The organism is Cupriavidus cauae (assembly GCF_026210475.1).
Lineage (GTDB): Bacteria > Pseudomonadota > Gammaproteobacteria > Burkholderiales > Burkholderiaceae > Cupriavidus > Cupriavidus cauae.
In genome coordinates this window covers 1,019,763-1,075,816 of the sequence record NZ_CP080293.1, presented here as the reverse complement: position 1 = coordinate 1,075,816, position 56,054 = coordinate 1,019,763, and the positions used below count along the sequence as shown (strand labels likewise).

General features: G+C 69.6%; 52 protein-coding genes and 2 riboswitches (2 of these 54 cut by a window edge). Of the genes, 18 read left to right on the top strand and 34 right to left on the bottom strand.

Going from position 1 to position 56,054, the window contains the following annotated elements; genetic code table 11:
- Positions 1-178 carry the final stretch of a DUF6279 family lipoprotein gene (locus KZ686_RS04855; RefSeq protein ID WP_265633129.1) on the top strand. It extends 719 nt beyond the left edge of the window, so 178 of the gene's 897 nt are visible here — the last part of the coding sequence; its start codon lies off the left edge, out of view; the stop codon is at positions 176-178.
- 189 nt (positions 179-367) lie between these two features.
- Here the strand turns inward: KZ686_RS04855 and ttcA are convergent, their stop codons facing one another.
- The 3 genes from ttcA to KZ686_RS04840 all read right to left on the bottom strand — a co-directional run bounded on the left by ttcA (position 368) and on the right by KZ686_RS04840 (position 2,853).
- Positions 368-1,345 carry a tRNA 2-thiocytidine(32) synthetase TtcA gene (gene ttcA / locus KZ686_RS04850; RefSeq protein WP_265633128.1) on the bottom strand — a complete coding sequence of 326 codons (978 nt, stop codon included), beginning with the start codon at positions 1,343-1,345 and terminating at the stop codon, positions 368-370.
- Between the two features lie 160 nt (positions 1,346-1,505).
- Entirely contained in the window at positions 1,506-1,898 is a 393-nt protein-coding gene (locus tag KZ686_RS04845) for a dihydroneopterin aldolase (protein ID WP_006575896.1), read from the bottom strand.
- Between the two features lie 109 nt (positions 1,899-2,007).
- Entirely contained in the window at positions 2,008-2,853 is an 846-nt protein-coding gene (locus KZ686_RS04840; RefSeq protein WP_265633127.1) for an SDR family oxidoreductase, read from the bottom strand.
- Positions 2,854-2,868: 15 nt separating this feature from the next.
- On the opposite strand from KZ686_RS04840, the gene KZ686_RS04835 reads away from it, so the two are divergent.
- Entirely contained in the window at positions 2,869-4,065 is a 1,197-nt protein-coding gene (locus KZ686_RS04835) for a class I SAM-dependent methyltransferase (protein ID WP_265633126.1), read from the top strand.
- Positions 4,066-4,080: 15 nt separating this feature from the next.
- A complete protein-coding gene (locus KZ686_RS04830; protein ID WP_053820940.1) occupies positions 4,081-4,275 on the top strand; it encodes a DUF2905 domain-containing protein in 195 nt (64 codons plus the stop codon).
- Here KZ686_RS04830 and KZ686_RS04825 read toward each other — a convergent pair.
- The 6 genes from KZ686_RS04825 to KZ686_RS04800 all read right to left on the bottom strand — a co-directional run bounded on the left by KZ686_RS04825 (position 4,270) and on the right by KZ686_RS04800 (position 14,270).
- Positions 4,270-6,186 carry a hypothetical protein gene (locus tag KZ686_RS04825; RefSeq protein ID WP_265633125.1) on the bottom strand — a complete coding sequence of 639 codons (1,917 nt, stop codon included), beginning with the start codon at positions 6,184-6,186 and terminating at the stop codon, positions 4,270-4,272. The two genes, KZ686_RS04830 and KZ686_RS04825, sit on opposite strands and share 6 nt — an antisense overlap.
- Before the next feature lie 256 nt (positions 6,187-6,442).
- Positions 6,443-8,707 carry a hypothetical protein gene (locus KZ686_RS04820; RefSeq protein WP_265633124.1) on the bottom strand — a complete coding sequence of 755 codons (2,265 nt, stop codon included), beginning with the start codon at positions 8,705-8,707 and terminating at the stop codon, positions 6,443-6,445.
- A gap of 283 nt (positions 8,708-8,990) precedes the next feature.
- Positions 8,991-10,235, bottom strand: coding sequence for a multifunctional CCA addition/repair protein (locus KZ686_RS04815; RefSeq protein ID WP_265633123.1), 1,245 nt, complete (start codon positions 10,233-10,235; stop codon positions 8,991-8,993).
- A gap of 27 nt (positions 10,236-10,262) precedes the next feature.
- A complete protein-coding gene (locus KZ686_RS04810; RefSeq protein ID WP_265633122.1) occupies positions 10,263-10,952 on the bottom strand; it encodes a glutathione S-transferase family protein in 690 nt (229 codons plus the stop codon).
- 186 nt (positions 10,953-11,138) lie between these two features.
- The gene (locus KZ686_RS04805) at positions 11,139-12,161 is read right to left on the bottom strand and encodes a complex I NDUFA9 subunit family protein (RefSeq protein ID WP_150082767.1); all 1,023 of its coding nucleotides are present in this window, start codon (positions 12,159-12,161) and stop codon (positions 11,139-11,141) included.
- Positions 12,162-12,299: 138 nt separating this feature from the next.
- The gene (locus KZ686_RS04800; RefSeq protein WP_265633121.1) at positions 12,300-14,270 is read right to left on the bottom strand and encodes a lytic transglycosylase domain-containing protein; all 1,971 of its coding nucleotides are present in this window, start codon (positions 14,268-14,270) and stop codon (positions 12,300-12,302) included.
- Between the two features lie 149 nt (positions 14,271-14,419).
- Between KZ686_RS04800 and KZ686_RS04795 the strand changes: the two genes are divergently transcribed.
- Positions 14,420-15,052, top strand: coding sequence for a 5-formyltetrahydrofolate cyclo-ligase (locus KZ686_RS04795; RefSeq protein ID WP_265633120.1), 633 nt, complete (start codon positions 14,420-14,422; stop codon positions 15,050-15,052).
- A gap of 112 nt (positions 15,053-15,164) precedes the next feature.
- On the opposite strand, the gene KZ686_RS04790 is transcribed toward KZ686_RS04795, so the two are convergent.
- The 4 genes from KZ686_RS04790 to ahcY all read right to left on the bottom strand — a co-directional run bounded on the left by KZ686_RS04790 (position 15,165) and on the right by ahcY (position 18,808).
- Entirely contained in the window at positions 15,165-15,935 is a 771-nt protein-coding gene (locus KZ686_RS04790; RefSeq protein ID WP_149317226.1) for a Mut7-C RNAse domain-containing protein, read from the bottom strand.
- A gap of 58 nt (positions 15,936-15,993) precedes the next feature.
- Positions 15,994-16,824: a methylenetetrahydrofolate reductase [NAD(P)H] gene (gene metF / locus KZ686_RS04785; RefSeq protein WP_149317227.1), complete on the bottom strand. Its 831-nt coding sequence runs from the start codon at positions 16,822-16,824 to the stop codon at positions 15,994-15,996.
- A gap of 49 nt (positions 16,825-16,873) precedes the next feature.
- Positions 16,874-17,227: a phage holin family protein gene (locus tag KZ686_RS04780; RefSeq protein ID WP_150082763.1), complete on the bottom strand. Its 354-nt coding sequence runs from the start codon at positions 17,225-17,227 to the stop codon at positions 16,874-16,876.
- A gap of 162 nt (positions 17,228-17,389) precedes the next feature.
- Positions 17,390-18,808 carry an adenosylhomocysteinase gene (gene ahcY, locus KZ686_RS04775; protein ID WP_149317229.1) on the bottom strand — a complete coding sequence of 473 codons (1,419 nt, stop codon included), beginning with the start codon at positions 18,806-18,808 and terminating at the stop codon, positions 17,390-17,392.
- 121 nt (positions 18,809-18,929) lie between these two features.
- A riboswitch (S-adenosyl-L-homocysteine riboswitch) is annotated at positions 18,930-19,024 on the bottom strand.
- A 119-nt stretch (positions 19,025-19,143) separates the two neighbouring features.
- Between ahcY and thiD the strand changes: the two genes are divergently transcribed.
- On the top strand, positions 19,144-19,983 hold the full coding sequence (thiD, locus tag KZ686_RS04770; protein ID WP_265633118.1) for a bifunctional hydroxymethylpyrimidine kinase/phosphomethylpyrimidine kinase: 840 nt from the start codon (positions 19,144-19,146) through the stop codon (positions 19,981-19,983).
- Between the two features lie 114 nt (positions 19,984-20,097).
- Here the strand turns inward: thiD and KZ686_RS04765 are convergent, their stop codons facing one another.
- From KZ686_RS04765 to KZ686_RS04740, 6 genes are all read right to left on the bottom strand, one after another.
- The gene (locus KZ686_RS04765) at positions 20,098-20,538 is read right to left on the bottom strand and encodes a PaaI family thioesterase (protein WP_370639562.1); all 441 of its coding nucleotides are present in this window, start codon (positions 20,536-20,538) and stop codon (positions 20,098-20,100) included.
- A 28-nt stretch (positions 20,539-20,566) separates the two neighbouring features.
- The gene (locus KZ686_RS04760) at positions 20,567-20,779 is read right to left on the bottom strand and encodes an acetyl-CoA carboxylase biotin carboxyl carrier protein subunit (protein WP_006580124.1); all 213 of its coding nucleotides are present in this window, start codon (positions 20,777-20,779) and stop codon (positions 20,567-20,569) included.
- A gap of 15 nt (positions 20,780-20,794) precedes the next feature.
- Positions 20,795-22,225 carry an acetyl-CoA carboxylase biotin carboxylase subunit gene (locus KZ686_RS04755; RefSeq protein ID WP_265633117.1) on the bottom strand — a complete coding sequence of 477 codons (1,431 nt, stop codon included), beginning with the start codon at positions 22,223-22,225 and terminating at the stop codon, positions 20,795-20,797.
- Complete coding sequence (locus tag KZ686_RS04750; RefSeq protein WP_265633116.1) at positions 22,222-24,528, bottom strand: acetate--CoA ligase family protein; 2,307 nt, start codon at positions 24,526-24,528, stop codon at positions 22,222-22,224. The genes KZ686_RS04755 and KZ686_RS04750 overlap by 4 nt, the downstream gene beginning before the upstream one ends.
- Before the next feature lie 4 nt (positions 24,529-24,532).
- Positions 24,533-25,537, bottom strand: coding sequence for a tripartite tricarboxylate transporter substrate binding protein (locus KZ686_RS04745; RefSeq protein WP_265633115.1), 1,005 nt, complete (start codon positions 25,535-25,537; stop codon positions 24,533-24,535).
- A gap of 122 nt (positions 25,538-25,659) precedes the next feature.
- Entirely contained in the window at positions 25,660-27,207 is a 1,548-nt protein-coding gene (locus tag KZ686_RS04740; protein ID WP_265633114.1) for an acyl-CoA carboxylase subunit beta, read from the bottom strand.
- A 288-nt stretch (positions 27,208-27,495) separates the two neighbouring features.
- Here KZ686_RS04740 and KZ686_RS04735 point away from each other — a divergent pair, with 288 nt between their 5' ends.
- Positions 27,496-29,274, top strand: a complete 1,779-nt coding sequence (locus KZ686_RS04735; RefSeq protein WP_407648533.1) for a sigma-54 interaction domain-containing protein — start codon at positions 27,496-27,498, stop codon at positions 29,272-29,274.
- Positions 29,275-29,313: 39 nt separating this feature from the next.
- On the opposite strand, the gene KZ686_RS04730 is transcribed toward KZ686_RS04735, so the two are convergent.
- The 7 genes from KZ686_RS04730 to thiC form a co-directional block, all read right to left on the bottom strand.
- Entirely contained in the window at positions 29,314-29,643 is a 330-nt protein-coding gene (locus KZ686_RS04730; protein ID WP_265633113.1) for a nucleotidyl transferase AbiEii/AbiGii toxin family protein, read from the bottom strand.
- Positions 29,636-30,394, bottom strand: a complete 759-nt coding sequence (locus KZ686_RS04725) for a type IV toxin-antitoxin system AbiEi family antitoxin domain-containing protein (RefSeq protein WP_149317236.1) — start codon at positions 30,392-30,394, stop codon at positions 29,636-29,638. The genes KZ686_RS04730 and KZ686_RS04725 overlap by 8 nt, the downstream gene beginning before the upstream one ends.
- A gap of 166 nt (positions 30,395-30,560) precedes the next feature.
- Positions 30,561-31,730 (bottom strand): thiamine phosphate synthase, encoded by a 1,170-nt coding sequence (locus KZ686_RS04720; RefSeq protein ID WP_265633112.1) that lies wholly within the window; start codon positions 31,728-31,730, stop codon positions 30,561-30,563.
- Entirely contained in the window at positions 31,727-32,554 is an 828-nt protein-coding gene (locus KZ686_RS04715) for a thiazole synthase (RefSeq protein ID WP_149317238.1), read from the bottom strand. Before KZ686_RS04715 ends, KZ686_RS04720 begins: the two co-directional genes overlap by 4 nt.
- Positions 32,555-32,558: 4 nt before the next feature.
- A complete protein-coding gene (gene thiS / locus KZ686_RS04710) occupies positions 32,559-32,756 on the bottom strand; it encodes a sulfur carrier protein ThiS (protein ID WP_006579970.1) in 198 nt (65 codons plus the stop codon).
- 178 nt (positions 32,757-32,934) lie between these two features.
- Positions 32,935-34,137 carry an FAD-dependent oxidoreductase gene (locus KZ686_RS04705; protein ID WP_149317239.1) on the bottom strand — a complete coding sequence of 401 codons (1,203 nt, stop codon included), beginning with the start codon at positions 34,135-34,137 and terminating at the stop codon, positions 32,935-32,937.
- Positions 34,138-34,294: 157 nt separating this feature from the next.
- Entirely contained in the window at positions 34,295-36,193 is a 1,899-nt protein-coding gene (gene thiC / locus KZ686_RS04700; RefSeq protein WP_149317240.1) for a phosphomethylpyrimidine synthase ThiC, read from the bottom strand.
- Positions 36,194-36,297: 104 nt separating this feature from the next.
- Positions 36,298-36,399: riboswitch (TPP riboswitch) on the bottom strand.
- Positions 36,400-36,744: 345 nt separating this feature from the next.
- On the opposite strand from thiC, the gene KZ686_RS04695 reads away from it, so the two are divergent.
- The gene (locus KZ686_RS04695; RefSeq protein WP_265633111.1) at positions 36,745-38,412 is read left to right on the top strand and encodes an acyl-CoA dehydrogenase family protein; all 1,668 of its coding nucleotides are present in this window, start codon (positions 36,745-36,747) and stop codon (positions 38,410-38,412) included.
- 21 nt (positions 38,413-38,433) lie between these two features.
- Here the strand turns inward: KZ686_RS04695 and KZ686_RS04690 are convergent, their stop codons facing one another.
- The 3 genes from KZ686_RS04690 to KZ686_RS04680 form a co-directional block, all read right to left on the bottom strand.
- Positions 38,434-38,877 carry a hypothetical protein gene (locus KZ686_RS04690; protein ID WP_265633110.1) on the bottom strand — a complete coding sequence of 148 codons (444 nt, stop codon included), beginning with the start codon at positions 38,875-38,877 and terminating at the stop codon, positions 38,434-38,436.
- A 154-nt stretch (positions 38,878-39,031) separates the two neighbouring features.
- On the bottom strand, positions 39,032-40,591 hold the full coding sequence (locus KZ686_RS04685) for a GMC family oxidoreductase (RefSeq protein WP_265633109.1): 1,560 nt from the start codon (positions 40,589-40,591) through the stop codon (positions 39,032-39,034).
- Between the two features lie 282 nt (positions 40,592-40,873).
- A complete protein-coding gene (locus KZ686_RS04680) occupies positions 40,874-41,827 on the bottom strand; it encodes a Kdo hydroxylase family protein (RefSeq protein ID WP_265633108.1) in 954 nt (317 codons plus the stop codon).
- Between the two features lie 229 nt (positions 41,828-42,056).
- Here KZ686_RS04680 and KZ686_RS04675 point away from each other — a divergent pair, with 229 nt between their 5' ends.
- Together KZ686_RS04675 and KZ686_RS04670 are read left to right on the top strand one after the other, a co-directional pair.
- Positions 42,057-42,605 carry an Hsp20/alpha crystallin family protein gene (locus KZ686_RS04675; RefSeq protein WP_265633107.1) on the top strand — a complete coding sequence of 183 codons (549 nt, stop codon included), beginning with the start codon at positions 42,057-42,059 and terminating at the stop codon, positions 42,603-42,605.
- A gap of 31 nt (positions 42,606-42,636) precedes the next feature.
- On the top strand, positions 42,637-43,065 hold the full coding sequence (locus KZ686_RS04670; RefSeq protein WP_149317246.1) for an Hsp20/alpha crystallin family protein: 429 nt from the start codon (positions 42,637-42,639) through the stop codon (positions 43,063-43,065).
- 86 nt (positions 43,066-43,151) lie between these two features.
- On the opposite strand, the gene metK is transcribed toward KZ686_RS04670, so the two are convergent.
- Entirely contained in the window at positions 43,152-44,315 is a 1,164-nt protein-coding gene (metK, locus tag KZ686_RS04665) for a methionine adenosyltransferase (RefSeq protein WP_023264748.1), read from the bottom strand.
- 27 nt (positions 44,316-44,342) lie between these two features.
- Here metK and KZ686_RS04660 point away from each other — a divergent pair, with 27 nt between their 5' ends.
- The 6 genes from KZ686_RS04660 to KZ686_RS04635 all read left to right on the top strand — a co-directional run bounded on the left by KZ686_RS04660 (position 44,343) and on the right by KZ686_RS04635 (position 49,307).
- Complete coding sequence (locus tag KZ686_RS04660; RefSeq protein ID WP_149317247.1) at positions 44,343-44,564, top strand: hypothetical protein; 222 nt, start codon at positions 44,343-44,345, stop codon at positions 44,562-44,564.
- 38 nt (positions 44,565-44,602) lie between these two features.
- Complete coding sequence (locus KZ686_RS04655; protein ID WP_265633106.1) at positions 44,603-45,457, top strand: lysophospholipid acyltransferase family protein; 855 nt, start codon at positions 44,603-44,605, stop codon at positions 45,455-45,457.
- 9 nt (positions 45,458-45,466) lie between these two features.
- Positions 45,467-46,483 (top strand): lysophospholipid acyltransferase family protein, encoded by a 1,017-nt coding sequence (locus tag KZ686_RS04650; protein ID WP_265633105.1) that lies wholly within the window; start codon positions 45,467-45,469, stop codon positions 46,481-46,483.
- On the top strand, positions 46,480-47,373 hold the full coding sequence (locus tag KZ686_RS04645) for a lipid A biosynthesis lauroyl acyltransferase (RefSeq protein WP_265633104.1): 894 nt from the start codon (positions 46,480-46,482) through the stop codon (positions 47,371-47,373). Before KZ686_RS04650 ends, KZ686_RS04645 begins: the two co-directional genes overlap by 4 nt.
- A gap of 108 nt (positions 47,374-47,481) precedes the next feature.
- Positions 47,482-48,354: a diaminopimelate epimerase gene (dapF, locus tag KZ686_RS04640; protein WP_265633103.1), complete on the top strand. Its 873-nt coding sequence runs from the start codon at positions 47,482-47,484 to the stop codon at positions 48,352-48,354.
- Between the two features lie 134 nt (positions 48,355-48,488).
- Positions 48,489-49,307: a polyphosphate kinase 2 family protein gene (locus KZ686_RS04635; RefSeq protein WP_226108024.1), complete on the top strand. Its 819-nt coding sequence runs from the start codon at positions 48,489-48,491 to the stop codon at positions 49,305-49,307.
- Positions 49,308-49,431: 124 nt separating this feature from the next.
- Here KZ686_RS04635 and pyrE read toward each other — a convergent pair whose 3' ends face one another.
- Positions 49,432-50,115: an orotate phosphoribosyltransferase gene (gene pyrE / locus KZ686_RS04630; RefSeq protein WP_149317253.1), complete on the bottom strand. Its 684-nt coding sequence runs from the start codon at positions 50,113-50,115 to the stop codon at positions 49,432-49,434.
- A 28-nt stretch (positions 50,116-50,143) separates the two neighbouring features.
- Here pyrE and KZ686_RS04625 point away from each other — a divergent pair, with 28 nt between their 5' ends.
- Both KZ686_RS04625 and argC read left to right on the top strand, forming a co-directional pair.
- Positions 50,144-50,920 (top strand): exodeoxyribonuclease III, encoded by a 777-nt coding sequence (locus KZ686_RS04625; protein ID WP_053820911.1) that lies wholly within the window; start codon positions 50,144-50,146, stop codon positions 50,918-50,920.
- 102 nt (positions 50,921-51,022) lie between these two features.
- On the top strand, positions 51,023-51,970 hold the full coding sequence (gene argC, locus KZ686_RS04620; RefSeq protein WP_149317255.1) for an N-acetyl-gamma-glutamyl-phosphate reductase: 948 nt from the start codon (positions 51,023-51,025) through the stop codon (positions 51,968-51,970).
- A gap of 153 nt (positions 51,971-52,123) precedes the next feature.
- Here the strand turns inward: argC and KZ686_RS04615 are convergent, their stop codons facing one another.
- Positions 52,124-53,104, bottom strand: coding sequence for a M48 family metallopeptidase (locus KZ686_RS04615; protein WP_265633102.1), 981 nt, complete (start codon positions 53,102-53,104; stop codon positions 52,124-52,126).
- A 147-nt stretch (positions 53,105-53,251) separates the two neighbouring features.
- Here KZ686_RS04615 and KZ686_RS04610 point away from each other — a divergent pair, with 147 nt between their 5' ends.
- Positions 53,252-54,583 (top strand): muropeptide transporter, encoded by a 1,332-nt coding sequence (locus tag KZ686_RS04610; RefSeq protein WP_265633101.1) that lies wholly within the window; start codon positions 53,252-53,254, stop codon positions 54,581-54,583.
- A gap of 77 nt (positions 54,584-54,660) precedes the next feature.
- Here KZ686_RS04610 and KZ686_RS04605 read toward each other — a convergent pair whose 3' ends face one another.
- Both KZ686_RS04605 and metW read right to left on the bottom strand, forming a co-directional pair.
- The gene (locus KZ686_RS04605) at positions 54,661-55,485 is read right to left on the bottom strand and encodes an acyl-CoA thioesterase (RefSeq protein WP_149317256.1); all 825 of its coding nucleotides are present in this window, start codon (positions 55,483-55,485) and stop codon (positions 54,661-54,663) included.
- 262 nt (positions 55,486-55,747) lie between these two features.
- Positions 55,748-56,054, bottom strand: the 3' end of a protein-coding gene (gene metW, locus KZ686_RS04600; RefSeq protein WP_006577582.1) for a methionine biosynthesis protein MetW. The gene runs 317 nt beyond the window's last position; the window shows 307 of its 624 coding nt (coding positions 318-624); the start codon falls outside the window, past its right edge — the gene reads right to left on this strand; it ends in the stop codon at positions 55,748-55,750.

Genomic DNA, 56,054 nt, shown 5'->3' with positions numbered 1-56,054 from the left:
CTACGAGGCCAATACCGAGGCCGGACTGACGGTGGCGGCGCAGATCGCCAACATGACCACGCCGGAGCAGAAGCGCCACGCGGTCGAGCGCTTCCAGAAGTGGATCGAGGATACGCAGTCGCTGATGCGCGAGGCGCCGCGGCAGCCGGCCACGGTGCCGTCGCGCGCGGCCAACTGAGGCGGCGCCGAAGGAAAGCCGAAGGAAAGCCGAAGGAAAGCCGAAGGAGAGCCGAAGGAGGGCCGAAGGAGGGCCGAAGGAGAGCGGAAGGCGGGCTCAGAGAGAGCCCGCAGGAGCCCGAAGGCGCGCTGAACGAACCGGTGCTCGAGCGCCGAAGCCTGAACGAACCGGTGCCGAGTCCCCGAGGCTTTATTCCGCCGCCGACGCGGCCGCCGCAGTGGCGGCCACCGCCGCGCCCTCGGCCTGCGCGCCCCGCCCCCCCGGCCTCTCGAAACGGACGAATTCCATCCGGTTCTCGGCGCTGCCGCCGGCGAACACCAGCGGCTGCTGCGAGAAGGTCGAGTCGCCGAACAGCGAGGCCTCGTCGACCTTGGCCAGCCCGGTCGCCAGGCCGTTGAAGTCGAACAGCTCGGTATCGGCCAGGTGCGACGGCACCACGTTCTTCAGCGCCGAGAAGATATTGTCGATGCGGCCCGGATTCTGCCGCTCCCACTCGAGCAGCATTTCCTTGACCTTCTTGCGCTGCAGGTTCTCCTGCGAGCCGCACAGATTGCAGGGGATGATCGGGAATTCCATCGCGCGCGCATAGGCGGCAATGTCCTTCTCCGAGCAATAGGCCAGCGGGCGGATCACGATGTGCTGGCCGTCGTCGGTGGCCAGCTTCGGCGGCATCGCCTTCATCTTGCCGCCGAAGAACATGTTCAGGAAGAAGGTCTGGACGATGTCGTCGCGATGGTGGCCCAGCGCGATCTTGTTGGCGCCCAGCTCCTTCGCGGTGCGGTAGATCACGCCCCGGCGCAGCCGCGAACACAGCGAGCAGGTGGTCTTGCCCTCCGGCACCTTCTCCTTGACGATCGAATAGGTGTCGGCCTCGACGATCACGTACTGCACGCCGATATTGTCGAGGTAGCGCGGCAGCACGTCCTCGGGGAAGCCCGGCTGCTTCTGATCGAGATTCATCGCGATCAGCTTGAAGTCGATCGGCGCACGCTTCTGCAGCGCCATCAGCACCGACAGCATCGTGTACGAGTCCTTGCCGCCCGACAGGCAGACCAGCACCGTATCGCCGTCCTCGATCATCTTGAAGTCGCCGATCGCGCGGCCGGTCTGCGACTGCAGATAGGTCTCGAGGCGGTAGAAGTTCCTGGAGTGGGTGGTTTCGGTCATGGCGGGAGGGAAGGCAACGGGCGGGGCGCCGTTCTGGCGCAATCGAGCCGGGTATTTTAGCGGAGCGCCCCGACGGCTGCATCGAGTGCCGGGGGCATCACGAAGACGCGCGACCCGGCGGCAAGCCTGGCGCCCGGCTCGACGGCGGGCCGATCGCCGCCTAGCTCTTGATATGAAACACCTCGACCCCGACCGAATCGCAATCCGGATACACGTCGGGCTTCTCGGTCGACACCCGCACCGCGCGCACCTTGGGGTGGCGCAGCATCGCGCGGGCGACGTCGTCGCACAGGGTCTCCTGCAGGTGGACGTGGCCCAGCGCCATGCGCTCGGCGACGGTATTGCGCATGAAGTCGTAGTCGACGACCTCGTGCAGCTTGTCGTCGTGCGGCGTGCTTTCCGCCAGCGGCACGTACAGGTCGATATTGATCAGCACGCGCTGTTCGCCCTTCTTCTCGAACTCGTGCACGCCGATGTTGATCTGCACTTCGTAGTTGCGCAGGAACATGCGGCGGCAGTCTTGCAGGCTGGGATGGGAAAGAGCGGCGGACATGGCGGCGTGGGAGAGAAAGGGGAGACGGGGGAGAGAAGGGAGCCGGAAATCGGGAATCTGGAACCGGCAAAGGCCGCCGATGGTACAGGCGGCCGCGGCTCCAGGGAAGTCATTCGGTCAGGAACATCACGTCGCGCGCCAGCGGCATCAGGTGCTGGCCGCCGTCCACGTACAGCGTAGTGCCGGTGACCGCACGGGCCTCGGCGAGATAGGCCACGGCCTGGGCGATATCGTCGGGCGTCGACGACTGGCCCAGCGGCGTCATCCGGTGCGCGCGCTTGAAGCCGCCGCCGGACTGGTCGCCCGACACCAGCGTGATGCCCGGCGCCACGCCGACCACGCGCAGGCGCGGCGCCAGCGCCTGGGCCAGCTGCATCGTCGCCGTCTGCAGCGCGGCCTTGGACAGCGTGTACGAGAGGAAGTCCGGGTTCAGGTTGTCGAGCTTCTGGTCCAGCAGGTTGATCACCACGCCGCGCGCATCGTCCGGCAGCGCCCGGTGCAACTCGCGCGACAGCAGCAGCGGCGCGGCGACATTGGTGCGCATATGCGTATCGAGCGAGCCGTAGGAAAAGCTGGTGGCGACGTCGTACTGGAACAGCGAGGCGTTGTTGACCAGGCAGGTCGGCGTGCCGAGGGCGGCGGTGCAGGCGGCGATCAGCCCGCCGGTCGCCGCCTCGTCGGCCAAGTCTGCCTGCAGCACCGCGGCGCGGCGGCCGAGCGCGCGGATCTGTCCGGCGACCTCCTCGGCCTCGTCGCGCGAGCGATGGCAGTGCACCGCGATATCCCAGCCGCGCGCCGCCAGTTCCAGCGCGATCGCGCGGCCGATACGGCGGGCGCCGCCCGTCACCATCGCAATGCCGCGGCTCGGGCCGGGCGCGACCGCCTGCGTCGACGAGGCCGAGGACGAGGCCGTCGTCGAACCGGGCGCGGCGTCGGAAGAAGTGAAATCTGGCATTGCTACAATCGCGGGATGCAGAAAACCGGTAGTTTACCCCTTCCCTCCGCGGACGCGCTCGATGCCTCCACGGCATTGGCCGCGCGCATCGGCGAGGCGATCGACGCCGCGCAAGGCTGGCTCGGCTTCGACCGCTACATGGCGATGGCGCTCTACACGCCCGGGCTCGGGTACTACAGCGGCGGCGCGGCCAAGTTCGGCCGCGACGTGCGCGACGGCAGCGACTTCATCACCGCCCCCGAACTGACGCCGTTCTTCGCCCGTACGCTGGCGCGCCAGCTGGCGCAATGGCTCGAGCAGGGCCTGGACGAGGTGATGGAATTCGGCGCCGGCACGGGCCGGCTGGCGGCGGATCTGCTGCTGGCGCTCGAAACCGAGGGCCGGCTGCCCTCGCGCTACTGGATCGTCGAACTGTCCGGCGAGCTGCGCGCCCGCCAGCAGGCCACGCTGGCCGGGCGCGCCCCGCATCTGGCCGCCCGGGTGCAGTGGCTCGACGCCCTGCCCGCGCGCTTCGAGGGCGTGGCGATCGGCAACGAGGTCCTCGACGCGATGCCGGTACGGCTCTACGCGCGGGTTGGCGGTGTCTGGCATGAGCGCGGGGTCGCGTGCAGCGATGGCGGCGAGCATGGCAACGTTGCGCGCTTCCGCTTCGCCGACCGGCCGCTTGGCGCGGCCGACGTGCCCGCCGCCGTCGCCGCGATTCCGGGCGACCACGACATCGTCACCGAGACCCATGCCGAGGCCGAGGGCTTCGTCCGCTCGCTCGGCGCAATGCTGTCGCGCGGCGCGGCGCTGCTGATCGACTACGGCTTTCCGGCCAGCGAGTACTACCATCCGCAGCGCACCGGCGGCACGCTGATGTGCCACTACCGCCATCACGCCCACCCCGATCCGTTCCTCTATCCGGGGCTGCAGGACATCACGGCCCACGTCAACTTCAGCGGCATCGCGCAGGCGGCGGTGGACGCGGGCCTGGAGGTTGCGGGCTTCGCCTCGCAGGCGCGCCTGCTGATGAATGCCGGCATCACCGAACTGCTGATGTCGCTGGACCCCAACGATGCGCGCAGCTTCCTGCCGGCCGCCAACGCGGTGCAGAAGCTGCTGTCCGAAGCCGAAATGGGCGAGTTGTTCAAGGCCATCGCGCTGACGCGCGGCCTGGGCGACAGCGTGCCGATCGGCTTTGCCGCGGGCGACCGCAGCCACACCCTGTAGCCACGGAACGCCCCCATGCTGCGCTGGACACTGACCATCTTCCTCTCCGTGATCATCCTGTCGTCCGCGCTGCCGTGGCTGCAAAAGATCGGACTGGGCCGCCTGCCGGGCGACGTGCGTTTCCGGCTGTTCGGCCGCGAATGGGTGCTGCCGTTCGCGTCGACCGTGCTGCTGTCGCTGATCGCGCTGCTGGTCGGCCGGCTGCTATGACGGTGCGCCGGGTGCCGGCGGCAGGTCCATCGGCGGCACCCCGTCGTACAGCGTAGTCAGCGCCGTCAGCGCCCTCAGCCCCTCGGGCCACGGCCCGCCATCCGCTTCCGACAACGCGATCTGCAATTCCCTGAGCGCGTGCAGCGGCGAACCGCGATACGCCGGCGGCAAGCGCCGCACCGCCTCCACCAGCGCCTGCCATATTCCCGGCCACGTCTCTCGCGGGCGCCCCGCCACGGAGCCACGCGCCAGTTCCGACAGCACGCTGGCGCGCCGAGCGGCCGGCAGGCCGGCGGCGCGCTCGAGCAACAGCAGGCAAGCATCGGCGTGGTCGATCGCCGCGGCTGCCACCAGCCACCGCTGCTCAAGGGCCGGCGGCTGCGGGGCAATCGTCCGCAGCAAGGCCGCCCATGCCGGTGCCCGCTCCGCCGGGCCGAGGATCACCCCGGTCAGCCGCCAAAGCGCCAGCCAGGGTTGCTCGCGGTGATCGGCGGAAAGGCGTGGCAGCAAGGCGGCCAGGCGCGGCACCGCGCGCGCCGCCATCGCCGGCGATAGCCGACGCAGCTGATCGCAGGCCCGTTGCAGCTCGCGGTTCAAGGCAGCGGGCGGCAACTGCGCCAGCAGGTCCAGATAACCCTCCCAGTGGCGCTCGCACTGGTCCGGAAAGGCGGCGCAGAACGCGTACAGCAGCGGTGCGCGTCCTGCCGGCGGCAACTGTGCGGCGGCGTCGGTCATCGCGTTCCAGCGCGCATCGGGATAGGGTCCGCTCAATTCCGCCAGCGCGGCGGCCAGTGCCTGCAGCGGCCCCGCGCGATGGTCGATCGGCAGCGCGTCGACGGCATGCCCGAACAGCCCGGACCAGGCGTCGCGCCTGGCCTCATGGGGCAGCAGGCCGAGCGAGGAAGCATGCGACGCGATCAGGACCGCGCATCTCGGCGGTGCCAGCCTGCCCGCCTCCGCCCACAGGTCGCCCCACAGACGCGGCGCCACACAGACGCCGGGCGCCGCCTTGCAGACGATCGCGAGCCAATGGGCCCGCGCCGCCGCATCGGTACACGCGTGCTGCCCTTCGGTCCACAGGCGGTTGCTGCATTCCAGCACCTGCTCGCGCGACGATCCGGCATGGCTCCACGCGGCGACCCGGCTCAGCACCTGAAGCCGGCTCTCGCCAGGCAGATCCCGCAGCGCCTCCCATACCCACTGCCGCAGCTGGGCCGACAAGTCGATGTCGTCGGCATGCAGCCACGCCGGCCCCGCTGCGTCCGCCAGCGCACACAGCACGGCAGTGCGCTGTGCCATGGCGGCCGCGCCTTCCTGCTGCGCCAATGCCGGGTAGGCCGATTGCACGGTGGCCAGCAGCTCGACCGGGGCCCTGCCGAGCGAACGTACCGCCCAACACATCGCCGTGATCAACGGTGCAACCTGCGCGCCCGGCACCGCCATGGCGCGCTGCAGGCATGCCGGCAACGCGGCGGCCGCCTCCTGCGTCAAGCGGGGAAATTCGGTGCAAAGGGCCAGCAGCGCCGTGGACTGCTGCGGCGGCGGCAGTCCGCATACCAGCTGCAACAGCGATGCCTGCAGCGAGCGCAGGTGCCGCGTCATCTCCACGTGGTCGGCGATGCGTTGGCGCGTGGCCAGGTGCGCCAGCTTGCCGCAGCACGACAGCAATGCGCACAGCGGGCGCTGGCGCAGGTCGGCCGGCAGCGTCGCGACCGCCTCGATCATCGGACCGCACGCCCTCGCGCCCACGAACGGGTGCATCGACGCCAGGCGTTCGGCCAGTGCGGCCATATGGCCGGCGCGGAGGTTCGGCGCAATGACGCCTTGATCGATTTCCCGCAGCGCAGCCTGCAAGGTCGACAGATTGGACACGCGGCCGATGCACCAGTCGATCCTTGCCGACTGGATCATGGACGCGAGTGCTACTCGCGTGCGCCGGTCGGTCTGCGCCATCCCGCAAAGGGGGCGATGGTCCAGATGGCCGGCGACATGCCGCAACAGATCGGTTGTCAGTTCGTGCCATGTGGCGCGCGTCTGCCTGCCCGGCCCGCCCGGCTCGCGTTGCCCCGTCGGCCCGGTTTGCCCAGGAGCCGCGGTCGGCGCGAACGCCTGGTGCGTCATGAAGCCAGCATCGATTTGCCGAAGCATGGTGCCTCCGTGAAACGGCTCAGGGCCAGGTCTCGTCGATCCGCTCGCGCTTCGGCGCGATGGCCCGCATCGCCACCGGATACCGCGGCCGCTTCAATACACGGCGCACCAGCGCGGATTCCGCAAAGGGAGCGATCGGCTGGAACCCGGCCGGTATGTCGTCGGGCGCCACGCCGCGCAGCAGCGCGACGAAGTGCGAGCGGGCCGCCAGGCGGATGCCGTGGGGCAGCTCGCCCAGCAAGCGCGCCAGCGATGGCAGCGGCGCGCCGCGATAGTGCGTCGGCAATTCCCGTACCGCGCGCACCAGTTCCATCCATGCCGTCACGCGTTCGCTGGCATGCCAGGCCATGGGGCCCTGCGCGCCGGCGCAACGCGCCAGCCGGGCCAGCACCTCGGCCCGCAGCGCGGCGGGCAGATCGCGTACTTGCATCAGGACCCATTCGCACCGTCCGGCGTCGGCATTCCAGGTCGCACCGAGCAGGCATTGCTGGCGGGCAACGGGCGGCTGTCCGGCCAGCAATTCGGCGAGCGTGTCCCACGCGCGTCGATGCCCTTCCGGGTCGAACTCGAACACCCGATGCACACGCCGCAACAACATCTGCCACGGCGCATGCCGCTGCGCGGGCGGCAGGGCCGGCACCGACCGGGCGATGTCCCACCACGCCGGGGCCCGCTGCGCATGCGGCGCGAGTTGGGCAATCCAGTCGGCCAGTTGGGTCAGTACCCCGGCCCGCTCTTCCATCGGCAGGCGCGTCATGATGATCCGGTGGCACGGCGCCCAGAACCGCTCCACGTTGCCGATTTCGATGCACGCGAGCAATACCTTGACCTGCGACGCCGCCGGCAGCGGGCGCAGTGCGTCGAGCAGGCGCTGCCAGCGAGGGTCCTCCATGTCCGCCTCGTCGGTCAGCAAGGCATCGGCCAGTTCCGCCAGCGGCCCGGCCCGCGACGCCGCCGGTACCGCGACGATCCGCTCGTGGAGCGCGTGCCAGCGGGCCTCGCGGTCGGCCGCCTCGACCGGCACCGCGACGCCGCGCGCCAGCATGGCGAGCACCGGGCCTTGCCCGTCCGGCGGCAGCGTTGCTGCCGCGTCGAACAGGCGGTCCCAGGCATCCGGTGGCTCCGCCCATCCGTGATGGGCGGCCAGTGCGCCGAGCCAGCGCGCCCACTGCGCCGGATCGGCGGCGAAACGCTGGCCCGCGTTCCACAGCAGGGGCCAGCGCTGCGCGGCGCTGTCGCTGAGCCGCTGCGACCCGGGTCCGGCAAGGGCGACCATCACGTCGAGCGCGGGACCGGCGGGCAAGGCCCGCGCGGCCTCCAGCAGATCGCACCACAGTCGATGCGCCGCCGGCTCGTCCCGGACATAACCCGCTTCCCACTGAACGTCGAGCGTATCCGCGAGGCCGGCCAGCACGGCAGCCTGCTCGCTCCATGAGGGCTCGCCGTCGGGCGTCTGCAGTCGAGCACGGGCCTGCAGGAACTGCTGCACGCGCTCGTCGGCGCGCGTTGCGCGGACGAACGGAAAACGCCGCAGTATCTGCGCCAGCACGGCACCGCGGTCGGGCATGGGCAGCTGCAGCGCCTCATCGATCCACTCGTCGACATCCGGCATCGCGTCCTGCGTCAGCGAGGCGATACGCAGGCATGCGATCAGCGGCTCGGCGCGCTGCGCGGGCGGCAGGTGCTCCACCGCCAGCAACAGCGGCAAGGCGCCGCGTGGATGGCAAACCAGTTCCTCGCAACGAGCCAGGCCCTGCATGACGCCGACCACGGGCCGCGCCCGCAGCGGGGCAGGCAGCCGCGCAATGCCTTCGAGCAGGACATCGCGTGCGGCCGCGACCATGCCGCCATCCAGCCTCGGCAGGCGTTCGGCCAGCGCACACAGCGCGTTCGCTCGGTTGGCATCGGACAGCAGCGGGTCGCGCAGCGCTCGCACGGTGTACCTGAGCGTCGACAGGCTCGACACGCAGGCGATGCGCCAGCCGACGCGGGCCGTCACGGTGCACGATGCCAGCGCCTGATGCGTGCGCTTGTGGGTCAGGCGCAGCGCCTCGAGCGCCTGCCATGGCAGGAAGCTGCCGACATGGGCGACGAGTTCCGCGGGCAGGCGATGCCAGCCGGTGCTGGTCTGCGCATCGGGCCCGGCATCGGCGTCGGCATGGGAGTTGGCAGGGAGACCGACATTGGCATCGGCATGGACATCGGCGGTTGCCTGGGCGCCGGATTCGTTCGATGCCGAAGGCATCGGACAGGCGGGGAAATACGGAGCGATGGGATCTGGCATGGCGTATGACCTCGGAGAGGACAACGCCGACGCGTGGCTGCCGTGCCCGGTGGGGGTCCGCCATGATGAAGGGACGATGCACTCGGAGGGCAGGCGTCGGCGACGATCGGCTCGAATGCCAGACGGCGGGCCAAGGGACCCCGCATTCGAGCGAGGCGCCATTGTGTTGGCCTCGCCGGACGCTCTCTTTCGATTTGCAGCGGCAGCTTGCTGCCACGGCCGCGCCTGCAGGGCCGCCTGTGGCTTTGTGTGGGCCGCGCGTCAGGCCCCGGCCGGCAGCGCGTCAGGCCCCGGCTTGCCCCAGCACGCCTGCCACCGCGGCGACGCGTGCCTGGTGCACGCGCTCGCGGATCAGCTCGACCTGCCCCGCGCATTCGCGCGCGATGGCGCCGGCATCGACGCCGGCGGCGGCCTCGCGAGCGGCCAGCAGGCGCGCCGGTTGCGGATAGTCGCGCTGCTCGAAGCCGAGCCGGCCGCGCGCGTCGGCCTCGCAGGCCTGCAGGGCCTCGGCGAAGCGCTCGGGCTTGCGCAGCGCGTCGCAGCGCTCCAGCAGCCGCGTCACCGCCGCGGCACCGAATTCGCCGGATCGATGGATATTGCCGTGCTCGCGCGCGACCAGCACGGCGAGGTCGCGGCAATCGGTCGGCACGCGCAGCCGCTTGCAGACCGCTTCGAGCAGCGCCACGCTGCGCTGCTCGTGGCCGATATGGCGCGGCAGCACGTCCGCGGGCGTGGTGCCCTTGCCCAGGTCATGGACCAGCGCGGCGAAGCGCACGGTCAGCGGCGCCTGCATCGCGGCGGCGGTATCGATGACCATCATCACGTGGACGCCGGTATCGACCTCGGGGTGATACTCGGCGCGCTGCGGCACGCCCCACAGCCGGTCCAGTTCCGGCATCAGCCGCGCCAGCGCGCCGCACTCGCGCAGGACCTCGAACATCCGCGACGGGCGCGCCTCCATCAGCCCGCGCGCCAGTTCCTGCCAGACCCGCTCGGCCACCAGCGCATCGACCTCGCCGCTGTCCACCATCGACCGCATCAGCGCCAGCGTCTCCGGCGCGACGGTGAACTCGGGCAGGCGCGCCGCGAAGCGCGCCAGCCGCAGGATGCGCACCGGGTCCTCGGCAAAGGCGGGCGACACGTGGCGGAACACCCGGGCGGCCAGATCGCGCTGGCCGCCGTGCGGATCGATCACCGGGCCGACCAGTTCGCCGTGCTCGTCGACCTCCTGGGCCATCGCATTGATGGTCAGGTCGCGCCGGATCAGGTCGTCCTCCAGCGTGACGTCGGGCGAGCAATAGAAGGCAAAGCCCTTGTAGCCGGCGGCGGTCTTGCGTTCGGTGCGCGCGAGCGCGTATTCCTCGCGCGTGCGCGGATGCAGGAAGACCGGGAAGTCCTTGCCGACCGGCTTGAAGCCGGCCGCCTCCATCTGCGCCGGGGTCGCGCCGACGACCACATAGTCGCGGTCCTGGCTGGGCGTGCCCAGCAGCTGGTCGCGGATGGCGCCGCCCACGGCATAGATCTGCATCAAGCGTCCTTCGTTGGTGCCGTGCCTTCAGTGATGGACTACGACCGCGTCGTCGCGATCCGGCGCGACGCGATACGGTTCGTCCGGCGCGAGGAAATCGCGCTCCTCACGGGCGGCGGCGATCCAGCGCTGCAGCGCCGGCAGTTCCAGCACCAGGTCCGCGTAGGCCTTGGCCGGTTCCGGCAGATGGACGCCGTAGGTCGCGAAGCGGCACACCACCGGCGCATAGTAGGCATCGGCGATCGAGAACGCGCCGAACAGGAAGGGGCCGGCCTGGCCGAAGCGCTCGCGCGCCTGCTGCCACAGCTGCACGATGCGGTCGATATCGCGCTGCACCGCGACGTTCCAGCCCATGCCGGGCAGCATCGCGCTCAGGTTCATCGGCATCTGGCTGCGCAGATTGCCGAAGCCCGCATGCATCTCGGCGCAGATCGAACGCGCGAACGCGCGCGCGGCCGGATCCTGCGGCCACAGCTGCCTGTCGGGGAAGCGCTCGGCCAGGTATTCGACCACCGCCAGCGAGTCCCACACCACGATATCGCCGTCGATCAGCGCCGGCACCTTGTTGGCCGGCGCATAGCGGCCGATCTCCTCGGCGAAGCCCGGCGTAAACAGGCGCACCGGCACTTCCTCGAACGGAATGCCGGCATGCGACATCAGCAGCCAGGGACGCAACGACCAGGAGGAATAGTTCTTGTTGCCGATGACGAGCTTCATTTGCGAGTCCTTCGAGAGGGAGAGAGCGAGGCGCGCACGGTGGATGGCATGCCGGGGAGACGGCTCGGCGCGCCACTCTGCGCTTCAGGCCGAACATTGTAGCCAGCGGCTCCGGACCGGACCAAACGAATTGGACTCGCAAGCGGTGTCAATCCGGGTCACATAGGCGGCGCGCCAACGTGTTCCTCACCGCCGATGCACGCTCGAGCGCAGCGCCTCCAGCCGGGTCTCCCGGCCGCCCGACAGCGCCTCGGTCATCACCGCCTCCAGGCTGGTCGGATGTACGCCCAGCTCCGGCGCCATGGGGCCGCTCAGCACATTGTCCAGACGCATCGAATCGAGGTTGTCGCGCGACATCACCGGGCCGCCCGGCATGTGTTCCAGCACGGCCGCCTGCAGGCGCGCCAGCGCATCGGGCAGCGCCAGCACCGGCCGCGGATGGCCCGACGCCTCGCCGGCGAAGCGCACCAGTTCCTCCAGCGTATAGACCTGCGGGCCGCCCAGCTCGTAGCAGCGGCCAATGGTGGCCGGGGTCGCCATCGCATTGACCATCGCCTGCGCGACGTCCTGCACGTAGACCGGCTGGAAGCGCGCCTGCGCGCAGGCCAGCGGCACCACCGGCGCGAGCCGCTGCATGCTGGCGAACAGATTGAGGAAATGGTCGTCGGGGCCGAACACCACCGAGGGGCGGAAGACCGTCCAGTCGAGCCCGCTCTCGCGCACCGCGCGCTCGCCGTCGCCCTTGCTGCGCAGATACATCGACGGGCCAGCGCTGTCGGCGCCGAGCGCGCTCATATGCAGCAGCCGGCGAACGCCGGTGCGCCGCATCGAGTCGATCAGCCGGCGCGGCAGCTCGACATGGGCCGCAGCAAACCCGGGCCCGTAAGGATCGCCGCGCCCGCCGTGCAGCACGCCGACCAGATTGACGACGATGCCCTCGATGCCCAGCGAACCGATCGCGCTGTCGAGCGCCGCCTCGTCGGTGACATCGAGCACCACGATCTCTACCCGCGGCAGGGCCAGCAGATCGCGCGCATTGTCCTCGTTGCGGGTTGCCACCACGATCCGCTCGGGGTCCATCGGCGGGATCACCACCGTCGCGTGCTCGAGCGGCGCGTTGCTGTGGTTGGCCACGCCCGACAGGCGCGCGACCAGATGACTGCCGATAAAGCCGGAACCGCCGATCACCAGTACATTGCTCGTCAGCATGATGTCCTCCGTGGCACGGTGGCCGCGGCACGGCTGCCGCGGCGGGTTTCGACCCAGCGTTCGCGCTGCGTTCGACCTGCTTTCGGTTCAGGCCGGACACAGCGGCGGACATCGCGCGAGCGCGCCTTCAGCGCACCATCAGGGCAGGCTGGTGGTGGTCACCTGCGACGGCACCACGGTGCCCAGCCGCGCCTTCAGCGACTGCGGATGTCCGTGCATCAATGCAGCATAGTACGTGGCGTTGGAGAGCACATTCTTGACGTAGGTTCGCGTCTCCGTGAACGGAATGGTCTCGGCGAAGATCGCGCCCTCGACCGGCCGCGACAGGCTGGTGCGCCAGCTCTTGGGCCGGCCCGGGCCGGCGTTGTAGGCCGCCGAGGCCAGCGTCTGCGAGCTGTCCAGGTCGGTCAGCACCATGCTCATGTAGCTGGTGCCGAGCAGGATGTTGACGTTCGGATCGCTCATCATCGACGGCGTGAAGTCCGTCATGCCGATCTTGCGGGCGACGTACTTGGCGGTGGCGGGCATCACCTGCATCAGGCCGTGCGCGCCGGCGGACGAGCGCGCGTTCATGATGAAGCGCGACTCCTGCCGGATGATGCCGTAGGCCCAGGCCATGTCCAGGCCGGCCTCGTCGGTGGCGCGCTGCATGATGTCGCGGAACGGCATCAGGAAGCGCAGCGAGAAGTCGTGCTGCGCCTGCGTGCGGTCGGCGGTGTTGACGGTGCGGTCCAGCAGCGAGATGCGGCGCGCGTACTCGGCCGCGGCCAGCAGCTCGCGGTCGCTCATGCCGCGCAGTTCCCAGTTCCACTCGCGGTTGCCCTCGAAGCGCAGGTCCATGTCGTAGAACGCCTTGGCGCGCTGGAAGCCGGGGCGCGTGCGCATCGCCATGGCCTCGGCATCGCTGACCTGGGTACGCGGCGGCAGCGTGATGCGCTGGCCCAGCTCCTCGCTGGCCAGCTGGCCGTAGAAATGGAAGCCGCTGGCGATGGCCTGGTACTGCTGGCGGGCCTCGTCGTTGCGGCCCGCTTCGGCCAGCGACCGGCCCAGCCAGTAGGTCCAGGCCGGATCCTTGGTGCGCAATTCGGGGCGCATCGATTCGATCGCCAGGCGCACCAGCTTCCAGTCACCCTGGCGCAGCGCCGCGCGCACGCGCCATTCCTGCGTCTCGGTCGACAGCCACTGGTTGCCGCCCAGCTCGACCTGGCGGCGGAAGTAGCCGGCCGCGTCGGGCAGCAGCTTCTTGGCGGCGAACTGGCCGACCACGCCCCAGCCCGCGCCCTGCTCGTCGCGCGACAAGCTGCCGGAGCTGGCGGTCAGGTAGACGGCGGCCTGGGCCGGATCGTTGCGCGCCATCTTGACCACCGTGGCCAGCGTATCGCCGTCGACGGCGCCGTCCGGCACGGTGGCGGCGATGCGCCCGGCCAGCGTGGTGTAGTTCTGCTCCAGCGCCGTGCGGGCCTGGAAGGCGACGTCCGCGCGGGTGATCTGGCGGCTCTGGTACAGATAGCCGATCAGGTCGACGCAGCCCTCGCCATAGTTCTTCGGCTCGGTCAGCAGCGCGCGCGCCTCGACGGCGACGTTCTGCCCCTTGAGCGCGCGCGACAGCAGCGCATAGCACTCGACCTGGGTATCGTCCTTCAGCACGAACTGCGGATACTGCGCGTCGAAGTTGGCCCAGTCGCGCCGCTTGCCGAGCACCAGAAGCCAGTCGTTGCGCATGCGGTCGGCGATCGCCTCGCCCTGGTAGCGCTGCAGGAACGCGCGCACCTCGTCGTCCGGCGCGTCGATGCGCGCCAGGCCGCTGGCGTCGAACAGCTGCGGCTTGATGCGGAAGTATTCGACGTACGACGGCACCGGGTAGTCGACCAGCGTGGCCGAGATCGCATAGGCGCGCGCCACGTCGTTCTTGCGGGCGGCCTCGCGCAGCGCGCGGAAGGCGTCGTCCGGATTGCTCGGGATCATCGCCGACGCGGCGCCCTGCCCGTTCGACGATACCGTGCGCTTCTGCGCGGCGGCCGGCGTTGCCAGCAGCGTCCAGCTCAATGCGGTGGCGATCGCGGTCAATGCGAACTGCCCCGCACGCTGCCGATATACTCCCTTGCGCATCCTGTCTTTCCTTGTTGTGGCGGCCCGGCCGGCCCTCCATGTGGCTGCCGAACCGCTTGAAAACCAATAGTCCGCGGACATTATCACACGCACTTCTCACCGGCCGACGCTGGACTAACGCCCCGCTTCGGCCCGTATTTCTTACGCTCATGGCCAACGCACCGACCGGTCCGCTCGATCCCTCGCCAACGTCCCCGCCACCGTCGTCGCCGTCCGGCGATCCGGCGGCCGATCCCGCCGCGGAGCGCCGGGCGCTGCGCGCCGCGCTGCTGCAGCGTCGCGCCAGCCTGCCGCAGCGCGAGCAGCTGGACGCGCGCATCGAGGCCGAGCTGGCCGCGCTGCTCGACTGGCTGCCGGTGCGTTGCCTGGGGTTCTACTGGCCGATCCAGCAGGAGTTCGACGCGCGCGCCCTGGTGGCGCGCTGGCTGGCGGGCGCACCGGGGCGCGACGCCGCGCTGCCGGCGGTCAGCCGCCCGGGCGTGCCGCTGGACTTCCATCGCTGGACGCCCGACACGCCGATGCGCGAAGGCCGCTACGGCATCCCGGTGCCCGACGGCACGCCGGCGGTGACGCCCGACGCGCTGCTGATTCCCTGTGTCGGTTTCAGCCCGGAGAAGTTCCGCCTGGGCTACGGCGGCGGCTTCTACGACCGCACGCTGGCCGCGCTGCCGGCCAGGCCGGTCGCGATCGGCATCGGCTACGAAAGCTGCCGGATCGCGCTGGCGCCGGCCGCGCATGACATCCCGATGGACTGGATGGTGACCGAGGCCGGGCGCTTCTAGGGTCCCTGCCTGCCCACCTTGGCGTCGTCCCCGCGAATGCGGTGGGCCAGTGGCCTTTGAAGACGCTGGATGCCCGCTTTCGCGGCAACGACAGCATGGCCGGTCGGCCTCGTCAGCCATCCGCGGGCGCGGACGCCGTGCCCTCCGGCAGCATCAGCGAATCGACCAGCGCCCGCATCCGGCGCCAGTGCGAGCCTTCCCAGAACACCCGCCGGCAGGCCTCGCAAGTCGAGAAGCGCTCGTGCCGCTCCAGCACGGCGGGCGGCACGCGCCCGGCCACCTCGTCGCTCGACGCGGCGCGCAGCGGCACATTGCAGCTCAGGCACAGCGAAAACGGCCGCGCCTGCCGGCGCAGGTCCAGCCGCGCGAAGATCTCGCGCAGCTGCGCCTGGGGCTTGAGCGCGCGCACGTAGCAGCCATGCGTGATGCTGCCGCGCTTGAGCAGCTCGCGGTCGCGCGTCAGCACGATGCGGCCCTCGCGCGCGGCGATGGCCTCGATCTCGCGGTCGTCGAAGTGGTTGTCGTAGAGGGTGTCGTAGCCGGTCAGCCGCAGCAGCGCGGCCAGCCCGCCCAGATGGGCGTCGGCGACGAAGCGGGTGACCCGCAGCGGCGCGGGCCGTACCCGCAGCAGCGGCGTGACGTCGAGCGCCTCGAAGGTCGGGTAGACCGAGACCCGGTCGCCGTCGGCGAGCACGCGGTCGAAGCCGCACGACTGGCCATTGACCAGGATCAGCTCGACCTCGGTGTGCGGCACCCCGAGCGCCTCGATCATGTGCTTGACCGTGGCCGCGCGGGCGCACGGACAGGACCAGTCCCGTCCGCGCATCGCCGGGGGAAGGAAATCGTTCAGCTCCTCGTAGAAGCGGAACGTGGCGGTAACCATGCGGCACAGTATGCCATCGGCGCCCTGCACCGCATGGCCGCCGTCGCGGCGCCGCGCCTTACAGCTTCAGCCGCTGCCAGATCGCCTTGGTGGCGCCGGCCGCGTTCAGCGTGTAGAAATGCAGCCCCGGCACGCCGCCAGCCAGCAGCCGCTCGCACAGCGCGGTGACCACGTCCAGTCCGAAGGCGCGGATCGCCTCGCGATCGTCGCCAAAGCTCTCCAGCCGCTTGGCGACCCAGCGCGGCACCTCGGCGCCGCACATCTCGGAGAAGCGCATCAGCTGCGAGTAGTTGGTGATCGGCATGATGCCGGGCACGATCGGCACGTCCACGCCCATCGCGCGCACGTCGTCGACGAAGCGGAAGTACGCGTCGGCGTTGAAGAAGTACTGGGTGATCGCCGAATCGGCGCCGGCCTTGACCTTGCGCACGAAGTTCTCGAGATCGTGCCGCGGCGAGCGCGCCTGCGGGTGGTACTCCGGATAGGCGGCCACCTCGATCTGGAACCAGTCGCCGGTCTCGGCGCGGATGAACTCGACCAGCTCGTTGGCGTAGCGGAATTCGCCGATCTCGCCCATGCCGGACGGCATGTCGCCGCGCAGCGCGACGATATGGCGGATGCCGTTGTCGCGGTAGGTGCGCAGGATCTCGCGGATGCCCTCGCGCGTGGAGCCGACACAGGACAGGTGCGGCGCGGCGTCGATGCCGTCGCGCTGGATCTCCAGCACGGCGTCGAGCGTGCCCTGCTGCGTGGTGCCGCCGGCGCCGAAGGTCACCGAGATGTATTTGGGCCCCAGCGGGGCCAGCTGTGCGCGGGTATTGCGCAGCTTTTCCCGGCCCTCGGGCGTCTTGGGCGGGAAAAACTCGAAGCTGTAGTAGCGGTCTTGCATGATGGTGGCGCCGCCGCCGAGGCGGCGCTGGGAAGGGGAGTGCCCGGCGTCAGGCCACTTCGCGATCGCGCAGCAGCAGGCCGGCCAGCAGGGTCGAGATCACGCTGTACAGCAGCGAACCGAGCAGCGCGGTCCAGAAGCCCGACACGGTGAAGCCCGACAGCAGATTGCCGACGAACAGGAACAGCAGCGCGTTGATCACGAAGATGAACAGGCCCAGCGTCAGCAGCGTGACCGGCAGCGTCAGCAGCACCAGGATCGGCCGGATCAGCGTATTGATGATGGCCAGCACCGCCGCCGCGATCATCGCCGAGCCGAAGCCCCGCACTTCGATGCCGTCGACCACCGCGCTGATCGCGAACAGCGTCAGGGCGTTGATGATCCATACCGCCAGCAATCTCATGGCAACTCCTTGTCGGTTGGTTTGCTCCCGCTCCCGCTGGCGGGAGAGGGGCCGGGGGAGATGGCCCGGGCGGCGGTCGTCATGTTCGCTGTCTTGCCGATGCCTGGCGCCGCTGCCCGCTCCCCAACCCTCTCCCGCGTGCGGGAGAGGGAGAAAACCACGTCAATAACGGTAGTGATCCGCCTTGTACGGGCCTTCCTTCGGCACGCCGATATACGCGGCCTGCTGGTCGGTCAGCTCGGTCAGCTGCGCGTTCAGCTTCTTCAACTGCAGGCGCGCGACCTTCTCGTCCAGGTGCTTGGGCAGCGTGTAGACGCCGACCGGGTACTTGCCGCTATCGCGCTCCTGCCACAGCTCGATCTGCGCCAGCGTCTGGTTGGCGAACGAGCTGCTCATCACGTACGACGGGTGGCCGGTCGCGCAGCCCAGATTCACCAGTCGGCCCTTGGCCAGGATGATCAGCTTCTTGCCGTCGGGGAAGATGACGTGGTCGACCTGCGGCTTGATCTCGTCCCACTGGTACTTCTCCAGCGAGGCGATGTCGATCTCGTTGTCGAAGTGGCCGATATTGCAGACGATCGCCTGGTCCTTCATCTTGACCATGTGGTCGTGGGTGATCACATGGTAGTTGCCGGTGCAGGTCACGAAGATGTCGGCCTTGTCGGCGGCGTATTCCATCGTCACCACGCGGTAGCCTTCCATCGCGGCCTGCAGCGCGCAGATCGGGTCGACCTCGGTGACCCACACCTGCGCCGACAGCGCGCGCAGCGCCTGGGCGCTGCCCTTGCCGACGTCGCCGTAGCCGCACACCACCGCGACCTTGCCCGCGATCATCACGTCGGTGGCGCGCTTGATGCCGTCCACCAGCGATTCGCGGCAGCCGTACAGGTTGTCGAACTTGCTCTTGGTGACCGAGTCGTTGACGTTGATCGCCGGGAAGCGCAGCTCGCCCTTCTGGGCCATCTGGTACAGGCGGTGCACGCCGGTGGTGGTTTCCTCGGTGACGCCGCGGATCGCTTCCAGGTTGCGGCTGTACCAGCCCGGATCCTGCGCCAGCTTTTCCTTGATCGCGGCGAACAGGTAGGTCTCTTCCTCGCTGCCCGGCTTGGCGATCACCGACGGATCGCGCTCGGCGCGTGCGCCCAGGTGCAGCAGCAGCGTGGCATCGCCGCCATCGTCCAGGATCATGTTCGGCGTGCCGCCGTCGGCCCAGTCGAAGATGCGGTGGGTGAAGTCCCAGTATTCCTTCAGCGATTCGCCCTTGAAGGCGAACACCGGCGTGCCCGAGGCGGCGATCGCGGCGGCGGCGTGGTCCTGCGTCGAATAAATGTTGCACGAGGCCCAGCGCACGTCGGCGCCGAGCGCCTTCAGCGTCTCGATCAGCACCGCGGTCTGGATCGTCATGTGCAGGGAGCCGGCGATGCGGGCGCCCTTGAGCGGCTGGCTGGCGGCGAATTCCTCGCGGATGGCCATCAGGCCGGGCATTTCGGTTTCGGCGATGGCGATTTCCTTGCGGCCCCAGCCGGCCAGGCCGATGTCGGCCACCAGGAAATCGTTCTTCAGATCGGTCACAGCGTTCATGTTTCACTCCGTCGAAGAGTGGGACGCCGGTGACGAAAGAGGGGACGGGTCCGGGACGGCTGCGGGCCCAGGGACTGGGTGCAGCGTGCGGATAGGTCGACTCGCCACCGTGCGAACCACGGTTCAGCGAGCGCCGTTGAAGACATTCCGAGCCTGGCGGATGGCAGAATGCGGGGTTGGACCCGCGCGCCGTCCGTTGCAACGCTCCTCGGAGTGGCGGTATTGTACCTGCCCTGCGCGGCGACGGTGTGCCGCTCTCCGAATTCTTTTCGGCCGGTCCGGACCCGCTCGGCAACCCGCCGCCGGCCCTCCCGGACCTCGCCTTTCGACTCGCTATGACCGCCTTTCCCCCGCGTACCCTGACCATCGCCGGCTCCGACTCCGGCGGCGGCGCCGGCATCCAGGCCGACCTGAAGACCTTCGCCGCGCTCGGCTGCTACGGCATGAGCGCGATCACCGCGATCACGGCGCAGAACACGCTCGGCGTGACCGGCGTGCATGCGATTCCGGCGGAGATGGTGGCGGCGCAGATCGACGCGGTGGCCACCGATATCGGTATCGACGCCGCCAAGACCGGCATGCTGGGCACGGCGGCGATCGTCGAGGCGGTCGCCGCGGCGGTCGATCGCCACGGCCTGCGCAAGCTGGTGGTCGATCCGGTGATGGTCGCCACCTCGGGCGCCACGCTGTCGGACGACGCCACCGCGCAGGCGATGGTGCGGCTGCTGTTCCCGCGCGCGCTGCTGGTCACGCCCAACCTGCCCGAGGCCTCCTATCTGCTGGGCCGGCCGGTCACGCGCCGCGCCGACATGGAGCGCGCCGCGCGGGAGCTGATCGAACTGGGGTGCCAGGCGGTGCTGCTCAAGGGCGGGCATCTGGCGGAAAACGGCGAGCAAGGGGGCGAGCAAGGCAGCCTGGACGACCTGCTGATGAGCGCCGACGGCAGCGTGCGCGTGTTCAGCCATCCGCGCATCGCTACCCGCAACCTGCACGGCACCGGCTGCACGCTGGCCGCCGCGATCGCCTCGCAGCTGGCGCGCGGCGACGCGCTGGAGCAGGCGGTCGGCACCGCGCTGGATTTCGTCGCCGAAGCCATCGCGGCTGGCGCGGACCTGCGGCTAGGGGCCGGCAACGGCCCGCTGAACCACGGCTTCGCGCCGCGGGTATTGGGGTGATGAGAGTATTGCCGGGCGCTGCATTGCGCTCTCCCCTGGCCCTTTCCCCTTGCCCTCCCCCGCTTGCGGAAGAGGGCAAGGGCGCCTCGACAGCCGACGCGGCTGATCGCCCCGTCAGTTCCCCCCGGCCGCCAGCGGCACCAGCTTGAACGCTGCCCGCGCCACGCACACCACGTTGCCGGCCGCGTCCTTGACCTCGCCGTCGCAGAACGCGATCCGCGCGCCGCGCCGCATGCAGCGCGCCTCGAAGGTCAACTCGCCGCGCGCGGCGGCCAGGAAGTGGGTCGACATGTCGATCGTGATCACGCCGGTCTCCAGCGGCGCGTGCGAGCGCGCCGCGCCGCTGAGCGTGAAGTCCAGCACCGCCATCAGCGTGCCGCCATGCACGTCGCCACGGCTGTTGACCAGGGCCGGATGCGCCGGCAGCCGCGTCCGGCACAGCCCGTCCTCGATATGGACGGGCTGCAGGCCCAGATGCCGCATCAGCGGGACGTCGATGCCGAAATAGGGCTTTTCGGCCGTGCCCGGCGAAACGGGAACGATTTGCGGGACGATTTGCGCGCTGCTTTCCAAAACCACTTCCTTACTCGAGTTCGATCACGACCTGGCCCTCGGCGACCGCATCGCCGGGTTGCACCAGGATGGCCTTGACGACGCCGGCCTGCTCGGACTCGAGCGGGATTTCCATCTTCATCGACTCGATGGTCATCACGGCATCGCCGGCCGCAATGGTAGCGCCAACTTGCACGTCGACGGCGCAGACATGGCCGGCGACGGCCGCTTCGATTTGCTTCATGGGGAACTCCGGGGATCAGGTTGTCAGGGTGGAGGCGGGCGCCGACGCCGCGCCGGGTGCCCTTGTTTCTGCCATGGCTTCGCCGGCCAGCACGCGCTGCGCGAGGCCGGTATCGATGCGTCCGGCGATGAAATCGTCGTCGGCGAGCACCCGCTGGATAAAGGGAATATTGGTCTTGACGCCCTCGATGGCGAAGGCGTCCAGCGCCGCGCGCAACCGCGAAATGGCCTGCGCGCGATCGGCGCCGGTGGCGATCACCTTGGCCAGCATCGGGTCGTAGTAGGAGGTGACACGGCCGCCCTGGGCATAGCCGGTCTCGACGCGCACGCCCTCGCCCACCGGCGGCCGATACACCGTCAGCGGCCCGGGCGACGGCAGGAAGCGCACCGGGTCCTCGGCATAGACCCGCGCCTCGATCGCATGGCCGCGCAGCCGGAGCGGCGCCGGCAGCACCGCCTCGATCGGCTCGCCGCGCGCCAGCCGCAACTGCGCCGCGACGATGTCGATGCCGGTGACCTGCTCGGTGACCGCATGCTCGACCTGCAGGCGCGTATTGAGCTCGAGAAAGACGAAGCCGGTCGCCGGCGTGTACAGCATCTCGACGGTGCCGATCACGTCGTAGCCGAGCGCCGCCAGCAGCGTGGCCAGGCGCCTTGCCATCGCGTCGATCTCGTCGGCCGGCACGTTGGGCGCGCGCGCCTCCTCGATGACCTTCTGGTGGCGCCGCTGCACCGAGCAGTCGCGCTCGCCGAGCACGCGCACGCCGCCATAGCGGTCGGCCAGCACCTGGAACTCGATATGGCGCGGGCGCTCGATCAACTTCTCCAGATACAGCTCGGCCTGGCCGAAGCTGCGCTGCGCGACCGAGCGCGCGCGCTGCCATGCCGCGGCCAGTTCGCTCTCGTCGCGCGCCGGCAGCATGCCGATGCCACCGCCGCCGCCGGCCGGCTTGATCAGCACCGGATAGCCGATGCGCGCGGCGGCCCTGGCGACCACGTCCGGATCGTCGGACAGCACGGCGCTGCTCGGCGTCATCGGCATGCCGTGGGTCGCCATCAGCGCGCGCGCCTCGGTCTTGTGGCCGAGCCGGCGGATCCAGCGCGACGACGGACCGATGAAACACAGGCCCGCCGCCTCGACGCGCTCGGCGAAGCCGGCGTTCTCCGACAGGAAGCCGTAGCCCGGATGCACGCCGTCGGCGCCATGCTCGCGCGCGATCCGCAGCAGCGCGTCCTGGTTCAGATAGCTCTGCAGCGGCGGCGCCTCGCCCAGCCGCACGCGCACCGTGGCCTGCTGCAGGTAGGGCGCTTCGGCATCGGCGTCCGAATAGACCGCGATCGACTCGATGCCCTGCGCGTTCAGCGCGCGCAGGATGCGCGCGGCTACCGCGCCGCGGTTCGCGACCAGCACGCGGCGCAGCGGACGGATCTGCAATTTGGGCGTCATCGCGGCACCTCGCCATCGGCAACACGCCGCACGACCACGGCGTCGACGATCACCGGGGCGGCGTCGCCGCGCGGCACGATCACCGGATTGGCATCGACCGAATCGGCTTCAAGTCCGGCTTCATGTCCGGCTTCAAGTCCGGCTTCAAGTCCGGCCTCACGTCCGGCCCCGCTGCCGGCGAACCAGTCGCCCAGCGTCACCAGCATCGCCGCGAGCCGCTCGACATCGACGGCCGGCATGCCGCGCACCGCGCCGAACGCGCGGGCGATATGCAGGCGGGCGATGGCGTCGCGCGCCTGCGCGGCGGAGAACGGCGCGGGCAGGAACTGCACGTCGTCCAGCGCCTCGACCAGCACGCCGCCCTGACCGATCATCACGACCGGCCCGTAGACTGGATCGCGATGCGCGCCGACCGCGAGTTCGAACGCCCCCTTGTGCTGACGCGCGATCAGCACGCCGCCATGCTCGACGCCCCGCTCGGCGGCCAGCTTGGCCAAACTGGCATCGAGCTCGTCGAAGGCGGCCAGCGCGCGCTCCTCGCTGTCGAGGCCCAGGCGCACCAGCCCGTATTCGGACTTATGCGTGATCGACGCCGACACGCCCTTGGCGACCACCGGCAAACCCAGCTCCGCGACGGCGCGCCGCACCTGCTCGCGGTCGCGGCACAGGCGATGGGCGACCGCCGGCAACCCGGCCGCGGCCAGTTGTGAAAGGCTTTGTACTTCGTCGAGCGTGGTGGTGGCGAACGTAGCGGCACCGCTCGACGAAGCCGGCACTGCCGGTGATGCTGCCGATACCGCTGGCGCCGCTGATGCCGGTGATGCCGCTGATGCCGGTGATGCCGCTGATGCCACTGATGCCGGTACCGCCCCCGGCGCCGCCAGCACCGCGGCACGCGCCTGCACATGGCGCGACAGCAGCCCCAACGCGCGCATGGCCGCGCGCTCGCTGTCAAACACCGGCACGCCATGCCGGCGGAAGGCCTGCGCGACCCACTCCTGATTGGCGCTGACCACCACCGGCACGCCGCTGGCCGCGGCAAAGCGCCCGGTCTGCGCGGAGAAGTCGTCGAAGTCGTAGCCCTCGCCGCCGATCGGAAAGCCGACGTGGATCATGTCGGCGGCGCCGCGCTCGGCCAACGCGTCGAGCGTGCGGCCGAAGATCTGCGGCTGGCCCAGCAGCGCGGTGGTCATGTCGATCGGATTGCGCGCGCTGACGTAGCTGGGCAGCACGGCGCGCAGTGCCTCGGTGCCGGCCGCGTCGAACTCGACCAGGCGCAGCCCTTCGTCCTCGGCGGCATCGGCCGCCAGCACGCAGGTCGCCCCCGAATTGCTGATCGCCACCACGCCATCGCCGCGCGGGCGCTGGCCGCCGACGAAGACCTGGCAATACTCGGCCAGCTCGCGGAAGTCGGCCACGCGGACGATGCCATGCCGGCGCAGGAAGGCATCGGCCAGCGCGTCCTCGCCGGCCAGTGCGCCGGTGTGCGAGCTGGCCGTCAACTGGCCGGCGCGCGTGCGGCCCGCCTTGACCGCGAGGATCGGCACGTCGCGCTCGTGCGCCAGCCGCGCGGCCTGCGCCAGCACCTGCGGATCGCGCAGCGACTCGATATACAGCAGCACCACGCGCACCTGCTCGTCATGCAGCACCGCGCGCACGACCTCGGCGGCGCTGACGTCGGCCTCGTTGCCGGTGGCGACCATATAGCGCACGCCGATGCCCCTGCGGCGCATCCCGCCATAGACGATCGCCGAGCCCGCGCCGCTCTGGCTGACGATGGCGACCGGACCGTCCTGGCCCGCCTCCTCGTTGATCATCGTCGAAAAATGCGCGATCGCGCCGCTGGCGAAGTTGGCGAGGCCCTGCGTGTTCGGACCGAACAGCCGCAGGCCGCCGGCACGCGCGCGCTCGACCAGCCGCCGCTGCTGCGCCGCGCCGGCCTCGCCCAGTTCGGCGAAGCCCGAGGAATAGATCACCGCGCCGCGCGCGCCGATCGCGAGGCATCGCTCGATCGCCTGCTCGACCTCGGCGCCCGGCACGCTGATCACGACCAGATCGGGCGCGGCCGGCAAGGCGTCGAGCGACGGATAGGCGGGCAGGCCCTGGATCGTTGCGCGATTCGGATTGACCGGATAGATCGCGCCGGCAAAGCCGTGCCGGCGCATATAGTCGATCGGCCGGCCGCCGGCCTTGACCGTGTTGTCGGAGGCGCCGAGCACGGCGACAGAGCGCGGCGACAGCAGCGACAGCAGCGCGCTGCCGTCGTCGGCCGGCGCCGCCGGATTGGCATGAAGATCAGTCATCGCGTCATTCCACCTTGACCTTGGCTTCGCTGGCCACGCGCTTCCACTTGGCGAGTTCTGCCTGCACGAAGCCGCCGAACTGCTCGGCCGACATCGTGCCCGGCGTGGTGGCCGACTGCGCGAGGCTCGCCTTCGAGTCCGGCGCGTTCATGCTCTTGACCGCCTCGCGGTTGAGCCGGTCGACGATCGGCTTGGGCAGGTTCGCGGGGCCATAGAAGCCGATCCAGGTGGTGGCCTCGTAGCCGGCCACGCCCTGCTCGGCGATGGTCGGCACATTCGGCAGCGCATCGCTGCGCTTGGCGGAGGTCATGCCGATCGCCTTGACCTTGCCGTCCTTGACGTACGGCGCCATCGTCATCGCATCGTGGAACAGCGCCGGGATCTGGCCGCCCAGCAGGTCCGCCATCGCGGGCGTGGCGCCCTTGTAGGGGATATGGACCATCGGCGCCTTGGTCATCAGCTTCAGCAGCTCGCCCGACATGTGGGTCGCGCCGCCGATGCTCGACGAGCCGAACGACAGCCCCTCCTTCTGCTTCTTCGCATAGGCGAGGAATTCGGGCAGCGTCGAAACCGGGATGTTGTTGTTGACGACCAGCACGTTGGGCGTGGTGGCCAGCAGCGCGATCGGCGTGAAGTCCTTCGCCGCGTCATACGGCAGCGAGCCGCGCACCGCGGGGTTGATCACGTGGTGCGTCGCGGAGACCAGCAGCGTGTAGCCGTCGGGCTTGGCGCGCGCGACCATCTCGGTGCCGATCTGCCCGCTGGCGCCGGCGCGGTTCTCGACCACGACCGGCTGCTTCAGGTCGACGGCCATGTCCTTGGCGATGCGGCGCGCCAGCAGGTCGGTCATGCCGCCGGCCGGAAACGGCACGATGATGGTGACCGGCTTGCTCGGCCAGTTTTCCTGCGCGGCGGCGGTGCCGGGCGCGATGGCCGCGACGGCGGAAAGGGCGCCAAGGGCGGCCAGCGCCAGCGTGGCGCGCCGCAGGGGGCGGTGGTTTCGAATCATGGTGGTCTCCTTGATGTTGGTTGTCGTTGTTGTCGTTGTGGTTGTCGTCGGCTCTGTCGTCGGCGCTGTCGTCGGCGTTGCGGTTGCCGCCGTCCTTGCCGCTCCCGCGCGGCAGCCGTGCCTCATGGCCGGATGCCGAACTTGCGCACGCCCGCTTCGCGCAGCGGCGCGGCCAGGTTGGCGAACTCGCACAGCAGCGCCCGCGTATCGCGCGGATCGATGATGTCCTCGATGACGAAGGCCTCCGCGCTGCGGAACGGCGAGGTCAGGCTGCGCACCCGCTGCTCGATCTCGGCGCGCTTCTGCACCGGATCGTCGGCGCCCTCGATCTCGGCCTTGTAGGCGACCTCGAGCCCGCCCTCGATCGGCAGCGAACCCCAGTTGCCCGACGGCCAGGCATAGCGGAAGTTGAAGCGGCCCATATGCTGGTGCGCGGCAGCCGCGACGCCGTAGGCGCGCCGCAGGATCACCGAGCACCAGGGCACCGTGGCCTGGTAGACGGCCGACAGCGCGCGCACGCCGTAGCGCATGGTTCCCGCCTTCTCGGCCTCCAGGCCGATCTGGAAGCCGGCGATGTCGACCAGGTTGATCACCGGCAGATGGAAGGCCTCGGCCATGTCGACGAAGCGCGTGAATTTCTCCGCGGTCGCGCTGTCCCAGCCGCCGCCGTAGTAGTACGGATCGCTGGCCACCACCGCGACCGGCCAGCCGTCGACGCGCGCCAGGCCGGTGACGATGGCCCGGCCCCAATGCCGGCCGATCTCGAAGAAGGAGCCCGAGTCGACCAGCGTCTGCACGATCGGGCGGATCTTGTAGACCGCGCGGCCGTCGCGCGGGATCGCCGACAGCAGCCAGTCGTCGCGGCGCGCCGGATCGTCGGTCGGCTCGGCGCGCGGCGGCAGCTCGAACACCGAGGTCGGCAGATACGACAGGAACTGGCGGGCGCGCGCAAAGGCTTCCTCTTCGCTGGCGACCTCGTCGTCGACCACGCCGTTGCGCGTGTGGATATGGCTGCCGCCCAGCTCGTTCTTGGTCAGATGCTGGCCGATGCGCGCCACCACCGGCGGGCCGGCGTTGAACAGCTGCGAGGTCTCCTTGACCATCAGCGAGTAGTGGCTGGCCGCGACGCGCGCCGCGCCCATGCCGGCCACCGATCCCAGCGCCAGCGACACCACCGGTACCAGCGACATGTTCTCGACCACGTGCTGCCACACCTTCATGGTCGGGATCAGCGTATGGCCCTTGGTCTCGATATTGCGCACCGAGCCGCCGCCGCCAGTGCCGTCGACCAGCCGCACCATCGGCAGCCGCAGGTCGCGCGCCATCTTCTCGGCGTGAACGAGCTTGTCGCCGACCGCGCCGTCGTTGGCGCCGCCGCGCACGGTGAAGTCGTCGCCGACCAGCACCACGGGGCGGCCGTCGACGCGCGCCCGCCCCATCACCAGATTGGCCGGCGTGAAGCCGACCAGCCGTCCATTGCTGTCGTACTGGCCGCTGCCGGTCAGGCTGCCGACCTCATGGAAGGAGCCCGGGTCGGCCAGCGCATCGATGCGCTCGCGCACCGTCAGCTTGCCGGCGTCCTTGTGCCGCTGGACCTTTTCCGGCCCGCCCAGTTGGGCCGCCAGCTGGCGGCGGTAGGCCAGTTCATCGATTTCGGGTTGCCACGACACGCGTTGTCTCCTGTTGCTGGTTTGCTGTTGGGGAGACCCAGCGCAGCAACCGTGCCAGCTCGCGTGCCTGCTGCAAGCCGTTGATTGGCTTGAGGAAAACCTTGCGCGCGAAGTCCGCGGCTGTTAGGGTGTCCGCCATAACGACACATCAGGACACGGCAGTGTCCGCATCGGAGACAGGCTTTGTCGTCATCGAAGACACATGCGGAGACATCGGCGATCGCTGAAAACGCCTCGAACGCCCCGAACGCCCCGAACGCGCCTGACGCCCCGGACGCCCTCGGCGCGCTGGTCATCGACCGCGACGGGCAGGTGCTGGCGGCAACCGGGATCGCCAGCGACGACGCGCTCGCCCGCGCCGCGGCAGCGGCGTTGGCAGAGCTGGCCGCCGCCGAGATCACGGCGGCCGATAGTCCGGCCCCCGGCGCACCCGCCCGCGAGGACGGCGGCATTCGCCCCCACCTGTTCGAGGTGACGACGCCCGGCGCCGAAGCCACGCGTCATATCGCACTGGCGCTGGACGACGGCACCACGACGCTGGTGCTGCTGCACCGGCCCGGCGCCGCCACAGCGCTGTTCGATTTCCTCGGCGCCGTGCCGTTTGCCGGCGCCATCCTCGAACACTTCATCACCAACCCGTACCAGGCGATTACCGTGGCGGACCGCGACGGCCGCATGCGCTATATCAGCCCGGTGCACGAGCGCTTTCTGGGGCTGCGCACCGGCGAGGGCATCGGCCAGCCGGCCGAGCGCGTGATTCCGAACTCGCGGCTGCCGCAGGTCGCGGCCAGCGGCAAGGCGGAGATCGGCCAGCTGCAGCGCATGAACGGCGTCACGCGCGTGGTCAACCGGATTCCGATCGTGCAGCACGGCGAAGTGGTCGGCGCGATCGGCCAGGTCCTGTTCAAGGAGCCCGAGGCGATCGCGCGGATGCACAAGGAAGTCAGCGAATTGCGCTCGCAGGTCGCGCACTACCGGCGGGCGCTGGACGACCTGCGCGGCGGCCCCGGCCGGCTGATCGGCGACAGCGCGCCGATGCAGCGGCTGCGGCGCGAGATCGAGACGGTTGCGCGGCTCGACGTGCCGGTGCTGATCCTCGGCGAGAGCGGCACCGGCAAGGAGCTCGTCGCACGCGCGATCCACGAGGCGAGCCAGCGCGATGGCGGCGAAACACGGGACGGCAAGCCGCTGGTCAGCCTGAACCTGGCCGCGTTGCCGGCCACGCTGATCGAATCCGAACTGTTCGGCCATGCCCCCGGCGCGTTTACCGGCAGCCGCCGCCAGGGCCAGGCCGGCAAGCTCGAGCAGGCGGCCGGCGGCACGCTGTTTCTCGACGAGGTGGCGGACATTCCGATGGAGATGCAGGTCAAGCTGCTGCGCGTGCTGGAGGACCACCTGGTCGAGCGCATCGGCAGCCGCCAGGCGCGCCGCATCGACTTCCGGCTGGTGGCGGCGACCAACCGTGATATCCAGGCGCTGATCGACGCCGGGCGCTTTCGCCTGGACCTGTACTACCGCCTCAGCGGCGTGGTACTGCGCATCCCGGCGCTGCGCCAGCGCCGCGAGGACATCCCCGCGCTGCTGCAGCACTTCGTGCAAGCGTTCTGCGCGCGCAACAACGTGCCGGTGCCCACCATCGACGGCGCGGTCCCCCGCCACCTGGCCGAACGGCCGTGGCCGGGCAACATCCGCCAGTTACGTCAGAAGATCGAAGAAGCGCTGGTGTTCTGCGACGGCGGCCGCCTGCGCGTGGCCGACTTCGCCCGCGGCGACGAGAGCGCGGCGGCGTCAGCGGCCTTGGCCACCGATGCAGCGCCGCACCCGCTGGCGAGAAGCTATGCCGAACACGAGTGGGAAGACGACCCGCGCGGCGAGACCCCGGCGCCCGTTTCGAGTCCCCCTGCCTCCCGCCCCTCCGCCCTGCGGGAACTGGCCTACGAAGCCGCACTCAAGGCCATCGCCGAACATGGCGGCAACAAGAAGCCCGCCGCGCAGGCGCTGGGGATTTCGCGCTCGCACCTGTACACGCTGCTGGCGCGGGGGGCGGGGGGCGGAAGCGACCGTTAGCGCGCCAGGCCCGAGGTCATCGGCCGGTCCTGCGCCGATTCACCGTCCGTGCGCCGCGAGTCCCGCCTCCAGCAATTCCAGCTGCCTCGCAAACTCGGCGGGGCGCCGCTCGCGGAACGTTGTGCGCAGGCGGAGCGCCGCGGCGCGTTGCGCGATGGCGGTGAGCTCGAGTTGGATGGCGCGTATTGCGTCCTCTCTCGGCACGTCGCGCGGAAGGTAAACCACGTCGATGTCCACGGAGAGGCGAGGCATGTCGCGAACGAACAGGTTGATTGCGGTGCCACCTTTCATGGCGAACAGATCGCCGGAAAAAACGATGGGCGCAACGGCAAGCAGGAGGCGGACGGTATCGGCGTAGGCGTTATCCATGGGGCTTCAGGCTGAGCAACGTGCCGTCGTCGAGACGGCCGATCCATCGCTTGTTGCTGCCTGAGCGCACCGGGTACTGTGCCAGCAGGGCATCGACATCGACCAGTTCGGTCTCTCGAGCCCACGTCAGAAAAAGCCGAACGGCCTTGACGCTGGTACAGCACGATAGCAATTGTCCGAGCAGGTCCTTGCGAGGGGAACGTAAAACGTCGAAGACGTTACGCGCCTCCTCCAGACTTTGCTTAACACCGGCTTCGTAAAGCATCTCAAGTGCCGCACGTTCCGGGGCGGCGACGCGCACGCCCTCCGACATGCCGGGCGGCGTTACCACTGTTCGCTCCGCCAGCCCCGCATCTGGCCAGTCGAACAAACGGGCATGCACATAGCGCGCCGGATGCCGTTCCGTGAACCAGCCCGGAAGCGCAAAACGAGTGTCGCCCCAAAGCACCAGAGTTTCGCGGCTGCCGAGGTTGTGTCGCATCCCCTGCCAGGCGAGCGCCGTCCTGCCACCGGCATGAAAGCCGGGCACCTGCTTCTGCAGGAAGCGAAGGGCGCCTTCGATGCCGAAGTCGTCGTTGGGAAAGGCGTAGACGCCTTGGGCGAGACGAACCAGCCAGCCGCCGTCGGCATATCGCGCGGCAAGCTGCGGCGACACGCCGAATTGGCGCAGCGTCGCGAGGTCGAATGGCGCCCCGCGGTGCAGGCCGGTCTGCAGGCGTTTGATTATCTGGTAGCGGGAAACTTCAACCATGGTTGAAGAATAGCACCAGATCCAATCAAGGAAGGTGCAAGAGGATTGGATTCCGCTCCATCCGTCGTCTCTTGATTTATTTTTACTGCAGGACCTAATCAACCGGCGTAGGCGACAGCGCTTTCCCGGCGATGGAATCGCCGGGAATACAACGCCGGTCCTGCCCTTAGTCCGCCTCCCCAAACGCCGCCATCAGCCGCGCCACCGCCGCCGGCACGTCGGCGGCCTCGGTGATCGCGCGCACCACGGCCGCGCTGCCGACGCCGGCTTCCAGTACTTGCGGCAAATTGCTCGCGTCGACGCCGCCGATGCCGACCAGCGCCGGTACCTGCTCACGCATCAGGCGGGCATAGGCATAGAAGCGTCCCAGCCCTTGCGGCTGGGTCGGCATCACCTTGGTGGTGGTCGGAAAGATGGCGCCGAGCGCCAGGTAGCTGGGGCGCAGCGGCGCGACGCGCAGCATCTCGGCGTAGCCGTGCGTCGAAACGCCGAGCCGCAGGCCGGAGGCGCGCAGCGCGTCGAGGTCGGCTTCGTCCAGGTCTTCCTGGCCGAGGTGGATGCCGTAGATGCCGCTGCCCGCGCTGTCGTTGCCGTGCGCGGCGTGGTAGTCCAGCGCGGCGCGCCAATGGTCGTTGATGAAGAGCCGGCTGCGGCTGCCGCGCGCGGCCAGCGCCGAGCGGGCGATCTGCTCGCGCACCGCGGCGGCGTCGTCGGACTTGAAGCGCAGCTGCACGGTCGGGACGCCGAGCGGCACCAGCCGTTCGATCCAGTCGGCGGTCGGCACCACGGCGTAGAGGCCCAGGCGCGCCGGGCATGGCACGAACGGTTCGGCCGACTGCTCCGGCGCGACCAGCGCGGCGTGCCGCACGCGCGGGAAGCGGGAAAATTCGGCGGGCCAGTCGAGCGTGCCGGGCTGCCAGGCGCGCGCCAGGCACAGCGCATCGTGCGCGGGGAAATGCAGCGCCAGCGTGGCCAGCAGCGTCGCGACGAAAGCGGGCGATTGCGCGGCATCGCCGTTGGCATCGGCCTGCGTGGCAAACACCCAGGTCCCCATCGGCGAGCGCACCGTGTCGATCCACTGGCCGCCCTCGCGCTCGGTCTGGATCAGCATCGCGCCGCGCGCGGCGACCCGGTCGATCGTCGCGGCATCGACCTCGCCGTCGGCCAACAGCAGGTCGGCCTGGCCCAGCGGCTCGGCGGCATCGGCCGTCAGCGCGTCCTGCAGCCGCCAGGCGCGCCAGCCGCGGTCGGCCACGCCGAAGGTCTCGCCATGGCGCGCGACCAGCGCGGATTGCAGCGCCGTATCGACCGGCATCGGCGTCGGTTGGCGTGTCATGCGTGCTCCTGTGCGTGCCAGAACGGCATGCCGACCACCGGCGTGCTGGCCTGCGCGATCTCGCGCTCGGGCATCGGTCCGGCCAGATAGGCCAGGCGCCCCGCCTCGACCGCCCGTGCGAAGGCACGCGCCATCTCGATCGGATACGCGGCCTGGGCCACCGCGGTGTTGAGCAGCACGCCGTCGTAGCCCCATTCGAGCACCTGCGCCGCATGCGAGGGCAGGCCCAGGCCCGCGTCGACGATCAGCGGCGTGTCCGGCAGGCGATCGCGCAGCACCCGCATCGCGTGCGGATTGACAGCGCCCTTGCCGGTGCCGATCGGCGCGGCCCACGGCATCAGCGCCTGGCAGCCGGCGTCGAGCAGGCGGCGGCACAGCACCAGATCCTCGGTGCAATACGGCAGCACCTTGAAGCCTTCCTTGATCAGCGTCTCGGCCACGGCCGGCAGGTTCAGCGTATCGGGCTGCAGCGTGTAGTCGTCGCCGACCAACTCCAGCTTGATCCAGTCGGTCTCGAACACCTCGCGCGCCATCATCGCGGTGGTGATCGCCTCCTGCGCCGCCATGCAGCCGGCGGTATTGGGCAGCACCGGCACCTGCATCGACTTGAGCATCTGCCAGAAGGCCTGGCCGCCCTCGCCGTCGCCGACCGCGCCCTGGCGGCGCAGCGCGACCGTCAGCATGGCCGGCCGTGCAGCCTCGACCGCCGATTGCAGCGTCGCCGGCGACGGATAGCGCGCCGTGCCGAGCAGCAGCCGCGAGGAAAACGATTCGCCGTAGAGCACGAAGGGATCGCGCACGGCATCCTGGGTCGGGAAGGTCATGGGATCAGCCTCCGGTAACGGGTTGCACGAGATCGATGCGGTCGCCGGCGGACAGCGGCGTATCCGCATGGGCGGCGCGCGGCACGAAGCGGCCGTTGAGCGCGGCGGCGAACGGTGGCGGGATCTGCGCCGCGGCCACCGCGTCGGCCAGCGTGGCCGGCGCGTTCAGCGCCAGCGGCTTGCCATTGAGCAGGATTTCCATTGTGTTCAGCGCGTGTGTCATCGGTTGGGACGAGCTTGGCCGGGCGATGCTCGCAGGCGAAAGCCGTGCGCGGTTGCGTCGGATTCGGCGGCGCGGGATGGCGTCGCGCGGCAGCGCGTCAACGCTGGCATCGATGCGGCCATCAACGCAGGCCTCGGTGTGGGCATCGTTGCGGCCATCAATGCAGCACCGCATTGCCATGCACGGGCGCGATCATGCCGGGCCAGCGGGCCGAGGCCGGCACCGCATGCGCGGCGGGATCGCCGTCGGCCAGTGCGCGCACGACCTCGCAGGCCGCCTCCACCACCGCCGGCGCGATCAGGAAGCCGTGCCGGTACAGGCCATTGAGGCGCACCACGCGCGCCTGCTCGTCGACCCGTACCGCCGGCAGATGATCGGGACGCGTGGGCCGGCGCTGCACGTTCAGCTCCAGCACGCGCGCCTCGCCGAAGGCCGGATGCAGCGAATACGCGGCCGACAGCAGCTCCAGCGCGGAGCGCACGCTCATCGGCGAGTCGTCCTCGCTTTCCAGTTCGGTGGCGCCGATCACGTACAGGTGGTTCGGCTTGGGCGCGATATAGATCGGATAGCGCGGATGCAGCAGCCGTACCGGCCGGTGCAGCGAGACCTCGGGCGCGAACACCCGTACCACCTCGCCGCGCAGGCCGCGCAGGCCCGGCATCCCGCCCCCGCCGCCTCCAATAGCGCCCTCGGCGGGCCACGCGGCACGCGCGCCCAGGCCGCGGCAATCGAGCACCACGCGCGCGTCGATGCCAAGCCGCGGCAGGTCGCGCTCGTCGATCTCGCCCGCTTCCCAGACGCAATGCACGCCGGCGGAGACCGCGCAGGCCAGCAGCGCGCGCAGCGTGCCGCGGTTGTCCAGCTGGCCCTCGCCCTCGAGCAGCAGCCCTTGCTGGAAGCGCCCGGCCAGCGCCGGTTCGAGCGACGCGATGCCGGCCGCGTCGAGCCGGCGCAGCCGTTCGGCCACCAGTTCCGGCGGCGACACGGCGCGAATGCGGCTGGTAAACAGCGGCATCTCGCCGCGGTCGTGGGCGTGCCAGACCACCAGCGTGCCGTCCTGCTGGAAGAAGACCGGGTCGACCGCGGTGGGCTCGTCCGCCTGTTCGGCGTTCAATTCGGCCACCCATGCGCGCCACAGGTCCACGCTGGCGATGCCCAGCTCGACGATGCGGCGCTCGCTGATGGCCGATTCGGCCAGCGGCGCCAGCATCGCGGCGGCGACATGGGCGGCCGCGCCCGCGCCGTCGGGACCGGCGCGTTCGACCAGGGCCACGCGCAGGCCACCGCGGACCAGGCGCCAGGCGGCCAGGCGTCCGGCCAGGCCGGCGCCGAGAATGGCGACGTCAAACTGCTGTTTCATGGGGTGTATTGTGCCAGCCCGGCCATGTTGAGCCGGGGAACGTCAGGGCGGAGCGGGAAACGGCCGTCGCCCCGCGCGCGCGGGGCCCAGCGTCCCTGCCCCTCGTGGAGAGCCAGCTCGCTGGTTCCCGCCTTCGCCGGAACGACGGCCCCGTCCCTTACGAGTAGATCTTGCCGCCCTGCCGGACGAACTCGATCGACTTCTCCTGCATGCCGCGCTCGGCCTCGTCGGCGCCCGCCTCCTTCAGCGACGCGGCGTAGTCGCGCACGTCCTGCGTGATCTTCATCGAGCAGAACTTCGGACCGCACATCGAGCAGAAGTGCGCGATCTTGGCGCCCTCGGCCGGCAGCGTCGCATCGTGGAACGAACGCGCGCGCTCCGGATCGAGACCCAGGTTGAACTGGTCTTCCCAGCGGAACTCGAAGCGCGCCTTCGACAGCGCGTTGTCGCGCAGCTGCGCGCCCGGCCAGCCCTTGGCCAGATCGGCGGCATGCGCGGCGATCTTGTAGGTGATGATGCCCTCGCGCACGTCTTCCTTGTCCGGCAGGCCCAGGTGCTCCTTCGGCGTGACGTAGCACAGCATCGCCGTGCCCATCCAGCCGATATTGGCCGCGCCGATGCCGCTGGTGATGTGGTCGTAGCCGGGGGCGATGTCGGTGACCAGCGGTCCGAGCGTGTAGAACGGGGCCTCGTAGCAGTGCTTGAGTTCCTCGTCCATGTTGGCCTGGATGCGTTGCAGCGGCACGTGGCCCGGGCCTTCGATCATCACCTGCACGTCGTGCTTCCACGCCTTGGCGGTCAGCTCGCCCAGCGTGCGCAGTTCGCCGAACTGCGCCTCGTCGTTCGAGTCGGCGATGCAGCCCGGACGCAGGCCGTCGCCGAGGCTGAACGACACGTCGTAGGCCTTCATGATTTCGCAGATCTCGTCGAAGTGCGTGTACAGGAAGTTTTCCTTGTGGTGGGCCAGGCACCATTTGGCCATGATCGAGCCGCCGCGCGAGACGATGCCCGTCACGCGGTCGGCGGTCAGCGGCACATAGCGCAGCAGCACGCCGGCGTGGATCGTGAAGTAGTCCACGCCCTGCTCGGCCTGCTCGATCAGCGTGTCGCGGAACATCTCCCAGGTCAGGTCCTCGGCGATGCCGCCGGTCTTGTCCAGCGCCTGGTAGATCGGCACCGTGCCGATCGGCACCGGCGAATTGCGCAGGATCCATTCGCGCGTCTCATGGATATGCTTGCCGGTGGACAGGTCCATGATGGTGTCGGCGCCCCAGCGGATCGACCAGACCATCTTCTCGACTTCCTCGGCCAGCGAAGAGGTCACCGCCGAATTGCCCAGGTTGCCGTTGATCTTCACGCGGAAATTGCGGCCGATGATCATCGGCTCGAGTTCCGTGTGGTTGATGTTGGCGGGGATGATCGCGCGGCCGGCGGCCACTTCCTGGCGCACGAATTCCGGCGTGATGTCCTCCGGCCGCAGCGGCAGGCCGGCGCCCAGCGCATTGCCGGGATGCTGGCGCAGCAGCGCCTTGTACTCGGGCTTGTCGTACAGCGCCTGCAGGTTCAGCGATTCGCGCAGAGCGATGTACTCCATCTCGGGCGTGACGATGCCGCGCCGGGCGTAGTGCATCTGCGTGACATTGGCGCCGGCCTTGGCGCGGCGCGGATTGGTCAGCTGCGCGAAACGCAGGTGCGCGGTGGCCGGATCGTTGGCCCGCGCGCGGCCGTACTCGGACGACAGGCCCGGCAGCACCTCGGTATCGCCGCGTTCCTCGATCCATTTGGCCCGCACCGGCGGCAGACCGGCCTTCAGGTCGATGCGCACGTCCGGGTCGCTGTACGGGCCCGAGGTGTCGTAGACCGGGATCGGCGGGTTCGGCATCTCGCCGTGCTCGGTGCGCGTGGCGGTCTGCAGGATGGTGCGCATCGGCACGCGGATGTCCGGACGGCTGCCGGTCAGATAGGTCTTGGTCGAAGCGGGATAGGCGAACTTCTGGTCGAGATCGCTTTCGAGCGATTCGAAGGATGCGGCGGGGGCGGCGTGATTGCGGGCCATGGATATCGTCCTCTCTCTTTGGGGGATGGACGAAACCAGGAGTCCTGTGAGCATGTCCCTCGGGGACCATGCTGGCGCGGCTGGAATGCGCGCCGGCGGGAACTGCGGTCTTCAGTGAAACTTCCCACGCCGGTACTAACCGGATCGGGTTCGAAGGGACTCTCTCAGCCGCGCGGCCAATCCGCACGGCACCCCTGTTTCATCCAACGGGGCCAATTTAAGCACAAGGGGACTGGCTGCGCCAGCCTTGTTTCATTCGGACTGTGGTGCGCTGCGGTATCGGATCGGCCCGTCGGCGTGACGCCCGGGCCGCCTGCGTCCGCCGCAGCCGGCGGCTCGCGCGTTGCTCTACCATGCAGACAGCGTGCTTGCGCACGCGCGCCGGGCCGGCGACGATTGGTCGCCGACGATTGGCCACCGACGATTGGCCACCGACGATTGGCTGCTGACGATTGGCCGCTGACGGATTCGGCGGCAACGATCGCAGGCCGCCGACGATTGCAACGACAACGGCATGGGCAGAGACAGGACCGTCCGCCACAGGAGACACCATGAGCACCAGCGACGCCGCCACCCACCGCGTCTTCAACCAGGTCCCCGACCTGGCGCACCACAATCCGTTCGCCATCGACACCGCGCTCGGCGCCGCGCTCGAACGCCTCGGCGGCGGCTGGCATGCCGGCGAACTACGCGAGTTCGGCGCGACGCTGGGCCAGCCCGAGGTCCAGGCGTGGGCCGACCAGGCCAATCGCCATCCGCCCGAACTGCGCACCCACAGCCGCACCGGCGAACGGATCGACCAGGTCCGCTTCGACCCGAGCTGGCATGCGCTGCTGTCGCTGCTGCGCAGCCGCCAGCTGCACGCGCTGCCGTTCGCGCAGCCACGTCCCGGCGCCTGGGCCGCGCGCACCGCCGGCTACTTCCTGCAGGCGCAGCTCGAATCGGGCTCGCTGTGCCCGGCGACGATGACCTTCGCCAGCATCCCTGTGCTGCAGAAGGAGGCCGCGCTGTTCAGCGAACTGGCGCCGCGGCTGTACGCCACCGCGCACGATCCCGAGGACCTGCCCTGGCGCGACAAGCGCGCGGTGATGATCGGCATGGGCATGACCGAGAAGCAGGGAGGCTCGGACGTGCGCGCCAACACCACGGTGGCGCGACCGGTGGGCGGCGAGGGTCGCGGCGCCGAGTACGCGCTGACCGGCCACAAGTGGTTCTTCTCCGCGCCGATGTGCGACGCGCATCTGGTGGTGGCCCGCATGGGCGCCGAGGACGGACCGCTGTCGTGCTTCTTCGTGCCGCGCTTTCGCGACGACGGCAGCCGCAACGCGATCCAGATCCAGCGGCTCAAGGACAAGCTCGGCAACCGCTCCAACGCCAGCAGCGAGGTCGAATTCCGCGGCGCCAGCGGCATCCTGATCGGCGAGGAAGGCCGCGGCATTCCGACCATCATCGAGATGGCCACCAATACCCGGCTCGATTGCGTGATCGGCAGCGCGGCGCTGCTGCGAACCGCGCTGGTGCAGTCGATCCACCATGCGCGCCATCGCAGCGCCTTCGGCAAGCGGCTTGCCGATCAGCCGCTGATGCGCAATGTGCTGGCCGATCTCGCGCTCGAGAGCGAGGCCGCGACGCTGCTGATGATGGAGCTCGCGCATGCGTTCGAGCATGCCGCTACCGACCCGCTGGCCGGCGCATGGAAACGCATCGTGACGCCCGCCGCCAAGTTCTGGATCTGCAAGCGCGCGATCGAGGCGACCGGCGAGGCAATGGAGGTCTGGGGCGGCAACGGCTACGTCGAGGAAGGGCCGATGGCGCGGCTCTACCGCGAGGCGCCGGTCAATTCGATCTGGGAAGGGTCGGGCAACATCATGTGCCTGGACGTGCTGCGCGCGATCCAGCGCAGTCCCGACGATGCGCTGCGCCTGCTGCAGGACCTGGGCCAGCGCGCCGGCGGGCATGCCGCGGTGCGTGCCGAACTCGCTTCGCTGCAGGCGATGCTGCGCGCCGCGCCGGAAGAGCAGGAGACCTGCGCGCGCCGTTTCGCCCAGGGCCTGGTGCTGACCGCGCAGGCGGCGCTGATGCTCGCGCATGCCGATGCCGACAGCGCCGAGCGCTTCGTCGCCAGCCGCCTGGAACGGCAGCATGGGCGCGTGTTCGGCACGCTCGACGGCAGCGCCGCGCAGCTGGGACGGCTGATCGAGCGGGCCTGGCCGGCTTGATTGCAGGCGTTGCGCTCAGGACTACTCGTTGGACTCGCTGTCGCGCAGCAGGCGCCGGCATTCATCCAGACAGGACAGGCAGCAGGTGCCGCACCACAGGCCCGTGGCCGCGATGATCATTGCCACGCCCGGGTTGAGCGATCGCGGGTCGCCGCGGACCAGCACAACGGCGCCCGCCAGGCCGATCGGCAGCGACATCGCCGTGGCCATGACCACGGTCGCCAGCGCGCGATGATGGCGCGTCAAGGCCCCGAGGGCGATCCAGACACGCCGCAATCCATCGGCGCCAGGATCGGGGGCGTGGTTGCCGTCGCTTTCGATCCAGTCGATGCGATGGGACGGCAGCAGGGCCGTGGTGGTGGTGGCGGCGGTGGCGGTGCTGGCGGGCGGCTGGCGATGGGGCGTGTCCACGTCGGGCCAGCCGGCATGCGAGACCGCGGCCCTGCTTGTCCTTGTGTATTGCACGGTGGCTCTCCCTTCCATGGTGGGCCCACAGGGTAAGGCTTCCGCCCGGCCGCGCGGGCCAAGCGGGCCGCTGCGCCTGTACCGGCGTACCGAAAAGGGAAAGGAATGCGGCAATTGCTGGAAAAACCGGCGGCCGCCTTACGCAGGGCGCCGCTCAGGCGCGCGCCAGCAAGGTCTCCAGCGCGCGCAGCCGTACCCGCGGACCATGGCGGATCAGGTCGTGCGCGCGCTCGCCGATCATGATCGCCGGCGCATCGGCATCGCCGCCGGCCAGCGTCGGCATGATCGACGCATCGGCCACGCGCAGCGCCTCGACCCCACGCACGCGCAATTGCGGATCGACCACCGACAGCGCATCGATGCCCATCCGGCAGGTGCCGGCCGGCCGCTCCGCGCCTTCCGCATGGGCGCGGACCAGCGCGTCGATGGCCGCGTCGTCATCGGGATCGGCGCGCACCCCGCCGCAATACAGCGCCTTGCCGCCGAACGCGGCCAGCGGCGGCTGCGCGAGGATGCGCCGCACCAGCGCCACGCCCGCGATCAGGTCGCGCACGTCCTGCGCATCGCCGAGCAGGCCGGCCTCGACCAGCGGCCGCCGCTGCGGGTCGCCGCCCGCCAGCCGCAACCGTCCGCGGCTGCGCGGACGCAGCAGCAGCACGCGGCAGCCGTAGCTCTGGCCATGCCCGTCCCCATCGCCGCGCGCATGGCCCGGCCCGACCACGAAGCGCAGTTGCAGATCCGGTTCGGACAGTTCGGGCTGGCTCCTGAGCAGCGCGCCCGCGCTGACGGGCTCCGCCTGCGCCAGCGTGTTGCGCCGCCCGCCGAGTCCGGCCCCATACCGCAGCCAGTGCCACGCCGCGGCGAGCGACCTGCCGATCGACGAATCGCCACCGAGAAAACGCGGCCCGAACGATTGCCGCAGCGACGGCGGCGTCGGCCCGCGCTTGTGCAGCAGCATGCCGACCGGTTGCTGCAGATTCAAACCCACGCCGGGCAGATGCTGCACGACGCCGATGCCGTGCTCGCGCAGATGATCGGCGGGCCCGATACCGGAGACCATCAGCAGTTGCGGCGAGCCGATCGCGCCGGCGGCGAGCACCACCTCGCGCCGCGCGCGCAACTGGACGATCCGGCCGTGGCGCAGCGCCTGCACGCCGACCGCGCGGCGGCCTTCGAAGAGAATGCGCTGCGCCTGCATGCCGTGCAGGACCTGCAGGTTGCCGCCGACGCCGCGATGCAGATAGGCACGCGCCGCGCTCCACGGCTCGCCGCGATGGCGCGCGCTCTGGAACCAGCCGACGCCCTCCTGCCGAGGGCCGTTGAAGTCGTCGTTGCGCGGGTGGCCGGCGTGGGCCGCGGACTCGACGAAGTAGCGGGCCAGCGGCGAAGGCGCGGAGGGATCGCCGACATGCAGCGGACCGTTGCCGCCATGCCAGGGGTCATCGTCGCGCCCCATCACGCGGGTATTGCATTCGGCGCGGCGAAAGCACGGCAGCACGTCGTCCCAGGACCAGCCGTCGCAGCCGGCCTCGGCCCAGCCGTCGTAGTCGGATGGCGCGCCGCGCAGATAGGGACCCCAGTCCGGCGCGTCATCGTCGGGCCAGGCGGCCTCGAGCAGGGCGATCGATTCGCTGCCGCTGTCGGCGAGCCTGCCGGCCAGCGCGCACGCCGCCGCGCCGCCCCCGATCACGATGTAATCGAAACTGGTGTCCATTTGTCCCCTCGCACGATGGCAAGTCGGCGCGCCGCTTGCTTCGCGCATCGGGCCGCCACGCAGGGCCGGCGGACGGGGCGCGAACGCGGTCTATGCTGCCCAGTGTAGGCGCTTTGTCGAGGGGCAGAAGGAGAACGCGGAGGGGCCGGTCGAGCCCGGCGAAAACGCGGGGGGAAACGCGGCGAACGCGCGGCGGAAATGGCGGGAATGCCTGGAAAAGGCGGGGGGAATGGCAGGAAAAAGTAGGCAGGACGCGCGCGCGCCCCGCCCTTGCGGCCGGTATTACGCCTTCAGCATCGGCTTGCCCAGCATCCGCGACAGCACCGCTTCCGGCGAGTGCGTGTGGTCGGAGATCGCGCGCGGATCGAGGTAGTAGGTCTGCTCCATCATCGCGCGGCCGCGCATCGCGGCGTGCAGCACCTGATCGCTGAAGACGATCCAGGTCGAACCCGGCGGGAAGTGGAATTCCTGCTGCGGTACCTTGGCCTGGTAGTCCAGGTCGGCCTTGGCCATGTCGTGCAGCTGCAGCATGCGGTGGTCGTATTCCGAGCGCTCGCGCTTGGTGATATGCAGCTGCTTCATCAGCCAGGCCTGTCCCGGCCACATGCCCTTGGTGCGCGGCACGAAGCGCCTGGCGAAATCGGCGAACGGCTCGCCGACGCGCCACACCCGCGGCGCCTGCGGATCGATGTTGTGGAAGACGCGCAGCAGGCGCTTGCCCAGCATCGGATTGGACGGGAACGAGTCCACGTGCAGCCGCGTATCGTCCTTGCGCCAGCTGACCGGGCGCCCGGCGATTTCGCTGGGCCGCAGCGAGGTGCCGGCGCGCTCCAGATGCGGGCCGTATTCGGGGAACAGCGCCAGCACCAGCCGCTCGCTGTATTCGGCATAGCGCCGGATCAGCGCGTACAGGTCGGCGAGATCCTGGGGGCTGCCCACGGCGCCGCGCACCGCGGTGTCGTTGGCGCGCAGGTTGATGTTCTTGGACTTGCCATCCGACCAGCGGCTGTCGAGGAAGCGCTCCTCGCCCGGTTCGAAGCGGAAATGCAGGTCGGGGAAGTACAGCACCGCGCCCTGCTCGAGCTCGCGGCGCAGGCCCGCGGCCGTTTCGGCGCGCAACTGCGGCGCCCAGTCGGTATAGGGCTGCGGGCGGATCAGGTCGAGCCCGCCGGCAGCGGCGGACGGCGCCGCGCCGGTCGAAGGCGCGACGGGAGGGACAGCGGTTTGAGCGGACATGGGATTCCTCGGCATGCTGGCGTGTGCCACGCCTGATGGCGCGATTCTACCGCCGCGCCACGGCACGCTTGGCGCGCCAGCGTCGCGCCATGTTTTCGGCTCTTGAAGCGACGTCGTCCGACACTACATTCGTGACGAAGCGCGCCGGCCAGCGCCGGCACGCGGGGGGCCGGCCGCGCCGGTCCGAATACGAGTCGCTAGGAGTAGCAAGGAGCAAGGAGGTAATGCCATGTACGCATCGTTGCTGAGTTCTCCGGGCAGCCTGTTTGCCGAGTTCGACCGGCTGCAGCGCGAACTGCAACAGTTCCTCTCGACGCCGAGCAGCATCCGCGCGGTGGCGCGCGGCGCGTTTCCTGCCGTCAACATCGGCATGACGCCGTCCAGCGTCGAGGTCTATGCCTTCGCGCCGGGTATCGATCCGTCCACGCTCGACGTCAGCGTCGACCGCGGCCTGCTGACCATCGCCGGCCAGCGCAGCGCGCAGATGCAGGGCACGCAGCCACAGACCGCGCAGAGCGGGCAGACCGACCCGTCGGCCAGTCAGCAGGCCGGCCAGCAGGGCCAGTCGGCCTCGGGCTCGGGCTCGGGCTCTTCAAGGCTGGGCGAGGACACCAACGTCTATGTGCGGGAGCGCTTCAACGGCAGCTTCCGGCGCGTGATTTCGCTGCCGGAGGACGTCGATACCGCCCGGATCGACGCCACCTATCGCGACGGGCTGCTGCGGATCTCGATCGCTCGCCAGGAATCGGCCCAGCCGCGCCGGATCACCGTGAACTGACCCGATGATTGCACCGAGCAGGAGGTTCATCATGAACGATCAAGCCGTCACCCGGACCGACCAGGACCGGAACCTGAACGTGAACGCGAACGTCGGCGGGAAGAACGACAACGGCAATGCGGCCGCCAACGCGACGCTGTTGCCGCGCGTGGACGTGACCGAGGATTCGACCGGCATCACGCTGCTGGCGGACCTGCCGGGCGTGTCGCGCGACACGCTGCAGGTGCGCGCCGACCGCGACAGCCTGACCATCGAGGGCGAGATTCGCCAGGAGATGCCCGAAGGGCTGGAGCCGGTCTATGCCGAGGTGCAGATCGCCCGCTACAAGCGCGTCTTCACGCTGAGCCGCGAGCTGGACAGCAGCGCGATCTCGGCGGTGCTCAAGGACGGCGTGCTGAATCTGCGGATTCCGAAGCAGGCCGAAGCGCAGCCGCGTCGGATCGAAGTGAAGGTAGGGTGAGAGGGAGGGCGGCGGTGGCCTTTGGGCCGCCGCTGCCCTCCCCGGCCCTCTCCCGCGGGCGGGAGAGGGGAGAACACCAGCAAGGATTACAGCCCGGCCGCCGCGCGCAGTGCCGCGGCCTTGTCGGTGGCTTCCCACGAGAATTCCGGCTCCTCGCGGCCGAAGTGGCCGTAGGCGGCGGTCTTCTCGTAGATCGGGCGCAGCAGGTCCAGCATCTGCACGATGCCCTTGGGCCGCAGGTCGAAGTGCTCCATCACCAGTTTGGCGATCGCCTCGTCCGAGATCTTGCCGGTGCCTTCGGTGTAGACCGTCACGTTGATCGGGCGCGCCACGCCGATCGCGTAGCTGACCTGCACCTGGCACTGGCGCGCCAGGCCCGCGGCCACCACGTTCTTGGCCACATAGCGGGCCGCGTAGGCCGCCGAGCGGTCGACCTTGGACGGGTCCTTGCCCGAGAACGCGCCGCCGCCGTGCGGCGCCGCGCCGCCATAGGTGTCGACGATGATCTTGCGGCCGGTCAGGCCGCAGTCGCCCTGCGGGCCGCCGATGACGAAGCGGCCGGTCGGGTTCACCAGGTACTTGGTGTCCTTGAGCATCTCGGGCGGCAGCACCGGCTTGATGATCTCCTCGATCACCGCCTCGCGGATCTGCGCCTGGGTGATGTCCGGCGCGTGCTGGGTCGACAGCACCACGGTGTCGACGCTGTGCGGACGGCCGTCGACATAGCGCACGGTGACCTGCGACTTGGCGTCCGGACGCAGCCAGGGCAGGCGGCCGTCGCGGCGCAGCTGCGACTGGCGCTCGACCAGGCGGTGCGAGTAGTAGATCGGGAACGGCATCAGTTCCGGGGTCTCGTCGCAGGCATAGCCGAACATCAGGCCCTGGTCGCCGGCGCCCTGGTTCAGATAATCGTCCGAGGCACGGTCGACGCCCTGCGCGATATCGGGCGATTGCTTGTCGTAGGCCACCAGCACGGCGCAGCCCTTGTAATCGATGCCGTAATCGGTGTTGTCGTAGCCGATGCGCTTGATGGTTTCGCGCGCGACCTGGATATAGTCGACGTTGGCCGTGGTGGTGATTTCCCCGGCCAATACCACCAGCCCGGTATTGCACAGGGTTTCGGCGGCGACGCGCGCGTATTTGTCCTGGGCCAGGATGGCGTCCAGGACGGCGTCGGAAATCTGGTCGGCGACCTTGTCGGGATGGCCTTCGGAGACGGATTCCGAAGTAAAGAGGAAGTCGTTTGCCACGAACTTTTTCTCCAGGTTAGCTATTGCGTGCCAACCATGTTCAGTCCGGGCGGCGACGCTTTAGCGGTATTTTCAGCACGTCCTGATGAGACGGTATCGCCCCGCAAGTTGTCAGTTAACTCGGCGATGCGCGGTATTATACGCGCCTGCGCGGCGCCGCACACGCGCCGCCGCAACGGTGTGCCGAGGCCATCGGCGCTCGCCGAGGCGATCGGCGGCGGCCGCGAAACAATAACCGCGGAAGAATGAACCACGCCGGCCCGGGGCCGGCCCCTTGTTGGGACTCCATGACCTTCCTGTTCTGGCTGATTGCCCGCTTGCCGCTGGCATGGCTGCAAGCCATTGGCGGCGTGCTCGGCCTGCTGGCCGCGCGCCTGCCGGGCCGCTACGGCAGGCGACTCACCGAGAATTTCCGCCAGGCCTATCCCGACGCCACCGACCAGATGCTGGCCGAGGCGGCGCGCTCCACCGGCCGGATGGTGATGGAGATGCCGTACTTCTGGAGCCGCAGGACGCTGAAGGCGCGGCTGGCCGGGTTCTCCGAACACACCTGGCCGGAGCTCGACCGGCTGCTGGGCAAGGGCAACGGGCTGATCATGCTGGTCCCCCATCTCGGTTGCTTCGAAGTACTGCCGCAGGCGTACGCGCTGCGCCACAAGGTGACCGCGCTGTACAAGCCGCCGCACCAGCCATGGCTGCGCGACTGGATCGAGCGCATGCGCACCCGGCCCAATCTGGTGATGGCGGCGGCCACGCCGCGCGGCGTGCGCACGCTGGTCAAGGCGCTCAAGCGCGGCGAGTCGATCGGCATCCTGCCCGACCAGGTGCCCAAGGGCGGCGAAGGGGTATGGGCGCCGTTCTTCGGCAAGCCCGCGTACACCATGACGCTGGTGCAGCGGCTGCAGCAACTGACCGGCGCGCCGATCGCGATGGTCTTCGCCGAGCGCACCGCGCAAGGCGCCACCTATATCGCCCACATGCGGGTGCTGGAAGACAAGCTGCCGGACGATCCCGTCGCGGCCGCCACCGTGCTCAACCGCACGGTCGAATCGCTGGTCGCCGAAGCGCCGACGCAATACCTGTGGGGCTACAACCGTTACAAGCACCCGGCGGGTGCGGAGCTCCCGCCCCAAGCCGCGTGACAGACTCCCATGACTTACCTGTTCTGGCTGATTTCCCGCCTGCCGCTGGCCTGGTTGCAGGCCATCGGCGGCGCGCTGGGCCTGCTGGCAGCCAAGTGGCCGGGCCGCTACGGGACGCGCCTGACCGAGAACTTCCGCCACGCCTTTCCTGACGCCACCGACGAGATGGTGAACGAGGCGGCCCGCTCGATGGGACGCATGATCCTGGAGATGCCCTATTTCTGGACCCGGCACACCATCAAGGCGAAGCTGTACGACTTCAACGAGGTGGTCTGGCCGGCGTTGGACCGGCTGCAGGACCAGGGACGCGGCGTGATCGTGCTGACGCCGCACCTGGGCTGCTTCGAGGTATTGCCCCAGTCGTATGCGATGCGCCGGCCTGTCACGGTGCTGTTCAAGCCGCCGCACCAGCCCTGGCTGCGCGACTGGGTCGAACGCATGCGCAACCGCCCGAACATGACCAGCGCGCCGGCCAATCCGCGCGGCGTGCGCATGCTGGTCAAGGCGCTCAAGCGCAAGGAGGCCATCGGCATCCTGCCCGACCAGGTGCCGATCGGCGGCGAGGGCACGTGGGCGCCGTTCTTCGGCCGTCCGGCGTACACGATGACGCTGGTGCAGCGGCTGCAGCAATGGAGCGGCGCGCCGGTCGCCATCGTTGCCTCGATCCGTCTGCCGCGCGGCGGCGGCTATCGTGCCTTTCTCCGCGTGATTGAAGAGCCGCTGCCTGAGGACCCGGCCGCCGCCGCCACCGTGATCAATGGCGTGGTCGAGGAGCTGGTACGGCTGGCACCGACCCAGTACCTGTGGGGCTACAACCGCTACAAGCACCCGGCCGGCGCGGAAATGCCGCCGCCGTGGCCGCCCGAGGCGCCCACCACGCCATCCACGCCGCCCGCCCCGCCGGCATCGGCGGCCACCCCGGCCACCCCGGCCACCCCGGCCACCCCGGCCGCCACGGCCGCCACGGCCGCCGGGGCCGCCGACTTGTCCGCCACGGAACCGACTTCCCCGACTTCGCATCCATGAGCCGTCTTTTCACCTGGCTGGGCATCGGTCTGCTGACCGTGCTCGGCAAGCTGCCCTACCCCCTGGTCGCCCGCTTCGGCGAAGGGCTCGGCAGCCTGCTGTACCTGTTTCCCAGTGGGCGCCGCGAGGTGGTCCGCGCCAACCTGCGCCTGGCCTTTCCCGACAAGTCCGACGCGGAAATCGCCGAGCTGTCGCGCCAGTCGTTCCGCTCGGTGTTCCGCAGCTTCGCCGAGCGCGGCATCTTCTGGACCGGCAGCGAGGCGCAGATGCGCCGCTGGGTGCAGATCGACGACCAGGCCAACCTGGTCGCGCTGGACGGCGAGCCGCACATCCTGGTCACGCTGCACCTGTCCGGCGTCGAGGCCGGCGCGATCCGGCTGACGATCTATCTGCGCGACCACGTGGGCCGCTCGGGCGCATCGCTCTACACCAAGCAGAAGAACGCGCTGTTCGATGGCTTCCTGAAACAGGCGCGCGGCCGCTTCGGCGCCAACATGATCGCCCGCAACGACAGCGTGCGCGACATCATCCGCTGCCTGAAGAAGGGCGAGGCGCTGCAGCTGATCTCCGACATGGACTTCGGCGAGCGCGACTCGGAATTCGTGCCGTTCTTCGGCGCGCAGGCGCTGACGCTGACGTCGGTGTCGCGGCTGGCGCGGCTGACCGGCGCCAAGGTCGTGCCGATCTATACCGAGCAGCTGCCCGACTATCGCGGCTATGTGCTGCGCATCCTGCCCGCCTGGGACAACTATCCGGGCGAGAGCGTGACCGACGACACGCGCCGGATGAACGCCTTCTTCGAGGACTGCATCCGCCCGCGCATCGCCGAGTACTACTGGGTGCACAAACGCTTCAAGCATCGCCCGCCGGGCGAACCCGAGATATATTGACGTTCGGCCGACATACCGGCGGCCGCAAACCCCGAAACACCGACACCGGCCGCCCGCGGCCTTCCGGCTTCCGGTCCTGACCGGTCCCGGCTTTTCCCGAACCGCGCCATGAAAATCCAGTTCACCAAGATGCACGGCGCCGGCAACGACTTCGTCGTGCTGGACGGCATCCACCAGACCCTGAACCTGAGCACCGAGCAGTGGCGCGCGCTGGCGAGCCGGCATTTCGGCGTGGGGGCGGACCAGATCCTGATCGTCGAGAAGCCGACCCGGCCCGACGTCGACTTCCGCTACCGGATCTTCAATGCCGACGGCGGCGAGGTCGAGCACTGCGGCAATGGCGCGCGCTGCTTCGTGCGATTCGTCACCGACCACGGCCTGACCGACAAGCGCTCGGTGCGCGTCGAGGTGATGAACGGCGTCATCACGCTGACGCTGAACGACGACGGCCAGGTCACCGTCGACATGGGCGCGCCCGAGTTCGAGCCGGCGCGCATCCCGTTCCTGCCGGAGGGGCTGCCGACCCGGAGCGAGGGCAACGACACGCTGTACGGCATCGAGACCAATGGCCGCACCGTGTGGATTTCCGCGGTATCGATGGGCAACCCGCATGCGGTGCAGGTGGTCGACGACACCGAGCGCTTCCCGGTGCGCGAGGACGGCCCGGTGATCGAGCACCATGCGGCCTTCCCGAAGCGCGTCAATGCCGGCTTCATGCAGGTGGTCGACCGCAACACGATCCGGCTGCGCGTGTTCGAGCGCGGTTCCGGCGAGACGCTGGCCTGCGGGACCGGTGCCTGCGCGGCGGTGGTCGCCGGCATCCGGCGCGGCCTGCTCGATTCGCCGGTCAAGGTGCATACGCATGGCGGCGACCTGTGCATCGCCTGGGACGGCGACGGGACCCCGGTGCGGATGACCGGTCCGGCCACCACGGTATTCGAAGGCTCGATCGAGCTGGACGCGTTGCAGCCGCGCGGCTGATTCCAGCGATTTGGTGGCACGCGCCCGGACGTTCTCAGCTGCCGGACCTGCCCCAGCTGCCCGACCTCCCCCAAGCTGCCCGACCTGCCCCAGTGACCCTGCCGGACCCCCGGCGCCAACGCGGAGTAGCGCCCATGCCAGTCACGCCGCTCGATCCCTACCGCATCGCCAACGGCAAGGGCTTTCGCCTGGACCGCTTCGATGCGGGCGCCAAGCCCTTCTCCAGCGGCGACAAGACCAGCGACCGGGCCCGCCTGACCGAGCTGTCGACGCATCTGGACGAGCAGCAGGACATCTTCTACGCCGAGCAGTCGCGCAAGCTGCTGGTGATCCTGCAGGGCATGGATACCAGCGGCAAGGATGGCACGGTGCGCGGCGTGTTCCGCAGCTTCGATCCGCTGGGGCTGCGCGTGGTCGGCTTCAAGGCGCCCACCTCGGAGGAGAAGGCGCGCGACTACCTGTGGCGCGTCCACGCCCAGGTGCCGCGCGCCGGCGAGATCGCGGTGTTCAACCGCAGCCACTACGAGGACGTGCTGATCACGCGCGTGCATGGCTGGATCGACGCCGCCGAGTGCGAGCGCCGCTACCGGCAGATCCGCCACTTCGAAAGCCTGCTGGTCGAGACCGGCACCACGCTGGTCAAGTGCTTCCTGCATATTTCGAAGGACGAGCAGAAGTCCCGGCTCGAGGCGCGGCTCGCCGATCCGCAGAAGCACTGGAAGTTCGATCCCAACGACCTGGCCGAGCGCCGGCACTGGGACGCCTATATGGACGCCTACCAGGACGCGATCGCCGCGACGGCGACGCCGGAGGCGCCCTGGCACGTGATTCCGGCCGATTCGAAGACGCACCGCAATCTGATGGTCGCGGAGATCCTGCGCGAGACCTTCGCGCGGCTCAAGCCGGCCTATCCGCCGTCCGCGCCGGGGCTGGACAAGCTGAAGGTCGAGTAGTCGTCGAGTCGTCGAAGTCGAGCGGGGGAAGCAAGGATTGGGGCCCGACGGGCGCGGGGCCCGCAGCCCCGAGGGCCGAAGGCCTTGCGGGGGCTTGACGAGGCCCGCCCCGCAGGCCCCGAGTTCAAACGCCGTAGCGCTGCCGGTAGGCCGCCACCGCGTCGCGCGAGGCGCCCAGCGCCGGGTCCTGCGCGGCGTCCAGATACGCCAGCAGGTCCGCCAGCGAGGCGATCGCGATCACCGGCACGCCGAATTCGCGCTGCACGTCCTGCACCGCGGAATGCGCGCCGATCTGCTCGGCGGTGCCGCTTTTCTCCATCCGGTCCAGCGCGATCAGCACCGCGGCCGGCTCGGCGCCGGCAGCCCGGATCATCTGCACCGATTCGCGCACCGAGGTGCCGGCCGAGATCACGTCGTCGACGATCACCACCTTGCCCTGCAGCTTCGCGCCGACCAGCGTGCCGCCCTCGCCGTGGTCCTTGGCTTCCTTGCGGTTGTAGGCGAAGCCGACGTTGCGGCCCATGCCCGCCAGCGCCACCGCGGTGGCCGACGCCAGCGTGATGCCCTTGTAGGCGGGCCCGAACAGCATGTCGAATGCGACACCCGAGGCCAGCAGGGTTTTCGCATAGAATTGCGCCACCTGGCCCAGCGTGGCGCCCTCGTTGAACAGCCCCGCGTTGAAGAAATACGGCGATTTGCGTCCCGCCTTGGTGACGAATTCGCCGAAGGACAGCACGCCCGCGTCCAGCGCGAAGCGGATGAAGGTCTGGCTGAGGTCGTCCGCCGCCGGCGTGGTTTGCTGCGTCATCTTTTCTCTCTTCAAAAAATTTCCCGAGATGTTACGGATTATCAGTGCCAACCTCAACGGCATCCGCTCGGCGGCCAAGAAAGGCTTCTTCGACTGGATGGGCAAGCAGGACGCCGACATGGTCTGCGTGCAGGAGCTCAAGGCGCAGGCCGCCGACATGACCGAGGCCTTCCTGGCGCCGCACGGCTATCACGGCTACTTCCACTACGCCGAGAAGAAGGGCTACAGCGGCGTCGGCCTGTACACCCGCCACAAGCCCGAGCGCGTCATCACCGGCTTCGGCAACGCCGAGTTCGACAGCGAAGGCCGCTATGTCGAAGTGCAGTATCCGCATCTGGCCGTGATCTCGGTCTACGTGCCGTCGGGCTCCAGCTCCGAGGAACGGCAACTGGCCAAGTACCGCTTCATGGAGGCCTTCCTGCCCCATCTGCTGCAGCTCAAGGCCAGCGGGCGCGAGATCGTGCTGTGCGGCGACGTCAACATCGCGCACAAGGAAATCGACATCAAGAACTGGAAGGGCAACCTGAAGAACTCCGGCTTCCTGCCCGAGGAGCGTGCCTGGATCGGCGAGCTGTTCGACGTGCACGGCTATGTCGACGTGTTCCGCAAGCTGGACCCGCGGCCCGAGCAATACACCTGGTGGAGCAACCGCGGCCAGGCCTACGCGAAGAACGTCGGCTGGCGCATCGACTATCACCTGGCCACGCCGAAGATCGCCGATACCGCCAAGGCGTGCTCGATCTACAAGGACGAGAAGTTCAGCGACCACGCGCCGCTGTCGATCGACTACGACTTCCCGCTGTAACGGCAACGCCCGGACGCAGGCCGCCGGGGCGGATTGCCGCTGCGGTGCCCGGGCATCCTCGTTACAATGCACCCCTCACCCGTATTACCAAGCGAGTCCACCATGGCATTCAAAGTGTTCGTCGACGGCCAGGAAGGCACCACCGGCCTCCGGCTGCTCGATTATCTGTCCGGCCGTTCCGATGTCGAACTGCTGCGCATCGCGGAAGACAAGCGCAAGGATCCGGCCGAGCGAGCACGCTTCCTGAACGCCGCCGACGTGGCCTTCCTGTGCCTGCCGGACGTGGCCTCGCGCGAGGCGGTGTCGCTGGTGACCAATCCGAATACCTGCGTGATCGACGCCAGCACGGCGTTCCGCACCGCCGACAACTGGGCCTACGGCCTGCCGGAGCTGGTGCGCGGCCAGCGCGAGAAGATCCGCGCCAGCAAGCGCATCGCCGTGCCGGGCTGCCACGCCAGCGCCTTCGTGCTGGCCGTGCGTCCGCTGGTCGATGCCGGCGTGATGCAGCCCGACTACCCGGTCACCGCGTTCTCGCTGACCGGCTACAGCGGCGGCGGCAAGAAGATGATTGCGGACTTCGAGGCGGGCGGCAATCCGAAGCTCGACAGCCCCCGCGCCTACGCGCTGGGACTCGAGCACAAGCATCTGCCCGAGATGCGCGTGCAGACCGGCCTCGCGCAGGCGCCGATCTTCAGCCCGATCGTCGGCAAGTTCTACAAGGGCCTGGCCGTCACGGTGCCGGTGTTCCCGGATCGCCTGGCGCGCAAGGTCACGCCGGAGCAGATCGCCGAGATCTACCGCAAGCACTACGAGGGCGAGCAGTTCGTCCGCGTGATGCCCGCCGCCAGCGACGAGCACCTGGACAACGGCTTCTTCGACGTGCAGGCCAACAACGACACCAATCGCGTGGATCTGTTCGTGTTCGGCTCGGCCGACCGCATCGTGCTGATCGCGCGGCTGGACAACCTCGGCAAGGGCGCGGCCGGCGCCGCGGTGCAATGCATGAACGTGCATATCGGCGCGGATGAGGCGACCGGGCTGACCGCCTGACCCTTTCGCTTTCCTGCCTCACCGATGCAAACGGCCCCGATTCGGGGCCGTTTGTGCTTGTACCGGGTTCATGCGCCGTTCATGCGCCGTCTATGCGCCATTTATGCCCGGCTTGTCCCCGGGCTTCCGGCAAGTCTGCCGGGCGCCGGCGCGCTACCGCTTGAGCGGCTGCTGCTTGTCCTCGTCGCCGCGATCGACCGGCGCGTTGGCCAGCCCCCCCATATTGGTTCGATACGCGGGCAACCGCTCGACCGTGGTGCCGATCGCCCGCGCGTACAGCGGCAGCACCTCGGGCATGTGCCGCTGCAACTCGGCGATGCGCGACTGGCCCGACGGGTGCGTGGAGAGGAAATCCATGCTGGCGCCGGCCGCCGACGACTGCGACACCTTGCCCATCTTCTGCCACAGCGTCACCGCGGCGCGCGGATCGTAGCCCGCGCGCGCCGCGATATCCATGCCGACCAGGTCGGCCTCGGTCTCGTCCGAGCGCGAGAACTTCAGCGTCAGCAGATGCGCGCCGGTGCCCAGCGCCAGATTGCCCAGATTGCCGAAGCCGAACAGCTGCGAAATCACGTTGGCGCCGAGGTTGGTGATCTCGGCCTTGGCGGCGCGCTCGCGGGCATGCTCCTGCAGCGCGTGGGCGATCTCGTGGCCGATCACCATCGCCAGCTCGTCGTCGGTGGGCTTGATCTGGTCCAGAAAGCCGGTATAGACCGCGATCTTGCCGCCGGGCATGCAGAACGCGTTGACCTGCTTGGCCTTGATCAGATTGACCTCCCACTTCCAGCCCTTGGCGCGGTCGTTCCAGCGGGCGGCCTGCGGCAGGATGCGTTCCGAGATCGTGCGCAGGCGCGCCAGGCGCGGATCGTTCGACGGCGCCAGCGCGCCCTTGGCGCGCGCCTCCTGCTTGATCTGCTCGTACTCCTGCGCGGCCTGCTGCTCGATCGCCTCGGCCGGCACCAGCTGGCTGACCGCGCCGCCGCCGCGCTGCACATTGACGCCGTCGGACTGCGCCAGCACAGCGGGCGCGCCGAGCAGCGCCACGGCGCCGAGCACGGCCAGCGTCAGCCGGCGCAGCGGCGCGGCGAGGGCAAGCGAACGCGATGAGGGAACGGCAACGGAGGGAGCGGACATGGCCAGACGCAAGGGAAGGGGCATTGTTTCAACAGAATGCGACAGACATCACGAAGGCTGATGCAATAATACACGGCGCCCGATCGCCACCCAGGGCCCTCCAGGCGCCCCAACCGCCTGCTGCGCCCGGCCCCTGCCCCCGCCTTCATGACCTTCCAAGACTATCTCGATATTTTCCGCAATCGCCGCATCGGCGCGATGCTGACGCTGGGCTTCGCCTCGGGCCTGCCGCTGGCGCTGACCTCGGGCACGCTGCAGGCCTGGATGACGGTCGAAGGGCTGGACATCAAGACCATCGGCTTCTTCTCGCTGGTCGGCCAGGCCTACATCTTCAAGTTCCTGTGGGCGCCGCTGATGGACCGCTACACGCCGCCGCTGCTGGACCGGCGGCGCGGCTGGCTGCTGCTGACGCAGATCGGCCTGGTGCTGGGCATCGCCGGCATGGCCTTCTGCCCGCCGCGCGAGGCGCTGTGGCTGCTGGCGGGGCTGGCCACGCTGGTGGCCTTCCTGTCGGCCTCGCAGGACATCGTGTTCGACGCCTACAGCACAGACGTGCTGCGGCCCGCCGAGCGCGGCGCCGGCGCGGCGGTCAAGGTGCTCGGCTACCGGCTGGCGATGCTGGTATCGGGCGGCCTGGCGCTGTGGCTGGCGGACCGCGTGCTGGGCTGGCAGCAGATGTACCTGCTGATGGCCGCGCTGATGGCGGTCGGCCTACTGACGCTGCCGTGGGCGCCGCGCGCCGAGTCGCCGCCGCGCGCGCCGCGCTCGCTGGAGGAGGCGGTGGTCGGTCCGCTGCGCGACTTCTTCGGACGCACCGGCGCGTGGTGGCTGCTCGGCCTGATCGTGCTGTACAAGCTCGGCGACGCCTTCGCCGGCAGCCTGTCGACCACCTTCCTGATCCGCGGCGTGGGCTTTTCCGCCGGCGAGGTCGGGCTCGTCAACAAGACGCTGGGCCTGGCGGCCACCATCATCGGCGCGCTGTTCGGCGGCACGCTGATGGTCAGGCTGGGCCTGTACCGCTCGCTGATGCTGTTCGGCGTGCTGCAGGCCGTGTCGAACTTCGGCTACTGGCTGCTGGCGGTGACGCCGGCCCATCTGTGGTCGATGGGCGCGACCATCGCGGTGGAGAACCTGTGCGGGGGCATGGGCACCGCGGCCTTCGTCGCGCTGCTGATGGCGCTGTGCAACCGCTCGTTCTCGGCGACGCAGTACGCGCTGCTGTCGGCGCTGGCCTCGGTCGGGCGCGTCTATGTGGGACCGACCTCGGGCTATTTGGTCGAATCGTTCGGCTGGGCGCCGTTCTACCTGGGCACGGTGGTCGTGGCGCTGCCGGGGCTGCTGCTGCTGCGCGCCATGCGCGGAACGGTGGAGCGCTACGAGAGCCAGACGCGTACGCCGCGCGACGAGGCCGGCGCCGTTTCGGCCGTTCCGCTCCCGGCAGATGGCCGGGCACAGGGCAAGAGCGTTCGCGAGGGTTGATGCCAGGGTAGGCAACCGCCCTGCCCTCTCTCCCTCCCGCAAGCGGGAGAGGGCTGGCGAGAGGGCAGCCGGCGCGTCTACTGCTTGTAGTAGACGATCTGATGCGAGCTGGCCAGCAGCTCGCCGTCCGGGCTCCACAGCTGCGCGCTCTGGTCGAAGAAGCCCTGCCGGAACACCTGCGCCCGCGCGCTGCCCAGCGCGTGGCGATCGCCCAGCGCCGCCAGCGTGGCGGCATCCGCGTGGAAATAGGTCGTCAGCGAGACCGTGCCGGCCGGCACGAAGCCGGCGCGCTTGAGGAAGATGCGCGGATAGAAGCTGTCGCACCAGGCCGCGATCGACGCATAGTCGGGCGTGCGGGCCGGGTGGTCGCGCAGCCAGAACTGGGTCAGGCTGTCCGGATGCTCGGTGCCGGGCTCGGCCGCGGGCTTGGCGCCCCGCACCGGGCGCATCTCGTAGGACTTGAACCAGCGCACCGGCGCGAAGCCGGTCGGCAGCGGCGCGATGGCGTCGGCCGGCGGCACGTCGGGAAAGACAGCCTCGCCGCAGCCCCAGGTGTCGCGCCGCACGGCGAACACCGCGCTGGCGGTGGTCGCCACCTCGCCGTTCTGTACCAGTTCCAGCGACCAGTGCTGGGTCGAGCGATTGGTGCGCGCGGGCCGCGCCTCGATCGTGAACGGACCCTCGGCGATCGGTCCGGCGAAATTGACGGTCAGCGCGATCGGATCGCCGAGCCGCTGCGGATGCTGCAGCGCCGCCTGCAGCAGCGTCGCCGCCGTGATGCCGCCGTACGGCCCGATCATGTTCCAGTACGACTCGGTGGTGCGGCCGGTAAAGCGGTGCTCGCCGGCGGGGGTCAACGCAATCGCGTCGTCGAAGGGATGCAGCTCGGATGTCGCGGACATGGGGCCTCGCCGAAAAGCGAACGATCGTTCGGAATTTCCGTACGGTAGTCGTCCGGGTGGCCGCTCGTCAAGTGCCGGCGGCCCCCTCCGAAGCCATCCCGGGCCGAACAGACTCGGCCGGGGAGTCAGGCGAGCAGTCAGGCGCGCAGTCAGGCGAGGAGTCAGGCGCGCAGTCAGGCGAGCAGTCAGGCCGATGAGTCAGGCCGATGAGTCAGGCCGAAGTAGCCAGGGCGGCTCGTCAGACCGTCCCCCGGACCGGCCCTCAGGCCGAACAGACCCGATACACCGCCAGGCTGCCGCGCCAGTTGACGCCCCAGTTCACCGTGATGCCCTCGTGCATCACCACGCGATCGAGGATGCGCAGCCCGACCTTGGGCGCCAGCGCTTCGAAGTCGCTGATGGTCAGCACGCGCACGTTGGGCGTGTCGTACCACTGGTAGGGCAGCGACTCGGACACCGGCATGCGGCCGCGGAACACCGACAGCCGGTGCGGCCAGTAGCCGAAGTTCGGGAACGACACGATGCACTCCCGGCCGACGCGCAGCGTGTCGCGCAGCACCTGCGCGGTG

Coding starts and splice junctions, on each gene's coding strand:
- KZ686_RS04625 (WP_053820911.1), top strand. CDS start 50,144: ATGTTACGGATTATCAGTGCCAACCTCAACGGCATCCGCTCGGCGGCC.
- KZ686_RS04725 (WP_149317236.1), bottom strand. CDS start 30,394: ATGGTTGAAGTTTCCCGCTACCAGATAATCAAACGCCTGCAGACCGGC.
- thiC (WP_149317240.1), bottom strand. CDS start 36,193: ATGGCCCGCAATCACGCCGCCCCCGCCGCATCCTTCGAATCGCTCGAA.
- KZ686_RS04815 (WP_265633123.1), bottom strand. CDS start 10,235: ATGCAGATCTATGCCGTGGGCGGCGCCATCCGCGACCAGCTGCTGGGC.
- KZ686_RS04645 (WP_265633104.1), top strand. CDS start 46,480: ATGAGCCGTCTTTTCACCTGGCTGGGCATCGGTCTGCTGACCGTGCTC.
- KZ686_RS04655 (WP_265633106.1), top strand. CDS start 44,603: ATGACCTTCCTGTTCTGGCTGATTGCCCGCTTGCCGCTGGCATGGCTG.
- KZ686_RS04845 (WP_006575896.1), bottom strand. CDS start 1,898: ATGTCCGCCGCTCTTTCCCATCCCAGCCTGCAAGACTGCCGCCGCATG.
- KZ686_RS04840 (WP_265633127.1), bottom strand. CDS start 2,853: ATGCCAGATTTCACTTCTTCCGACGCCGCGCCCGGTTCGACGACGGCC.
- KZ686_RS04635 (WP_226108024.1), top strand. CDS start 48,489: ATGCCAGTCACGCCGCTCGATCCCTACCGCATCGCCAACGGCAAGGGC.
- dapF (WP_265633103.1), top strand. CDS start 47,482: ATGAAAATCCAGTTCACCAAGATGCACGGCGCCGGCAACGACTTCGTC.
- thiD (WP_265633118.1), top strand. CDS start 19,144: ATGACCGCCTTTCCCCCGCGTACCCTGACCATCGCCGGCTCCGACTCC.
- KZ686_RS04825 (WP_265633125.1), bottom strand. CDS start 6,186: ATGATCCAGTCGGCAAGGATCGACTGGTGCATCGGCCGCGTGTCCAAT.
- pyrE (WP_149317253.1), bottom strand. CDS start 50,115: ATGACGCAGCAAACCACGCCGGCGGCGGACGACCTCAGCCAGACCTTC.
- KZ686_RS04795 (WP_265633120.1), top strand. CDS start 14,420: ATGGCCAACGCACCGACCGGTCCGCTCGATCCCTCGCCAACGTCCCCG.
- ahcY (WP_149317229.1), bottom strand. CDS start 18,808: ATGAACGCTGTGACCGATCTGAAGAACGATTTCCTGGTGGCCGACATC.
- KZ686_RS04685 (WP_265633109.1), bottom strand. CDS start 40,591: ATGGACACCAGTTTCGATTACATCGTGATCGGGGGCGGCGCGGCGGCG.
- KZ686_RS04670 (WP_149317246.1), top strand. CDS start 42,637: ATGAACGATCAAGCCGTCACCCGGACCGACCAGGACCGGAACCTGAAC.
- KZ686_RS04695 (WP_265633111.1), top strand. CDS start 36,745: ATGAGCACCAGCGACGCCGCCACCCACCGCGTCTTCAACCAGGTCCCC.
- metF (WP_149317227.1), bottom strand. CDS start 16,824: ATGCAAGACCGCTACTACAGCTTCGAGTTTTTCCCGCCCAAGACGCCC.
- KZ686_RS04780 (WP_150082763.1), bottom strand. CDS start 17,227: ATGAGATTGCTGGCGGTATGGATCATCAACGCCCTGACGCTGTTCGCG.
- KZ686_RS04705 (WP_149317239.1), bottom strand. CDS start 34,137: ATGAAACAGCAGTTTGACGTCGCCATTCTCGGCGCCGGCCTGGCCGGA.
- KZ686_RS04820 (WP_265633124.1), bottom strand. CDS start 8,707: ATGCCAGATCCCATCGCTCCGTATTTCCCCGCCTGTCCGATGCCTTCG.
- KZ686_RS04610 (WP_265633101.1), top strand. CDS start 53,252: ATGACCTTCCAAGACTATCTCGATATTTTCCGCAATCGCCGCATCGGC.
- KZ686_RS04730 (WP_265633113.1), bottom strand. CDS start 29,643: ATGGATAACGCCTACGCCGATACCGTCCGCCTCCTGCTTGCCGTTGCG.
- thiS (WP_006579970.1), bottom strand. CDS start 32,756: ATGGAAATCCTGCTCAATGGCAAGCCGCTGGCGCTGAACGCGCCGGCC.
- KZ686_RS04835 (WP_265633126.1), top strand. CDS start 2,869: ATGCAGAAAACCGGTAGTTTACCCCTTCCCTCCGCGGACGCGCTCGAT.
- KZ686_RS04810 (WP_265633122.1), bottom strand. CDS start 10,952: ATGAAGCTCGTCATCGGCAACAAGAACTATTCCTCCTGGTCGTTGCGT.
- KZ686_RS04830 (WP_053820940.1), top strand. CDS start 4,081: ATGCTGCGCTGGACACTGACCATCTTCCTCTCCGTGATCATCCTGTCG.
- KZ686_RS04615 (WP_265633102.1), bottom strand. CDS start 53,104: ATGTCCGCTCCCTCCGTTGCCGTTCCCTCATCGCGTTCGCTTGCCCTC.
- KZ686_RS04790 (WP_149317226.1), bottom strand. CDS start 15,935: ATGGTTACCGCCACGTTCCGCTTCTACGAGGAGCTGAACGATTTCCTT.
- KZ686_RS04715 (WP_149317238.1), bottom strand. CDS start 32,554: ATGACCTTCCCGACCCAGGATGCCGTGCGCGATCCCTTCGTGCTCTAC.
- KZ686_RS04760 (WP_006580124.1), bottom strand. CDS start 20,779: ATGAAGCAAATCGAAGCGGCCGTCGCCGGCCATGTCTGCGCCGTCGAC.
- KZ686_RS04680 (WP_265633108.1), bottom strand. CDS start 41,827: ATGTCCGCTCAAACCGCTGTCCCTCCCGTCGCGCCTTCGACCGGCGCG.
- KZ686_RS04650 (WP_265633105.1), top strand. CDS start 45,467: ATGACTTACCTGTTCTGGCTGATTTCCCGCCTGCCGCTGGCCTGGTTG.
- KZ686_RS04755 (WP_265633117.1), bottom strand. CDS start 22,225: ATGACGCCCAAATTGCAGATCCGTCCGCTGCGCCGCGTGCTGGTCGCG.
- KZ686_RS04720 (WP_265633112.1), bottom strand. CDS start 31,730: ATGACACGCCAACCGACGCCGATGCCGGTCGATACGGCGCTGCAATCC.
- KZ686_RS04805 (WP_150082767.1), bottom strand. CDS start 12,161: ATGCTGACGAGCAATGTACTGGTGATCGGCGGTTCCGGCTTTATCGGC.
- KZ686_RS04605 (WP_149317256.1), bottom strand. CDS start 55,485: ATGTCCGCGACATCCGAGCTGCATCCCTTCGACGACGCGATTGCGTTG.
- KZ686_RS04750 (WP_265633116.1), bottom strand. CDS start 24,528: ATGACTGATCTTCATGCCAATCCGGCGGCGCCGGCCGACGACGGCAGC.
- argC (WP_149317255.1), top strand. CDS start 51,023: ATGGCATTCAAAGTGTTCGTCGACGGCCAGGAAGGCACCACCGGCCTC.
- KZ686_RS04745 (WP_265633115.1), bottom strand. CDS start 25,537: ATGATTCGAAACCACCGCCCCCTGCGGCGCGCCACGCTGGCGCTGGCC.
- KZ686_RS04675 (WP_265633107.1), top strand. CDS start 42,057: ATGTACGCATCGTTGCTGAGTTCTCCGGGCAGCCTGTTTGCCGAGTTC.
- KZ686_RS04800 (WP_265633121.1), bottom strand. CDS start 14,270: ATGCGCAAGGGAGTATATCGGCAGCGTGCGGGGCAGTTCGCATTGACC.
- ttcA (WP_265633128.1), bottom strand. CDS start 1,345: ATGACCGAAACCACCCACTCCAGGAACTTCTACCGCCTCGAGACCTAT.